Origin of the sequence: Haloarcula halophila, from assembly GCF_029278565.1 — an archaeon.
In the GTDB taxonomy this organism is placed as follows: domain Archaea; phylum Halobacteriota; class Halobacteria; order Halobacteriales; family Haloarculaceae; genus Haloarcula; species Haloarcula halophila.
This window is the reverse complement of the sequence record NZ_CP119559.1, coordinates 1068327-1119924: the sequence shown is the minus strand read 5'-3', so window position 1 is coordinate 1119924 and position 51598 is coordinate 1068327. Positions and strand designations below refer to the sequence as shown.

The 51598-nt window shown below is 65.6% G+C and carries 71 protein-coding genes and 1 tRNA gene (2 of these 72 only partly in view); 46 read left to right on the top strand and 26 right to left on the bottom strand.

Annotation, left to right across the window (positions count from 1 at the left end; all coding sequences use genetic code 11):
- Positions 1-409, top strand: partial view of a chemotaxis protein CheW gene (locus P0204_RS05905; RefSeq protein ID WP_276222523.1) — the 3' end only. 590 nt of this gene lie to the left of the window's left edge; the window shows 409 of its 999 coding nt (coding positions 591-999); its start codon lies beyond the left edge, outside the window; it ends in the stop codon at positions 407-409.
- Positions 410-411: 2 nt separating this feature from the next.
- Here P0204_RS05905 and P0204_RS05900 read toward each other — a convergent pair whose 3' ends face one another.
- The 5 genes from P0204_RS05900 to msrA are packed head-to-tail and all read right to left on the bottom strand — an operon-like array spanning position 412 to position 4069.
- Positions 412-1584, bottom strand: a complete 1173-nt coding sequence (locus tag P0204_RS05900) for an NAD(P)/FAD-dependent oxidoreductase (RefSeq protein ID WP_276222521.1) — start codon at positions 1582-1584, stop codon at positions 412-414.
- 57 nt (positions 1585-1641) lie between these two features.
- Positions 1642-2616, bottom strand: a complete 975-nt coding sequence (gene mvaD / locus P0204_RS05895) for a phosphomevalonate decarboxylase MvaD (protein WP_276222520.1) — start codon at positions 2614-2616, stop codon at positions 1642-1644.
- Between the two features lie 56 nt (positions 2617-2672).
- Positions 2673-2825, bottom strand: coding sequence for a YegP family protein (locus P0204_RS21055; RefSeq protein ID WP_379801718.1), 153 nt, complete (start codon positions 2823-2825; stop codon positions 2673-2675).
- Positions 2818-3354: a cob(I)yrinic acid a,c-diamide adenosyltransferase gene (locus P0204_RS05885; RefSeq protein WP_276222518.1), complete on the bottom strand. Its 537-nt coding sequence runs from the start codon at positions 3352-3354 to the stop codon at positions 2818-2820. The genes P0204_RS21055 and P0204_RS05885 overlap by 8 nt, the downstream gene beginning before the upstream one ends.
- A 58-nt stretch (positions 3355-3412) precedes the next feature.
- Entirely contained in the window at positions 3413-4069 is a 657-nt protein-coding gene (msrA, locus tag P0204_RS05880) for a peptide-methionine (S)-S-oxide reductase MsrA (protein ID WP_276222516.1), read from the bottom strand.
- An 84-nt stretch (positions 4070-4153) separates the two neighbouring features.
- Here msrA and P0204_RS05875 point away from each other — a divergent pair, with 84 nt between their 5' ends.
- The 3 genes from P0204_RS05875 (at position 4154) to P0204_RS05865 (ending at position 5004) form a co-directional block, all read left to right on the top strand.
- Positions 4154-4324 (top strand): DUF7838 family putative zinc beta-ribbon protein, encoded by a 171-nt coding sequence (locus P0204_RS05875; protein ID WP_276222515.1) that lies wholly within the window; start codon positions 4154-4156, stop codon positions 4322-4324.
- A gap of 67 nt (positions 4325-4391) precedes the next feature.
- On the top strand, positions 4392-4598 hold the full coding sequence (locus P0204_RS05870; RefSeq protein ID WP_276222513.1) for a DUF7511 domain-containing protein: 207 nt from the start codon (positions 4392-4394) through the stop codon (positions 4596-4598).
- 37 nt (positions 4599-4635) lie between these two features.
- A complete protein-coding gene (locus tag P0204_RS05865) occupies positions 4636-5004 on the top strand; it encodes a response regulator (protein ID WP_276222511.1) in 369 nt (122 codons plus the stop codon).
- Here P0204_RS05865 and P0204_RS05860 read toward each other — a convergent pair.
- Positions 5001-9194 (bottom strand): PAS domain S-box protein, encoded by a 4194-nt coding sequence (locus tag P0204_RS05860; RefSeq protein WP_276222510.1) that lies wholly within the window; start codon positions 9192-9194, stop codon positions 5001-5003. The two genes, P0204_RS05865 and P0204_RS05860, sit on opposite strands and share 4 nt — an antisense overlap.
- Positions 9195-9401: 207 nt before the next feature.
- Between P0204_RS05860 and P0204_RS05855 the strand changes: the two genes are divergently transcribed.
- From P0204_RS05855 to P0204_RS05845, 3 genes are all read left to right on the top strand, one after another.
- Positions 9402-10466 carry a NosD domain-containing protein gene (locus P0204_RS05855; protein ID WP_276222509.1) on the top strand — a complete coding sequence of 355 codons (1065 nt, stop codon included), beginning with the start codon at positions 9402-9404 and terminating at the stop codon, positions 10464-10466.
- Between the two features lie 143 nt (positions 10467-10609).
- Complete coding sequence (locus P0204_RS05850) at positions 10610-11071, top strand: NYN domain-containing protein (protein ID WP_276222507.1); 462 nt, start codon at positions 10610-10612, stop codon at positions 11069-11071.
- 30 nt (positions 11072-11101) lie between these two features.
- Entirely contained in the window at positions 11102-11947 is an 846-nt protein-coding gene (locus P0204_RS05845) for a TatD family hydrolase (protein ID WP_276222505.1), read from the top strand.
- A 3-nt stretch (positions 11948-11950) separates the two neighbouring features.
- On the opposite strand, the gene pstB is transcribed toward P0204_RS05845, so the two are convergent.
- The 4 genes from pstB to P0204_RS05825 all read right to left on the bottom strand — a co-directional run bounded on the left by pstB (position 11951) and on the right by P0204_RS05825 (position 16608).
- Positions 11951-12820, bottom strand: a complete 870-nt coding sequence (gene pstB / locus P0204_RS05840) for a phosphate ABC transporter ATP-binding protein PstB (protein WP_276222503.1) — start codon at positions 12818-12820, stop codon at positions 11951-11953.
- Positions 12820-14466: a phosphate ABC transporter permease PstA gene (gene pstA / locus P0204_RS05835; protein ID WP_276222501.1), complete on the bottom strand. Its 1647-nt coding sequence runs from the start codon at positions 14464-14466 to the stop codon at positions 12820-12822. Before pstA ends, pstB begins: the two co-directional genes overlap by 1 nt.
- On the bottom strand, positions 14466-15476 hold the full coding sequence (gene pstC, locus P0204_RS05830) for a phosphate ABC transporter permease subunit PstC (RefSeq protein ID WP_276222499.1): 1011 nt from the start codon (positions 15474-15476) through the stop codon (positions 14466-14468). The genes pstA and pstC overlap by 1 nt, the downstream gene beginning before the upstream one ends.
- A 109-nt stretch (positions 15477-15585) precedes the next feature.
- The gene (locus tag P0204_RS05825) at positions 15586-16608 is read right to left on the bottom strand and encodes a PstS family phosphate ABC transporter substrate-binding protein (RefSeq protein ID WP_276222497.1); all 1023 of its coding nucleotides are present in this window, start codon (positions 16606-16608) and stop codon (positions 15586-15588) included.
- Between the two features lie 324 nt (positions 16609-16932).
- Between P0204_RS05825 and P0204_RS05820 the strand changes: the two genes are divergently transcribed.
- Positions 16933-17931: a phosphate uptake regulator PhoU gene (locus P0204_RS05820; protein WP_276222494.1), complete on the top strand. Its 999-nt coding sequence runs from the start codon at positions 16933-16935 to the stop codon at positions 17929-17931.
- On the opposite strand, the gene ppk1 is transcribed toward P0204_RS05820, so the two are convergent.
- The 3 genes from ppk1 to P0204_RS05805 form a co-directional block, all read right to left on the bottom strand.
- The gene (gene ppk1, locus P0204_RS05815; protein ID WP_276222492.1) at positions 17928-20330 is read right to left on the bottom strand and encodes a polyphosphate kinase 1; all 2403 of its coding nucleotides are present in this window, start codon (positions 20328-20330) and stop codon (positions 17928-17930) included. The genes P0204_RS05820 and ppk1 overlap by 4 nt on opposite strands.
- Before the next feature lies 1 nt (position 20331).
- Complete coding sequence (locus P0204_RS05810; protein WP_276222490.1) at positions 20332-21039, bottom strand: metallophosphoesterase family protein; 708 nt, start codon at positions 21037-21039, stop codon at positions 20332-20334.
- Positions 21040-21258: 219 nt separating this feature from the next.
- On the bottom strand, positions 21259-21630 hold the full coding sequence (locus P0204_RS05805; protein ID WP_276222488.1) for a 30S ribosomal protein S8e: 372 nt from the start codon (positions 21628-21630) through the stop codon (positions 21259-21261).
- Positions 21631-21720: 90 nt separating this feature from the next.
- Here P0204_RS05805 and P0204_RS05800 point away from each other — a divergent pair, with 90 nt between their 5' ends.
- Positions 21721-22161 carry a DUF2240 family protein gene (locus tag P0204_RS05800; protein WP_276222487.1) on the top strand — a complete coding sequence of 147 codons (441 nt, stop codon included), beginning with the start codon at positions 21721-21723 and terminating at the stop codon, positions 22159-22161.
- Positions 22161-22526, top strand: a complete 366-nt coding sequence (locus P0204_RS05795; RefSeq protein WP_276222485.1) for a DUF7993 family protein — start codon at positions 22161-22163, stop codon at positions 22524-22526. The genes P0204_RS05800 and P0204_RS05795 overlap by 1 nt, the downstream gene beginning before the upstream one ends.
- Here P0204_RS05795 and P0204_RS05790 read toward each other — a convergent pair.
- On the bottom strand, positions 22523-23002 hold the full coding sequence (locus P0204_RS05790; protein ID WP_276222484.1) for a hypothetical protein: 480 nt from the start codon (positions 23000-23002) through the stop codon (positions 22523-22525). The genes P0204_RS05795 and P0204_RS05790 overlap by 4 nt on opposite strands.
- Positions 23003-23109: 107 nt before the next feature.
- On the opposite strand from P0204_RS05790, the gene pyrF reads away from it, so the two are divergent.
- A complete protein-coding gene (pyrF, locus tag P0204_RS05785) occupies positions 23110-23937 on the top strand; it encodes an orotidine-5'-phosphate decarboxylase (RefSeq protein ID WP_276222483.1) in 828 nt (275 codons plus the stop codon).
- On the opposite strand, the gene P0204_RS05780 is transcribed toward pyrF, so the two are convergent.
- Positions 23934-24134 carry a hypothetical protein gene (locus P0204_RS05780; protein WP_276222482.1) on the bottom strand — a complete coding sequence of 67 codons (201 nt, stop codon included), beginning with the start codon at positions 24132-24134 and terminating at the stop codon, positions 23934-23936. The two genes, pyrF and P0204_RS05780, sit on opposite strands and share 4 nt — an antisense overlap.
- Positions 24135-24221: 87 nt before the next feature.
- Here P0204_RS05780 and P0204_RS05775 point away from each other — a divergent pair, with 87 nt between their 5' ends.
- Both P0204_RS05775 and P0204_RS05770 read left to right on the top strand, forming a co-directional pair.
- Positions 24222-24809: a J domain-containing protein gene (locus P0204_RS05775; protein WP_276222481.1), complete on the top strand. Its 588-nt coding sequence runs from the start codon at positions 24222-24224 to the stop codon at positions 24807-24809.
- 40 nt (positions 24810-24849) lie between these two features.
- Positions 24850-25533 carry a phosphoglycolate phosphatase gene (locus P0204_RS05770; RefSeq protein WP_276222480.1) on the top strand — a complete coding sequence of 228 codons (684 nt, stop codon included), beginning with the start codon at positions 24850-24852 and terminating at the stop codon, positions 25531-25533.
- A 1-nt stretch (position 25534) separates the two neighbouring features.
- On the opposite strand, the gene P0204_RS05765 is transcribed toward P0204_RS05770, so the two are convergent.
- Positions 25535-25711 (bottom strand): DUF7501 family protein, encoded by a 177-nt coding sequence (locus P0204_RS05765; protein WP_276222479.1) that lies wholly within the window; start codon positions 25709-25711, stop codon positions 25535-25537.
- A 244-nt stretch (positions 25712-25955) separates the two neighbouring features.
- On the opposite strand from P0204_RS05765, the gene P0204_RS05760 reads away from it, so the two are divergent.
- From P0204_RS05760 to P0204_RS05750, 3 genes are all read left to right on the top strand, one after another.
- On the top strand, positions 25956-26084 hold the full coding sequence (locus P0204_RS05760; protein WP_276222478.1) for a hypothetical protein: 129 nt from the start codon (positions 25956-25958) through the stop codon (positions 26082-26084).
- A gap of 111 nt (positions 26085-26195) precedes the next feature.
- Positions 26196-27845 (top strand): GTPBP1 family GTP-binding protein, encoded by a 1650-nt coding sequence (locus P0204_RS05755; RefSeq protein ID WP_276222477.1) that lies wholly within the window; start codon positions 26196-26198, stop codon positions 27843-27845.
- Positions 27846-27936: 91 nt separating this feature from the next.
- A complete protein-coding gene (locus P0204_RS05750; RefSeq protein ID WP_276222476.1) occupies positions 27937-28551 on the top strand; it encodes an NAD(P)-dependent oxidoreductase in 615 nt (204 codons plus the stop codon).
- Here the strand turns inward: P0204_RS05750 and mch are convergent.
- From mch to P0204_RS05730, 4 genes are all read right to left on the bottom strand, one after another.
- Complete coding sequence (mch, locus tag P0204_RS05745) at positions 28545-29486, bottom strand: methenyltetrahydromethanopterin cyclohydrolase (protein ID WP_276222475.1); 942 nt, start codon at positions 29484-29486, stop codon at positions 28545-28547. The two genes, P0204_RS05750 and mch, sit on opposite strands and share 7 nt — an antisense overlap.
- A 49-nt stretch (positions 29487-29535) precedes the next feature.
- A complete protein-coding gene (locus P0204_RS05740) occupies positions 29536-29670 on the bottom strand; it encodes a hypothetical protein (RefSeq protein ID WP_276222474.1) in 135 nt (44 codons plus the stop codon).
- Positions 29671-29809: 139 nt separating this feature from the next.
- A complete protein-coding gene (locus P0204_RS05735) occupies positions 29810-30133 on the bottom strand; it encodes an MTH1187 family thiamine-binding protein (protein ID WP_276222473.1) in 324 nt (107 codons plus the stop codon).
- 56 nt (positions 30134-30189) lie between these two features.
- Entirely contained in the window at positions 30190-30459 is a 270-nt protein-coding gene (locus P0204_RS05730; RefSeq protein WP_276222472.1) for a hypothetical protein, read from the bottom strand.
- A gap of 128 nt (positions 30460-30587) precedes the next feature.
- On the opposite strand from P0204_RS05730, the gene P0204_RS05725 reads away from it, so the two are divergent.
- The gene (locus P0204_RS05725) at positions 30588-31028 is read left to right on the top strand and encodes a hypothetical protein (RefSeq protein WP_276222471.1); all 441 of its coding nucleotides are present in this window, start codon (positions 30588-30590) and stop codon (positions 31026-31028) included.
- A 284-nt stretch (positions 31029-31312) separates the two neighbouring features.
- Here P0204_RS05725 and P0204_RS05720 read toward each other — a convergent pair.
- Positions 31313-31383, bottom strand: a tRNA-Gly gene (locus tag P0204_RS05720).
- 353 nt (positions 31384-31736) lie between these two features.
- Here P0204_RS05720 and P0204_RS05715 point away from each other — a divergent pair.
- The 28 genes from P0204_RS05715 to P0204_RS05580 all read left to right on the top strand — a co-directional run bounded on the left by P0204_RS05715 (position 31737) and on the right by P0204_RS05580 (position 49353).
- Positions 31737-32579, top strand: coding sequence for an RNA methyltransferase (locus P0204_RS05715; RefSeq protein ID WP_276222470.1), 843 nt, complete (start codon positions 31737-31739; stop codon positions 32577-32579).
- Between the two features lie 4 nt (positions 32580-32583).
- Positions 32584-33600 (top strand): 50S ribosomal protein L3, encoded by a 1017-nt coding sequence (gene rpl3p, locus P0204_RS05710; RefSeq protein ID WP_276222469.1) that lies wholly within the window; start codon positions 32584-32586, stop codon positions 33598-33600.
- Positions 33601-33603: 3 nt separating this feature from the next.
- A complete protein-coding gene (gene rpl4p, locus P0204_RS05705) occupies positions 33604-34344 on the top strand; it encodes a 50S ribosomal protein L4 (RefSeq protein ID WP_276222467.1) in 741 nt (246 codons plus the stop codon).
- Positions 34341-34598 carry a 50S ribosomal protein L23 gene (locus P0204_RS05700; protein WP_276222466.1) on the top strand — a complete coding sequence of 86 codons (258 nt, stop codon included), beginning with the start codon at positions 34341-34343 and terminating at the stop codon, positions 34596-34598. The genes rpl4p and P0204_RS05700 overlap by 4 nt, the downstream gene beginning before the upstream one ends.
- Before the next feature lie 2 nt (positions 34599-34600).
- Entirely contained in the window at positions 34601-35323 is a 723-nt protein-coding gene (locus P0204_RS05695; protein WP_276222464.1) for a 50S ribosomal protein L2, read from the top strand.
- A 58-nt stretch (positions 35324-35381) separates the two neighbouring features.
- Positions 35382-35804: a 30S ribosomal protein S19 gene (locus P0204_RS05690; protein ID WP_276222462.1), complete on the top strand. Its 423-nt coding sequence runs from the start codon at positions 35382-35384 to the stop codon at positions 35802-35804.
- A 2-nt stretch (positions 35805-35806) separates the two neighbouring features.
- Positions 35807-36268, top strand: coding sequence for a 50S ribosomal protein L22 (locus P0204_RS05685; RefSeq protein WP_276222460.1), 462 nt, complete (start codon positions 35807-35809; stop codon positions 36266-36268).
- Positions 36268-37179 (top strand): 30S ribosomal protein S3, encoded by a 912-nt coding sequence (locus P0204_RS05680; protein WP_276222458.1) that lies wholly within the window; start codon positions 36268-36270, stop codon positions 37177-37179. Before P0204_RS05685 ends, P0204_RS05680 begins: the two co-directional genes overlap by 1 nt.
- A complete protein-coding gene (gene rpmC / locus P0204_RS05675) occupies positions 37176-37391 on the top strand; it encodes a 50S ribosomal protein L29 (protein WP_276222456.1) in 216 nt (71 codons plus the stop codon). Before P0204_RS05680 ends, rpmC begins: the two co-directional genes overlap by 4 nt.
- On the top strand, positions 37391-37684 hold the full coding sequence (locus tag P0204_RS05670; RefSeq protein ID WP_276222454.1) for a ribonuclease P protein component 1: 294 nt from the start codon (positions 37391-37393) through the stop codon (positions 37682-37684). Before rpmC ends, P0204_RS05670 begins: the two co-directional genes overlap by 1 nt.
- Entirely contained in the window at positions 37675-38013 is a 339-nt protein-coding gene (locus P0204_RS05665) for a 30S ribosomal protein S17 (RefSeq protein ID WP_276222452.1), read from the top strand. Before P0204_RS05670 ends, P0204_RS05665 begins: the two co-directional genes overlap by 10 nt.
- Positions 38013-38411: a 50S ribosomal protein L14 gene (locus P0204_RS05660; protein ID WP_276222451.1), complete on the top strand. Its 399-nt coding sequence runs from the start codon at positions 38013-38015 to the stop codon at positions 38409-38411. The genes P0204_RS05665 and P0204_RS05660 overlap by 1 nt, the downstream gene beginning before the upstream one ends.
- 4 nt (positions 38412-38415) lie before the next feature.
- The gene (gene rplX / locus P0204_RS05655; protein ID WP_276222448.1) at positions 38416-38778 is read left to right on the top strand and encodes a 50S ribosomal protein L24; all 363 of its coding nucleotides are present in this window, start codon (positions 38416-38418) and stop codon (positions 38776-38778) included.
- Positions 38775-39512 (top strand): 30S ribosomal protein S4e, encoded by a 738-nt coding sequence (locus tag P0204_RS05650; RefSeq protein WP_276222446.1) that lies wholly within the window; start codon positions 38775-38777, stop codon positions 39510-39512. Before rplX ends, P0204_RS05650 begins: the two co-directional genes overlap by 4 nt.
- The gene (locus P0204_RS05645) at positions 39509-40039 is read left to right on the top strand and encodes a 50S ribosomal protein L5 (RefSeq protein ID WP_276222445.1); all 531 of its coding nucleotides are present in this window, start codon (positions 39509-39511) and stop codon (positions 40037-40039) included. The genes P0204_RS05650 and P0204_RS05645 overlap by 4 nt, the downstream gene beginning before the upstream one ends.
- The gene (locus P0204_RS05640) at positions 40036-40218 is read left to right on the top strand and encodes a 30S ribosomal protein S14 (protein WP_276222444.1); all 183 of its coding nucleotides are present in this window, start codon (positions 40036-40038) and stop codon (positions 40216-40218) included. Before P0204_RS05645 ends, P0204_RS05640 begins: the two co-directional genes overlap by 4 nt.
- Before the next feature lie 2 nt (positions 40219-40220).
- A complete protein-coding gene (locus P0204_RS05635) occupies positions 40221-40613 on the top strand; it encodes a 30S ribosomal protein S8 (RefSeq protein ID WP_276222442.1) in 393 nt (130 codons plus the stop codon).
- Between the two features lie 2 nt (positions 40614-40615).
- Positions 40616-41152, top strand: a complete 537-nt coding sequence (locus P0204_RS05630) for a 50S ribosomal protein L6 (protein WP_276222440.1) — start codon at positions 40616-40618, stop codon at positions 41150-41152.
- Entirely contained in the window at positions 41152-41850 is a 699-nt protein-coding gene (locus P0204_RS05625; RefSeq protein WP_276222438.1) for a 50S ribosomal protein L32e, read from the top strand. The genes P0204_RS05630 and P0204_RS05625 overlap by 1 nt, the downstream gene beginning before the upstream one ends.
- Positions 41847-42296 (top strand): 50S ribosomal protein L19e, encoded by a 450-nt coding sequence (locus tag P0204_RS05620; RefSeq protein WP_276222436.1) that lies wholly within the window; start codon positions 41847-41849, stop codon positions 42294-42296. The genes P0204_RS05625 and P0204_RS05620 overlap by 4 nt, the downstream gene beginning before the upstream one ends.
- Positions 42296-42859: a 50S ribosomal protein L18 gene (locus P0204_RS05615; RefSeq protein ID WP_276222434.1), complete on the top strand. Its 564-nt coding sequence runs from the start codon at positions 42296-42298 to the stop codon at positions 42857-42859. The genes P0204_RS05620 and P0204_RS05615 overlap by 1 nt, the downstream gene beginning before the upstream one ends.
- On the top strand, positions 42856-43494 hold the full coding sequence (locus P0204_RS05610; protein WP_276222432.1) for a 30S ribosomal protein S5: 639 nt from the start codon (positions 42856-42858) through the stop codon (positions 43492-43494). Before P0204_RS05615 ends, P0204_RS05610 begins: the two co-directional genes overlap by 4 nt.
- On the top strand, positions 43494-43958 hold the full coding sequence (rpmD, locus tag P0204_RS05605; protein WP_276222431.1) for a 50S ribosomal protein L30: 465 nt from the start codon (positions 43494-43496) through the stop codon (positions 43956-43958). Before P0204_RS05610 ends, rpmD begins: the two co-directional genes overlap by 1 nt.
- On the top strand, positions 43958-44446 hold the full coding sequence (locus P0204_RS05600; RefSeq protein ID WP_276222429.1) for an uL15m family ribosomal protein: 489 nt from the start codon (positions 43958-43960) through the stop codon (positions 44444-44446). The genes rpmD and P0204_RS05600 overlap by 1 nt, the downstream gene beginning before the upstream one ends.
- 6 nt (positions 44447-44452) lie before the next feature.
- Entirely contained in the window at positions 44453-45934 is a 1482-nt protein-coding gene (gene secY / locus P0204_RS05595; RefSeq protein WP_276222427.1) for a preprotein translocase subunit SecY, read from the top strand.
- Between the two features lie 96 nt (positions 45935-46030).
- Positions 46031-46795, top strand: coding sequence for an ABC transporter ATP-binding protein (locus tag P0204_RS05590; RefSeq protein ID WP_276222425.1), 765 nt, complete (start codon positions 46031-46033; stop codon positions 46793-46795).
- Positions 46792-48372: a hypothetical protein gene (locus P0204_RS05585; protein WP_276222423.1), complete on the top strand. Its 1581-nt coding sequence runs from the start codon at positions 46792-46794 to the stop codon at positions 48370-48372. The genes P0204_RS05590 and P0204_RS05585 overlap by 4 nt, the downstream gene beginning before the upstream one ends.
- Positions 48373-48525: 153 nt before the next feature.
- Positions 48526-49353: a DUF7847 domain-containing protein gene (locus tag P0204_RS05580; protein ID WP_276222421.1), complete on the top strand. Its 828-nt coding sequence runs from the start codon at positions 48526-48528 to the stop codon at positions 49351-49353.
- Between the two features lie 32 nt (positions 49354-49385).
- On the opposite strand, the gene P0204_RS05575 is transcribed toward P0204_RS05580, so the two are convergent.
- The 5 genes from P0204_RS05575 to P0204_RS05555 all read right to left on the bottom strand — a co-directional run bounded on the left by P0204_RS05575 (position 49386) and on the right by P0204_RS05555 (position 51478).
- The gene (locus P0204_RS05575; protein WP_276222420.1) at positions 49386-49739 is read right to left on the bottom strand and encodes an ArsR/SmtB family transcription factor; all 354 of its coding nucleotides are present in this window, start codon (positions 49737-49739) and stop codon (positions 49386-49388) included.
- Positions 49740-49741: 2 nt separating this feature from the next.
- Positions 49742-50410, bottom strand: coding sequence for a sensor domain-containing protein (locus P0204_RS05570; protein ID WP_276222419.1), 669 nt, complete (start codon positions 50408-50410; stop codon positions 49742-49744).
- 80 nt (positions 50411-50490) lie between these two features.
- Positions 50491-50769, bottom strand: a complete 279-nt coding sequence (locus P0204_RS05565; protein ID WP_276222417.1) for a DUF7521 family protein — start codon at positions 50767-50769, stop codon at positions 50491-50493.
- Complete coding sequence (locus tag P0204_RS05560; protein WP_276222415.1) at positions 50766-51119, bottom strand: hypothetical protein; 354 nt, start codon at positions 51117-51119, stop codon at positions 50766-50768. Before P0204_RS05560 ends, P0204_RS05565 begins: the two co-directional genes overlap by 4 nt.
- Complete coding sequence (locus tag P0204_RS05555; RefSeq protein WP_276222414.1) at positions 51116-51478, bottom strand: ArsR family transcriptional regulator; 363 nt, start codon at positions 51476-51478, stop codon at positions 51116-51118. Before P0204_RS05555 ends, P0204_RS05560 begins: the two co-directional genes overlap by 4 nt.
- A 105-nt stretch (positions 51479-51583) precedes the next feature.
- On the opposite strand from P0204_RS05555, the gene P0204_RS05550 reads away from it, so the two are divergent.
- On the top strand, positions 51584-51598 hold the beginning of the coding sequence (locus tag P0204_RS05550; RefSeq protein WP_276222412.1) for a sensor domain-containing protein. 771 nt of this gene lie beyond the right edge of the window; 15 of the gene's 786 nt are visible here — the first part of the coding sequence; its start codon is at positions 51584-51586; its stop codon lies off the right edge, out of view.

The window sequence follows — 51598 nt, the reverse complement described above, 5'->3', positions numbered from 1 at the left end:
TTCGGGGGAACACTACTGTCTGGACATCGAGTACGTCGAGGAGATCGTCAAGCGAGACAGCATCACTCGGGTCCCGAACACGGCCGACTACGTCGAGGGCGTCGTCGACCTTCGCGGACAGATCACGACGATCCTCGACCCGACGGCGATGATGAACGTCGAAGAGACCGGCTCCCAGGATCTCGTCGTCGTCTTCGATCCGGAGATGTCAGAAGACCAGGGTGCGATCGGTTGGGTCGTCGACGAGGTCCGGCAGGTCGCCCCCGTCACCGAGGACCAGGTCAACGATCCGCCGGTCGACGCCGAGTACATCAACGGCGTCGTCGACCGCGAGGACCAGGACCAGTTCGTCATCTGGATCGAGCCCGACGACGCGCTCGAACAGGCGACCCTCGACGACGAGGACTGACCTCACTTCTCGGGCTCTGACAGCGCCTCGTCGATCTCGTCCTCGTCGATCGCGACGTCCAACTCTTCGCGGACCAGATCCACAGCGTTTTCGACGGCACCCACGCTCCCCAGGTAGCCGGCGCCGACGGTGGTTTTCAGTGCCAGGGCCGTTCGCCCGGTCAGCACCGTCGGCCCGACCTTCGCGACGGCGTCGTCGCCGACCGACACCAGCCACCCGGGCACGTCGAAGGAGTAGCGGGTGAGCCGCGGCTCGAACCCGCCCCGGCCGTCCCGGAGGTGATCGACCAGCGCCGCGATGTTGCCGCCGGCGACGCGGGCCTCGCGGATCGCGGCCGACGCGCTCGCGGGGACCGCCTCGCCGTCGCTGTCGACGACCCGGGCGGCGTCGCCGACTGCGAAGGTCCGCTCGCCGAGCCGGAGGTCCGCCCGGACGACCGGGCGCTCCTCGCCCATCGCGTCGGTCCCGGTGATCCCGCCGGTCCAGACGAACTGGTCGCAGGCGAGGTCCTCGCCGTTCTCCAGCGAGATCGTCTCGGCGTCGGCCCGTGCCACGGAATCGCCGGTCCGGACTGTCACGCCGGCATCGACCAGCGCGTCGTGGACGGCGACCTGGAACGACTCGGGGAACGTCGGCGCGACCTCCGACTCCTGTTCCAGCAGTAGTACCTCGGTGTCGGTCCCCTCCTCGTCGCGGAGTGCGGCGAGTTCGCCGGCCACCTGGATTCCCGAGAGGCCCGCGCCGCCGACGACGACTCGGCCCGAGGACAGCCCCAGGAACGCCTCGCGGATCTCGCGGGCGTCGTCGAGCCGTTTCAGCGGTGTCGCGTGGGTACGCACGCCCGGGAGGTCGTAGAAGGCCGTCCGTGCGCCCAGACACACCGCCCCCACGTCGTAGGACAGCGTCTCCTCGCCGTCCAGGGTCGCCGTTCCCGCGTCGGGGTCGATAGCCGTCACCGACGCGGTCCGGAGTTCGCAGTCAAGCACCGCATCGAGGTCGACCGAGATCTCCTCGGCCAGCGACGGCCGCCGGACCACCCGGTGGAGTTCGTGTTGAACCACGTGAGTGGCGCTCTCGTCGACGACTACCAGTTCCACGTCGTCGGGGAGCGTCCGTTCGAGTTTCCGGGCGAGGGTCAGGCCGGCGTAGCCGGCACCGAGTACAGCGACGCGCATGTGTGCCGGTTGGGTCTCGACGCCCATAACCGCTCGCTCAGCGCGCTCCATCCCGCTTCAGAACAGCGCCGCGTCCGAATCGAGGACGCGGGCCGGCCCGCCGACCTCCCAGACGCGGGTGTCGACGCCACAGTCCGCGACCGCGGCCTCGACCTCGTCGACGTGGTCGGCGGTGGTGTTGATGTAGACGCTCGCGCCGGTGTCGACCGAGAAATAGACGGGCAGGTCCCGCTCCGTGCGCAGTTCGCGGACCGTGTTGAAGATCTCGATCGTCCGGGGTTGCCAGTAGACCCAGCCGGCGGGCCCGGTCATCGTCGTCGCCGCCAGCGACAGGGAGTCGTGCTCGGCCAACTCGAACGCCCGGTCGAAGTCGGTGTCGTAGAGCGCGTCGCGCATGTCCGAGATCTGTCCGTGGATGTGGGCCATCCGTGCCTCGAACATGTGGCTGTCGGCGGCCTCCTCGTGTGCGGCCTCCGTTTCCTTGTACGAGGGGACCATCCCGGCGACGATCCGGAGGTCGTCGTCCAGGTCGGTCTCGATGCGCTCGCTCCGGCAGTCCTTGTCGTTCATGCCCGTCCGGAGGTGCGAGAACGCGCCCGTGACTGCCCGGGCGGCCGAGGAGGAGCCACGTCGGGCGACCGTCGAGATCTCCGGGCGAGTCATGTCGAGGCCGGCGGCCTCGACCAGTGCCATCGCCGCCGCGGCGAAGCCCGACGACGAGGAGCCAAAGCCGATGTTGGTCGGGAAGTTGTTCGTCGACTCGAAGCGGACGCCGTGGTCGATGCCCGCCACCTCCCGGACGTGGTCGACGACGGCGTCGATCCGCTCGGCGCCCCGGCCCTCGACCGGTTCGCCGTCGATGACGTAGCTGTCCTCGGTCCGGTCGGGCTCGAACTCGACGGTCGTCTTCGAGTGACTCGGTGCCGTACAGACGGAGATGCTGTCGTGGTACGGGAGGCGAAGCTCCTCGTCGCGCATCCCGTGGTACTTGACCAACCCCTGGATCGGGTGGGCCTTCGCGGTCGCTTTCATACCTCACCCTTCCGGGCCGGTCACTTTGCTATTGCGAACCGCTACCGGCGGCTCGGTCAGTCCTGTCCCTCGATCCCGGCGTCGGGGGCGTTGGTCTTGCCGCTCTCGATGCACTGTTCGGCCTTGCTGGCGTAGCTGTCGGCGATGATGGTACCGGTGTCGTGACGGAGCCGCCACCGCCAGTCGTCGGCCGATCTCTGCTCAGTAATCGGGGTTCTCCTCCCGGACGCCTTCGCGCTTGTTCACCAGGCGCGCGAGGGTAAACAGCGCGTCCGAGAGCCGGTTGAGGTAGACGATCGCCGTCTCGTTGACGACGGCCTCCTCGGCGGCCAGCGAGACCGACCGTCGCTCCGCACGGCGACAGACCGCTCGTGCGTGGTGGAGCTTCGCGCCCGGTACCGATCCCGAAGGGAGGATAAACGACTCCAGGGGGTCCAGTTCCTCGTCGGCCTCGTCGATGATCGCCTCGATCTCCTCGACGTGGGCCTCGGTGAGCCGCGGGTCGCCCTCCTCTGGCTGGGGGTTCGCGAAGTCCGCCTGGATGATGTGGAGGTGGTTCTGGACCGCCCGGAGCTTCTCGTCGATGTCGTCGTGGCCGGTCGGCCGCACGACGCCGACGAGGGCGTTTACCTCGTCGACAGTGCCGTAGGCCTCGATGCGGCGGCTGTCCTTCGAGACGCGCTCCATGTTCCGGAGGTCGGTCTGGCCCTGATCGCCGCGGCCGGTGTAGATCGTCATAGCCGAGACTGGGGCTGCCACGACCTTATAGCCGTGCGTCGACGGGCCAGCCGACGGGTTACAGGCGGCGCTCCAGTTCCGAGAGTGCGGCCGGCGGGAGGTCGACGCTCGCTAGGAACGCGTCGCGCTGTGCCTGTTCGCCGTGGCCGGCGACGAAGCCGTTGAGGCGGGCGGCGACCGTCGAATCGACGAAGCCGTCACCGTACTGTTCGACGAGTTCGTCGCCCAGGATCGGCGTCGATCGGAGTTCGTACTTCTGGTGGGTCTCCTCCGCGAGGAAGAACGCCTCCAGGGGTTCGATCGGCGTCCGAACGGACTTGCCGGTCCGGTCGGCCAGTTCGTCCCGGGACCGTTCGGCGGCCGCCCGCTGGTCGTCGTCGTGGACGAGAATTACCCCGCGGTATTGGCGTTTGCGGGCCGCCGAGAACGGATCGTGACTGCGCCAGCAGACGTCCAGCAGGTCTGGATAGTCGAGTACGTCGGGATCGTACTCCACCTGGACGACTTCGGTGTGGTCGCCCAGCGAGTAGTAACTGGGAGCTGGCTCGGTGCCGCCGGCGTACCCCACGCGAGTCCGGACCACTCCCTCCATCGCGCCGAAGCGGGCGTCGGGACCCCAGAAACAGCCCAGTCCGAACGTCGCTGTTCGCGTCTCGCCGGGCGGCGGCGCTGCCTCGTCCGGGGCGAGCGCAGTCGTCCGGTCGGTCGTTCCCATATCCCTCCGTTGGCACCGGTGTCGGTTCCGTCCTTCGCTCCCGAAACCGGGAGCTTCAATTGTACCGACGTGAAACAGCCTGATATGAGCCTGGAACTCGAACACTACTGTCCGGAGTGTGACCAGTACTGTGACTTCTGGAAAGTCGCCAGCACGCGGATGCATCTCGGCAGGAAAGTCAAGTGGCACTGTCCGGAGTGTGACTACGGGTTCGTCCGCATCGACGGCGAGGTCGACACTGCACAGGTCGCGTAGTTCTATACTGCTATTGAGGGCTCTTAGCAGCGGTTTTGTTTGCCCTGTTCGACGGTCGGGACGAGCCATGTACTCCGATCCCGACTGGGTGACCGACGACCGCCAGCAATCACCCGAGGAGCCGACCGTCGAACTGCGATCGACGGTCGTCCACTACAGCGACGGCCCGGACCGCTGTACGGTGTACCCGCCCGATTGCCCCGAGACCGCCCGCCTCACGACCTGGCTCAGTGCCGACCGGAGCGCGTTCGTCGACCGCGACGTCATGCGGTGACCGGGAATTTATATTCGATGGTGACGACGTACGGGTAATGAGTATCGACGTGCTCCTGGTCGACGAAGACCGTGACGTGCTCGAAATCGTCGAGACGTTCCTGGGGCAGGAAGACGGGTTCGAGGTGACCGGCGAGACCGATCCCGAAGCAGCGCTCGAACGGATCGGTACCGAGGGGTACGACGCGGTCGTCAGCGACTACAAGATGCCGAAACTCGACGGGCTGGAACTCTGTTCGGCGCTCCGTGACCGCGGAAACGACATCCCTTTCCTCCTGTTTACCGCCCGTGAACTCGAAGACTTGGAGGGTGCAGCCGCGAAGGCGGGCGTCACGAACGTCGTGCAGAAGGGGACCGGGACCGAGCAGTACGGCGTGCTGGCCGACCACATCCGCGACGTGGTTTAACTGTCGGTCCGCGGGAGTCGGAGCCGAACGGTAGTCCCGTCGGCGTCGGCCTCGAACTCCACCGAACCGCCGTAGGAGTGTGTCACCCAGATGACGAGCCACAGCCCCAGACCGCTGCCGTGGGTCAACTGGGTGATCGACTCGTCCCCGGTGAGGACGTCCAGTTCGTGGTCGGGAATTCCCGGACCGTCGTCGACGACGGTCACCGTCACGGTTTCCGGGGCGACCGCGACGTCTAGCCGGACCGTCGAAGCGGGGCCGGTGTGCTCGATCGCGTTTTCGAGTAGCTCTTCGAGGACCCGATTGAAGCGCCCGTCGGCGGCGGTTACCGGCTGATCGGGGAGCGACGTATCGATGTCGACGCCGTACTGGTCGGCGACAGCGTCCGTGACCGACGCCGCGACCGACGGGACGTCGACCGGCTTGCTGCCGGCGTCCTCGCGGCGGACCGACTGCTCGATCTGGCGAGCCCGGTCGCTGAGCGAGGCGACTGCTTCGGCTTTCCGCTGGAGGCGATCCAGCAACGACGTCAGTTGCTCGTCGTCGACCCGGTCGCTTATCTCCTCTGCCAGCCCCAACACGACCGTCAGGTCGTTCCGGAGGTTGTGCCGCAACACTCTGTTGAGGACTTCGAGGCGACGTTCGCGCTCGCGTTGTTCCGTGATATCGGTGTAGATTCCGAACCCAGCGACGGTGTCGTCGTCCGACTGGGTGTAGGGGACACCCCGGAACAGGAAGTCGCGAGCGCCGTTTGCGGTCTGCCGGCGGACCTCCGCCTGGACTGTCTCGCCGTTCTCGGCCAGCTCATCGAGGTGAATGGCCTCCTCGCGGGCCTCCTCGCCCGGCGGGAGGATGAACTCGTTGATGTTCGACCCGATCACCTCGGTCCGGCTGAAGCCGAACACGTCGGAGAACGCGGCGTTGAGCGACTTCACGATCGGCTCACCGTCGACGAACTCGCTCTCGGTGACGGCGTCCGGGAGATTGTCGAAGAGATAGGTAAAGCGGTCCTGCTCCTCCTGGAGCTGTTCGCGGGCCTGCTTGAGATCGGTGAGGTCCCGCACGACGCCGACGGTCCCCCGGAAGCTCTCGCCGTCGACGAGAGAGACTTCGACCTCGGCCGGACGGCGGTCCCCCTGTGCCGTCGTCAGTTCCGTCTCCAGTTTGCTCCCGTCGGCCTCGCCCGCTCGCAGGTCACGGATCTCCCGTTCGAAGGCCGCAACCGCTCGATCGTCGAGGATCTGGTCGGGATGTGTGCCCAGCATCGTCTCGGGATCGAACCCCAGCCACTCGGCCAGCGGGTCCGTCACGAGTTGGAACCGGCCATCAGTGTCGAGGACGTACACCATGTCCCGGACGTTCTCGACGACCGTCTGGTAGCGCAACAGGTCCTGTTCGCGGGCGACACGGTCCAGTGCCGCGGCGGCGTTCGAGGCGAGGATCTCCGCGACCGATTCGTCGGTGTCGTCGAAGCCCTCGGCATCGTCGGTCCCGATGCTCATGACCCCGTGATCACCCAGCGGAACGTACATCGCGCCGGTGACGGGGATCGGCCCGTCGACGAGGTGGCTGTCGGTGAACTCGTCGAAGTCGTCGACCCTGACTGTCTCGCCCCGCTGGAACGCCCGGCCGGGAAGCCCCTCGTCGGCGTCGTACAGTGGCCGACCCGGTGCCTTCTCCGTCGCCGCGACGACTTCGAGTGTCCCCTCGTCCTCGTCGTACAGCCGGACCAGATTCATCTCGAAGCCGAGATCACGGTTGGCCGCATCGATGACTGTCTCCGCGACTTCTTCGGGGGTATGTGCCTGCATGAGCGCGCGGGTCGTCTCTAACAGCCCCGACAGCGCCTCGTCGCGACGGCGCTGTTCCGTGATGTCGTGGAAGTACACCGACAGACCGTTGTCCGAGGGGTAGACGGTGACCTGGAACCACTTGTCGATCGGCGGATAGTACGCCTCGAAGGTGGTCCGGCGCTGTGTCTCCATGGCGTTGTGGTAATGGCGGTAGAACTTCGAGTCGACGGCGTCCGGGAACATCTCCCAGAGGTTCTCGCCAAGCACTGTCTCCGCGTCCTTTCCGAGCACCTCCTCGGCACGGCTGTTGAAGAAGGTCAGCTCCCAACTGTCGTCGACGGCGAAGAACGCGTCCCCGACCCGTCGGAGGATCTGCTCGGTCCGTTCCTGGGCCAGTTCGAGTTCCTTCTCGCGCTCCTTTCGCTCGCTGATGTCGCGGATGACGCCGGCCGTCCCGACGAACTCGCCGTCGTCGTCCCGCAGGAGAGTCATGTGGTCTTCGGCCGGGAAACTGTCGCCGTCGGCCCGCTGGAGTTCGAGGTCGAAGGTGGCCTCGTCGTCGAGCGTGCCAAACAGCATCTCCCTGACGACAGTCACGGCCCGCTCGACCACCTCGTCGGTCTTGACGACGCTCGTGTGTGACCCCAGGAGTGCTTCTTCGGAGTAGCCTGTCAGATCGAGCATCGCCTCGTTGACGAACTCGAAGTTGCCCTCGTCGTCGAGGGCGTAGACGCCGTCGTCGACCGCCTCGATGATGTTCTCGTACCGTTCGAGTTCCGTCTCGTGCTCTCGGCGCTCGACTTCGCGGCTCACCCACTGGATGAGGACTTCGATGAAGGTCTGCTCGGCGTCGGAAAACGGTTCGGCGCGTGGTTCGTCGTCGGCGAAACACAGTGTCCCGTACAGTTCGCCGTCGACGTGGATCGCCCCGCCCATGTAACAGGCGATACCGCCCGTCCGGTACGGGATACTGTCTTCCCACCCTTCCTCGGCAGCGTCACGGATGCCGAGGGTCCCGCCGTCTTCGACGATGCGCCGACAGTACGTATGATCGAGGTCGACCGTGACCCCTTCCCGGACGATGTCGTGGTCCCCGACGAGGGTCTGGATCTCGTAGTCGTTCCCGTCGATCCGGCTCAGGTAGCCAAGCGACAGGCCGAGCCGGTCGGCACCCAGTCGGAGGACACGCTCGATCGTCTCCTGCTGAGTGAGCGTGTCGTTTGCGGCCAGTCGCGCGAGCTTCTGGAGGAACTCGTTGTTCGTTCTGAGCGCGGCCTCGCGCTCCCGCTGTTCCGTGATGTCGGTCGCGATGGTGACCAGCCGGGGCGCTTTGGCGTCCCGTTCCTCGATGACGCCGTTCGTGTAGAGCCACCGACTTTCGCCGTCGAGGTGGACCCGGAACTCCGATTCGAACTGATCGCCCCCCTCGCGTGCCTTCTGGAACTCCTCGCGGAGTCCCGGGCGGTCGTCGGGATGGACGCGTTCGAGGAACTCGGCCAGTGACCCGCCCGCTGTCTCAGACGGTGTATCGAACAGCGCAGCGGTCGCATCGTCCCACAGTAGCTCGTCGGTTCCGAGGTTCCACTCGTAGACGCCGGTATCGGTCCCGTCGAGCGCGAGATCGAGGCGTCTGTTGGTCTCTTCGAGGATCTCTTCACGCTCTTTCCGGTCCGAGATATCCCGGAGAACGCCGGTACAGAACCAGTCGTCGCTGTGTTCGAAGTCGCCGAAGGAGACGGCGACGGTCAACTCCTCGCCTGACGCGGTGACCAGGGGGAGTTCCAGGTAGTCCCAGTCGATCGTTCGCTCCCCGGTCCGGACGTACCTGTCGAGGCCGTCTTCGTGGGCCTGCTGTAGATGACCGGGGATGAGCTTCACGAACGGTTCGCCGATCAGTTCGTCCCGGTCGTAGCCGGTCAACTCGATCAGCGAGTCGTTCGCGTAGGTGATCCGGCTGTCGGCGTCGATCGTGACGACTGCGTCGTTGATGCTCCCGGCGATCGCCTCGAACGAGTCGTCGAACGTCGCAGGCAGGGGTTGGCTCTCGTCGTCGCCGATGCGGTGCGCATCGATGCGTTCGGCGAGGTCAGTCTCGTTTCGCGGCACGTACTCGGTTGCGCCGGCGCGGGTCGCCTCGGCTGCGACACGACCGTCCGGGCGGTCCGTACAGTAGAGGATAGGGACGGACGCGTCCGTCTGCCGGAGGGAAGCCACGACGTCGAGGCCGGTTTCGGCTCCGTCGAGTTCGTGTTCACAGACGATTACCTCCGGAGAGTCCTCGGACAGACGTTCTACCGCCGCTGCCGACGACGAAACCACTACCAACCCGTCTACCGACAGTGTGGGTGCCCCCCAGTCCGACGGCCGGACGTACAGGACATCGACTTCCTCCGACATACTGCGAATACACGTAGGAGCAGCGCGAGATACATATACTCCTCGGCGTCGTTATCAGCGCCGAAAGTTGGCCCGCAGTATTGCGGTTCGCTGTCCGGCGGACAGTCGAACCCGATGGTCGTCAAGGATAAACCGCTCTTCGCGATAGAAAACCGGTGACGGTGAGCCGACACACGGTTTAGGGCTGTCGAGCCCGAACAGTCGGCTATGTCACTGCGACAATTCGCCCTCTGTCTGGTCGTCGTCCTCTCGGTCGTCGTCGCTGCCGGCCCCGCGACAGCACAGACGAGCGAAACCGACACACACGTCGTCGCGGCCGACGGGGGCGGCGAGTTCCGGACGATCAGTGGTGCTCTCGCGGTCGCCGACGACGGTGACACCGTCGAGGTCCGTCCCGGTGTCTACCGCGAGCGCGTGACCGTCAGCGATACCGTCACGCTCGTCGCACCCGACGGTGCAGTCCTCGACGGCGGACAGTTCACCAACAGCACGGCTGTCAACCTCGGGAACTCGACCGACGCGACGATCCGTGGGTTCACGATCCGGCACTACACGGTCGGTATCTGGGCCAACGGGACCGCCGGCGATTGGACCGTCACGAACGTCAGCGTGATCGGCGGGACGGTCGGGATCGAGGCCAGCAACGCCACCGGCGACTGGACGGTCGCGAACACGACTGTCGCCGCCACGACTAACGACGCGCTGTATGCCGCCCGGTCGAGCGGCGAGTGGACGATCACTGACAGCCGGTTCGACGCGCCCGGCGGTGACGGGATCGACGCGACCCGGACAACTGGGGACTGGCGGGTCGGCGACGCTGTCGTCACGCAGGCGGAGACCGACGGAATCGATGCCACCGGCGCGACGGGCGACTGGGCAGTGACCGATAGCAGGATCAGCGACGCCGAACGCGGGCTGAAAGCCATCCGATCGGACGGCGATTGGCGAGCGACGACGGTAACCGTCCGGGACAGCCCCGTCGGGATCACGGCCCCGCAGGCGACGGGTGCGTGGACGATCACCGACGCCGACGTCCAGGGAAGCGGTGTCGCTGTCTTCGTCGGCCGGACCACCGGTTCCTGGACGATCGAAGGGAGTCGTCTCGGCGGTGGTATCCGCGGCGTCTACGCGTTCGGGACCCGGGGTCCCTGGACGATCCGGGACACCGCAGTCACGACGAACGATTCGCCCGAGGCTGTCGGTGTCGACACCCGCGAGGCGACGGGTGACTGGCGGACACAGAACGTCTCTGTTCGGGTTGCTGGGTCGTAGTCTCTATGCCGTCCTGCGTTCCTGCTCGAACCAACTGTCGTCGCGGTCTTCCGGTGGTAACTGCGTTTGCTATCGCGAATACCGATTTATCGACGGCAGGGCGAAACAGCACATTGAAATCAGCCCACGCGGGAGAGAGCCGTATGAGACTGTTGCGACGACTGCGTGGCACCGCCGAAGAGCGCACACGGGTCGGGCTGTTCGTCGACGGCCCCAACGTCCTCCGGAGCGAATTCGACGTGGACTTAGACGACGTGCGACTCCTCGCGGAGTCGTACGGGCCGTTGGTGACGACGCAACTCTATCTCGACGAGAACGCCTCACCGGGGCTCATCCAGGCCGGGGAGGCCCGGGGGTTCGCGGTCGTCACGACGAGCGGCGACGTCGACGTGCGACTCGCGGTCGACGCCACGGCGGCGGCGGTCGACGATCGCATCGACGTGTTGGTGATCGCCTCCCGGGATACGGATTTCAAGCCCGTCATGGAAGCCGCCGCGCGAGAGGGCGTTCGGACTGTGGCTGTCGCACCGGGCGAACACGGGCGCTCCGATGCCCTCCGGAACGCCGCACAGGACGCCCTCTCGCTGGACGGGGACGTCGAATAGGTTTTACCTGGGGCCGTCCGACCCCCGAACATGGAGATCGAGGAGACGCCGGTTCTGGACAACCACTTGCATCTCGATCCAGTCCAGGGGCGCAACACCGAGGCTGCCGAGGAGTTCGCCGACCACGGCGGGACTCACCTGCTCGTGTTGAACAAACCCTCCTGGCATCTGGTCGAGGCCGCGACCGACGAGGGGACGTTCCGCGAGGCGTTCGACCTGACCGTCGAGGCGGTCGCGGACGCGACGGACGTCCTCCCGGGGCGGGCCTGGCCGGTCCTGGGCGTCCACCCGGCGCTGATCTCGCGGCTCGTCGACGAGGGATACACGCCCGAGGAGGCACGGGACATCATGCAGGCCGGACTCGACGTGGCCGCCGAGTACGTCACCGACGGCCCGGCCCTGGCGATCAAGTCCGGCCGACCGCACTACGACGTCGACGACGACGTCTGGGCGGCCTCGAACGAGGTGATGCGCCACGGGTTCGCGCTCGCGGCCGACGGGGAGTTCGCCATCCAGCTCCACACCGAGGGCGGCGAGGACTTCGAGGCTGTCGCACAGTGGGCGGAGGCAGAAGGACTCGACCGCCGCCAGGTCGTCAAACACTACTCCGGTGGGCGGTTGCGCGGGCCGACCAAGTCGGTGCTCGCGGACAAAGACGAGATCGAGACGGCCATCGAGGAGGACGATCCGTTCTTCTTAGAGACCGACTACATCGACGATCCGGAACGGCCGGGTGCGGTACTGGGGCCGAAGACGGTCCCTCGACGAGTGCGGTGGCTCTTGGAGAACGGACAGGACGACGCGGTCAGAACTGCCTGCGTGGAGACGCCGAAAGCGGTCTACGGCATCGACACGGAGGCGACGCTCGCGGACTGACGATCAGCCGAACTTGCCGGTGATGTAGTCCTCAACGCGCTGGCTCTCGGGGTTCTCGAAGATCTTGTCGGTGTCGTCGAACTCGACGAGTTCGCCGCCGGTGAGGAAGACGGCCGTTTTATCCGAGATCCGGGCGGCCTGCTGCATGTTGTGGGTGACGATGACGACGGTGTACTCCGTCGCGAGTTCCTCGATGAGGTCCTCGATCTGTGAGGTGGCGATGGGATCGAGCGCGGAGGCGGGTTCGTCCATCAGGACGACCTCCGGGTCGACGGCGATCGCGCGGGCGATACAGAGCCGCTGTTGTTGCCCCCCGGAGAGATCCAGCGCGGAGTCGTCGAGGCGGTCCTTGACCTCGTCCCACAGCGCGGCCTTCTTCAGGGACTCCTCGACGACCGCGTCGATATCGTCGGTCTTGTCCTGGATGCGCAGCCCGTAGGCGACGTTGTCGTAGATGCTCTTGGGGAAGGGGTTGGGGTGTTGGAAGACCATCCCGATCCGGCGGCGCAGGGCCACCGGATCGACGTCGCTGTCGTAGACGTTTTTCCCCTTGAAGGTGAGTTCGCCTTCGACGCGCGCGATGTCGATGAGGTCGTTCATGCGGTTGATACACCGCAGGAACGTCGACTTCCCACAACCCGAGGGACCGATCATCGCGGTGACCCGGTTCTCGGGGATCGCGAGATCGACCGCCTGGAGCGCCTGGGTCTCACCGTAGAAGACGTCCAGATCCCGAGATTCGATGACCGTCGCGGTCGACGGCGGTCGCTCGCGGGTCGTCTCGTCGAGACCGCCGGTTCCGGGCTCGGTTTCGACGAACCCGCTCTCGTCTGTCTCCCCGTCCGTGTCGCTTGCCATGTCTTGTTGTGTCATTAGTTGGCCTCCTGTTGGTATTTGTTGCGTACGAGGATCGCGACGGAGTTCATCGTCAGCAGGACGATCAACAGCGTCACGACCCCAGCGGCGACGACCCCGTATCGGAAGTCAGCAGAGGGCTGGAACGCCCAGGCGTAGATCTGCATCGGCATCGCGGTGAGTTTCCCGAACAGGCCCGAGGGCGGAGTGAATTTCGTCGTCGCCACCCCGATCATGATCAGCGGGGCTGTCTCTCCGATGGCCCGACCCAACGCGAGGATCGTTCCGGTCAGAATGCCCGGCAGTGACCGTGGGAGGACGACGTTCCGGATCGTCTGCCACCGGGTCGCCCCCATCCCGTAGGAGGCCTGTCGGAGCGAGTCCGGCACCGACCGGATCGCCTCCTGGGCGGAGATGACGACGATCGGGAGGATCAACAGCGAAATCGTCATCGAGGCCGTCAGCACCGTTCCGACGCCGAACCCGCCGTAGGACACCGGACCGAACTGGGCGTTGATGTTGACGAACACGCCCAGTCCGAGCAGTCCGTAGACGACCGAGGGGACGCCGGCCAGGTTCGAGATGTTCACGTTGACGATCCGGGTGAGGGTCCCGAGGAGCCCGTTCGCGGGCGCGTACTCTTCGAGGTAGATTGCCGTCCCGACTCCGAAGACGAACGTGAACACGCTGACGAGCGCGATCAGGAACACCGAGCCGATGATCGCCGGGTAGAGACCGGCTTCGGCGGCGTTCGTGATCGCCGGCGGACTGGTGACGAACTGCCAGTCGAACCAGGGTGACGGCTCGGTCGCGCCGATGGTATCCACGACAGTCTCACCCAGCAGGAAGCCGACGACGGCGATGACGGGCAGTGCGAAGGCCCCCCACCGTTCGCGCTGACGGACCGTGTTGGCAATCGCGAAGCCGACCGGGAGCCCGAACATCACGAGGGCGATGAGCCAGACGGAGCGAGAGACGACCGGAACCATATCGACGATCGGGACGGCGCCGATCGCGAGCACGGGCAGTGTGGCCCCGGCCAGGAGACTCCGACGGCGACCGAGGCCGAGTCGGTCCTCAGCCAGGAACGCGACGACCCCCGATGCGGGGAGGACGAGCGAGAGGAAGTAGACGCCGGGGCCACCGAGCATCGCCCCCAGGCCCGACAGCGGACCGAGCGCGAGCGTCCCGACGATCGGGCCGAGGACGACCGTTCCGAGCATCCCCAGGCCGACCCAGGTCGCGCCCCGGTCGTACTGGCCGTAGACGAACAGTCCGAGGGTCGGGCCGAGGACGGTCAGGAAGTACGCGAACCAGACCGCCGGCGAGGTGATGATATCGAGGACGATGACGGCCGCGACGGTCAGCATGAGTCCCCCCAGTGCGAGGCTGACCAGTTCGAAGGCACCGACCGCGACCGCCGGCCGTGCTCTCGCGTACAGCCCGAAGCCCACCAGCGGCACCAGCAGTGTCGCGGTGTAGGCGAGATACCAGCCGACACCGGCGCTATCTAGCCCCATCGCGTCCCAGAAAACGTACGCCAGTAACGCGCCCAGCGCGAGGATTCCGACGATCGACGCGACGAACGCGACGGTCTTGAAGACGATATCCTTGACGCGACTGACCTCCCCGAACTCTGTCTCTGTCTGTGTCTGTGTAGCCATTACTCGTAGACCTCCCGGTACCGACTGGCGACGAGGTTACTGACGACGTTCATCGACAGCGTGATCACGAAGAGGGTGATCCCGATGGCGAACAGCGACTGGTAGGCCGTCGACCCGCCGCCGATGTCGCCACCGGCGATCTGGACCATCGAGGCGGTCATCGTCGCCGAACTCTCGGCGTACAACCCGAGGATGTCCGCCGGCGCGACGTAGGGGACGCCGAACGCGGACTTGACCGGCGGGATATCCGGCGGCTGTGAGCCCGCAGCGACGACGACGGCCATCGTCTCGCCGATGGCCCGCGAGACCGCGAGGATGAACGAGGAGGCGATGCCAGAGACGGCCGCCGGGACCACGATGGTCAGCGAGACGTTGAACTTCGTCGCGCCGAGCCCGTAACCGGCCTCCCGCAGCGAGTCGGGGACGGAGCTCATCGCGTCCTCGCTGATCGAGGAGACCATCGGGATGATCATGATACCGACGACGATCGAGGCCGACAGCGCGTTGAACAGGCCAAGCGTCGGCAGCCCGAGCCCGAGGAACCCGTTCAGAGCGTTGATGAGAACGTTCAGTGCAGGGGTGATGTAGACCAGCGCGAAGTAGCCGTAGACGACCGTCGGGACGCCGGCAAGCACCTCCAGCATCGGTTTGAGGATCGACCGGGTTCGATCGCTGGCGTACTCGCTGATGTAGATCGCCGTCAACAGCCCGATCGGGAGCGCGAGCACTGCCGCCCCGACTGTGATGAGTAACGTCCCGAGAACGAGCGGGAGGACACCGAACGCGATCGGTTCGAGATTGGGCTGGAAGGTCGTTCCCGTCAGGAAATCCACGATCGGATAGGCCGCGAAAAACTCCGTCGCATCGAGCAACAGGACAGCGATGATACTCACCGTCGTCAGAATAGATAACACAGCACAGCCCGCCAGAGCGTATTTGTAGGCCGACTCCCGGACCGTCCTGAATCCCCGGTCGCCCGACAGGTCCGGGGTCTGTCCCTCGTTGCTCATCGTACTCGTTGGTCCCTATATCTGGTCGTGGCAAAAAGGGCTCGAAGTGTGTCCATAGTTCTATTGTGGCTGTATAGCTGGCTATGATACGGTTGGCCGAAGGGCGGGTCTACTGGACTTCGTCGATGACGCTGTTGAGCGCGTCGAGTTCGGACTGCATCGTCTCCTGGGTCTTGGGGACGTAGCCGATCTCGTCGGCGATGAGCGAGGAGTTGGCGCTCTGTTCGACGTAGTAACGGGCGAACTCGGCGACGTGTTCCTCGGCCAGAGCGCTCTTTCGCGGGTAGGTGAACAACGGCCGCGAGAGGGGCTGGTAGGACCCTTCCTTGGCGGTCTGGAGCGATGGTTTCACACAGCCGCTGCCGTCGTCGATGCCCAGGGCCTTGACCGAGTCGGTGTTGCCCTGGTAGTAGGCGAACCCGAAGTAGCCGATCCCGTACTGGTCCTGCTGGACGCCCTGGAGGATGATGTTGTCCTGCTCGGTGGCCTCGTAGTCGCTGGTGTGGTTGGCTTCCTCGCCCAGGATCGCCTCGTTGAAATAGTCGAAGGTTCCCGAGGTGTCGGCCGCGCCGAACCGGTTGATCGGCTGGTCGGGCCAGCTACTGTCGACATCCGACCACTGGGAGGCGCCGTCGGCCCGCCAGATCTGTCTGAGCTGGTCCGGGGTCATGCAGTCGACCCAGTCGTTCTCGTTGTTGACGATGACCGTCAGCGCATCTGTTGCGACGTTGATCTCGTGGTATTCGATTCCGTTCTCCGAACAGAGTTCTTCCTCTTCGCTCTTGATCGGCCGCGAGGCGTTGTTGAACTCCGCGTTACCGACACAGAAGTGGTTGCTGAAGCCGCCGCCGGACCCAGTGGGGGAGACGCTGATGTCGACACCGTCGTGTTCCTGCTGGAACCGGTTGGCCACGGCGACTGCGACCGGGTACACCGTGCTGCTTCCGGTGATCGTAATTTCGCCCGAGAGTCCGCTCGATCCCGATCCGGAGCTTCCACCGTTACCGCTGCCGCCACCGTCTCCGCTACCCGAGGGGCCTTCCGTACAGCCGGCCAGTGCGATGGCGCCGGCGGCGCCAGTACCTGTCAGGAAGCGACGACGCGAGATACCGCGGGTCGGTTTGTCCGTCATCATCAGTATGGAGACTATGGGTGAGTAAGTACGCTACTATGATTTCTATAGTTGGGTACCAAGACTATATAGAACTATATTAAGATATTCTCCCTATTTATCACTAATTCTCCCTCTCATACTCGGATACGCCGACAAAGCGGTGCTAACTCGAACTACAGTCGGTTTCTGCTCACGGTCTGTCTGCGGCGTGTCGACCGTGTTTCTGCGGCGAAATACCGAAACATCTGGATATAGCGGTATCAACGACGGATATCTGGGTTAGCGAGGATAGTATATAGATTGGGGTAGATTTATGGTTTCCGGGTGCCGATACCGAGGTACATGGAGACACGCAAGGTGCAGGTGACCGGCGGTTCGACGTACACCGTCTCGCTTCCCAAAGACTGGGCGACCGACAACGGCGTCAGCGCGGGCAGCGTCGTCGAGTTCCACGCCGAAGACGACCTGCTGTTGCTGGCACCACAGCGTGACGACGACCGGGTCGAGGGGACACTCGACGTCGACGGACTGGACAACCGCCACGAACTCACGCGTGCGGTGATGACGATGTACGTCAGCGGGTTCGACGTCATCCGGCTCGAGGCGACCCGGATCACTGCCGAGCAGCGACGGATCGTCCGGGACGCGACACAGGGACTCGTCGGACTGGAAGTGATCGAGGAGACGTCCGACCGCGTCGTCCTCCAGGATCTGTTGGACTCCTCGGAGCTGTCGGTCCACAACGCCATCACCCGGATGCGGCTGGTCTCGTTGACGATGCTCTCGGACGCCGTCGAGGCCCTCATCGAGGACGACGACGACCTCGCACAGGACATCATCCAGCGCGACGACGACGTCGACCGGCTCTGGTACATGGTCTCGCGGGTGTTCCGGACCGTCCTGCGGAACCCGACGGCGGCAAACGAGATCGGCTTCCCCCGGGAGACGGTCTTCGATTACCAGTCCAGTGCCCGCCAACTGGAACGGATCGCCGACCACGCGACGAAGATCGCCGGACTCTCCCAGGAGGTCGGTGAGATCACGGGCGAGACGGCCGACCTGCTCCGACAACTCGAATCGGAGGCGACGACGGTCTCCGAGACGGCGATGGACGCACTCCTGACCGACGACGGCGACGAGGCCGTCGAACTGGCGAACGACGCCCGCGCTCGCATCCCCGGCGTCGACGAGACCGCTCGGGAGGTCGACAGCGAGGTCAGAGAACTGGACCCACAGAGCGCACAGATCCTCGGTCGGGTCGTGGACTCGCTGTCACGGACCGCCGACTACGGCGGCAACATCGCCGAGAGCGCCCTCCAGAAGGCCGCACCGCGACCCTAACCGTAGAACCGTTCGAGCGCGTCCACCGCACCCGCTCGGCTCTCGTAGTACCGCCGATCGCCTGCCGGAGTTCTGACTGCGTACGCGTACGTCTCACTGTCCGGACGGTACCAGTGGTCAGCGTACCGTTCCAAGGTGTCTCGACCGCCGTCTGCGGTCGAAGACGAGACGGAGGCAGCCGTCTCCCCGCCGACGAGTAGCTCACCGTCGACCGGGTAGTCGCTCGGGATCCCGTCGGTGACGTTGTCGTTGCGGCTGGCTTTCAGCGCTTCGCGCATCAGGATCGCCTGGACGTTGACGACGGGTTCGCCGTCGTCGGGGTACTGCTGGTCGTAGCTCCCGTCCTCGTTCATCGTCCAGCGTTTGCGGTTGTCCGACAGCAGCAGTTCGAGGACGAACTTCAGTTGGCGACGGATCTCGGGGTTCTCGACCGGCGTGACCGCTTCGACCCGGCTGTCGAGGTTGCGGGTCATCCAGTCGGCACTGCCGATGTAGTACTCCGGCTCGCCACCACCGGTGACTGTCTCACCGGGCGCGGGAGCACCGTTGCGGAAGTAGAAGATCCGGGAGTGTTCGAGGAAGCGACCGACGATCGAGTGGACGGTGACGTTTTGACTGACCGCTAGTCCCGGCCGGAGCCGACAGATGTCCCGGACGATCAGGTCGATCTCGACGCCAGCCATCGACGCGCGGTACAGCTCTTCGACAATCTTCGGGTCTTCGAGGCCGTTGACCTTCACGACGATACGTGCGGGGCGCCCGGCCTGTGCGTGGCGGGCCTCCCGACGGATGTAGCGGGTAAACTCCCGTCGCATCGTGACAGGCGCGACGAGCAGCTTCCGGAACTCCTCGTCGAGGCCGGGGCCGGTAAAGGAGTTGAACAGCGTCACGAGGTCCTGGCCGATGTCCCGGTCGGCGGTCAAAAGCCCCAGATCGACGTAGCCCTTGGCCGTCTCCGAGTGGTAGTTCCCGGTCCCGACGTGAGAGTACAACTCGACGCTGTCGTCCTCTTCACGGACGACGAGTGCCGTCTTGGTGTGGGTCTTGAGCCCGATCGTCCCGTAGGCGACGTGGATGCCGTTTTCCTCCAGTCGGCGAATCCATTCGAGGTTGTTCTGCTCGTCGAAACGGGCCTTCAGTTCGACCATCACCGCGACCTGTTTACCGTTCTCGGCGGCGTCGATCAGCGACTGGATCACCTGGGAATCGCTGGCTGTCCGGTAGATCGCCGCCTTCACCGCGAGCACGTCCGGATCGCTCGCGGCCTCCGAGAGGAACCGCTGGACGGTGGTCCCGAAATCGTGGTACGGGTGGTGCAACAGGATGTCACGCTCGTCGATCTGTTCGAAGATGTCGTCGCTGCTGTCGTCCTGCTCGAAGGCCGACCAGGCGGTGTCTTCCAGCCGGGGATGTGGCTGGGGGGTCCAGGGTTCGAGTTTCAGTTCCGGTCGATCCAACTCGGTCAGGGACATGAACTCCCGGTAGTCGAGCGGCCCGGGAAGGTCGTAGATCTCCCGCTCGTCGAGTTCGAGTTGTCGTTTGAGCGTCTGGCGTATCCGCGGGTGGGCGTCCCGTTCGATCTCCATCCGGACGACCGTCGCGAACCGCCGCTGTTCGAGGACCTCCTCGATCATCTCGATGAGGTCTTCGGCGATCTCCTCGTCGCGCCGGACCTCCGCGTTCCGGGTCAGTCGGAACAGGGCCGTGTCGACGATCTCGACGTTCGACAGCAGGAGATCGAGGTTCCGTTCGATGACCTCCTCGACGAGGACGTACCGGCTGTCCTCGCCGACCTGGACCAGCCGCGGACGGTTGGGTGGGATCTTCACCCGGGTGAACGTCGGCTCCTCGGTGTCGGGCGAGCGGGTCAACACCGCGAGCGACAGCGACCGGTTGGAGATAAACGGGAACGGGTGGGCGGGGTCGAACGATAGCGGGGTCAGGGTCGGCAGTACCGACTCCTCGAAGTACTCCCGCATCCGGGTCTGTTCGGCGGCGGTCAGGTCCTCGTACGCGAGGATGTCGATCCCAGCGTCGGCAAGCGCCGGGCGGAGCATCGACCGGTAACAGTCGGCCTGCTTCTCTAGCATCGGTCCCAGAACGTCGTGGACTTCCGTCCACTGTTCCTGTGGCGTCCGCCCGTCGGCGGCCGCCTCGGTGATGCCGGCCTCGATCTGTTGTTTCAGTCCGCCGATACGTTTCATCACGAACTCGTCGAGGTTCCGCGTCACGATCGAGAGGAACCTGACACGCTCCAACAGCGGATTGCGGTCGTCTAACGCCTCGTGCATGACCCGGCGCTGGAAGGAGAGTTCGCTCAGTTCCCGGTTCAGATACAGTTCGGGGTCCTGCAGGTCGACGTCCCGATCGGGCTCGTAGGGTGGCGGTAACTCGTCCATCTCACTGCGGAACGGACTGGAGTTGCGGATCGACGATGCTGTCGGCCGACCGGGACTGGTACGTCTCCGGCGGGTCGACGGTGACGAGTTCGTCCGCCGCGGTGTCGTAGGCGGTCAGCTGGCCGCCGTAGACACAGCCCGTATCGAGACCGACGGCCCAGTCGGTGACCAGTGGCTCCGAGAGGACGGTGTGGCCGAAGAACACACGGGGGCCTTCCCGGCGTGTCTCGAACCAGTAGGGTCGGTCGTAGCTCCCGTCGGGGACCAGCGACCGGTTGTTCAGCAGTTCCGTGAGACTGTGTTCGACGACGGGTTTGCGGTGGTCGATACCGCCGTGGACGACGACGGCGCCGTCCCAGGAGAGCAGTACGGGTAGGGACTCGATATACGCCAGGTCCCCGTCCGTGAGCGCGTCGATGGACTTGCGGCCGTCGATCAGTTTCTGTTCGTTGTTCCCACGGACGCTCAGGAGGTTCTCGCGCTCGCGGACGATATCGAGGACGCCCTTGCTGTCGGGGCCTTTCCTGACCAGATCGCCGACGAAGACGACGAGTTCGTCGGTCGCCGGGTCGAGTTCGTCGAGGAGCCGTTCCAACGTCCTCCGACAGCCGTGGACGTCGCCGACGACGTAGATGTTCGCCCACTGATCGCTGTCGATATGTCTGTGCTCCGCGTCGATAGCCGGATCGAGTGTCGGTGTCGATACCATCTGGAGTTCCGCCCGAGGGGGCGCTTGTCCGTAGTGGGCCGTACTCGGCTTAACGGGTTTATAATAGCCGTCTATACGGATATATACTGCTATAGTAACGATCGGCCCTTTGACACACCGATCGAACTGCTGTCGTGCGATCGGGTCTGTACGGGTTTTCGATGGCTCCGACACGTTGCAGTCGCTGGGGACGCTGCGTCTCGAAAAGCGCCTGCGGCGTTACTCGACGGCGACGGCGTTGACCTGCCCGTCCTGTCCGGGGCGGGAGGTGACGCGCGCTCGGCCTTGGGAGGTGTCGATGATCGCGCCCTTGGTGATGATGTTCCGGCGGGCGTAGTTGGGGTTCGAGGGGTTCTCGACGACGTTCTCGATGGTCGCCTCGTGGGTCGTCGCGCCGTCGGCGACGCTCGCGATGTCGGTGGTGACCGCACGGACTTTCTGGGTGTTGCCGCGGGAGTCGACGACCTTCAGTTTCGGCTCGCCGACCTGGGTCTCGGTGGACTCGGTGCCCAGTTCGTGTTTCTTCTTCTTGTGGTTGGGCCGCCGTCGGCCGCCTGTCCGCTTGCGTGGGGAGCGTCCCTGGTCTTTCATACCTCAGAGATGACCCAGGGTACACTTGAACCGTTCGATGCCGACTCGGGACCGTAACGGTTAGGCCCGGGCCGGCCCCCGGAGGGAACGATGAGTCTGAAGACGGCCGTCGCCGCCCCGTTCCGACAGCGCGGGACCGACAGAATGGGCGAGAGCGAGTTCGTCGTCGCGCTCTCGCTGGACCGGGACTGGTTCTCGCCGGACCAGGCGAAGACGCTGGTCGATGTCGCCGAGGGAGAGGGGTTCGTCACCCGGGACGGCGACGACCTCGTCGTCGGGTTCGACCCGGGGACGGTCGACATCCCCGACGGGTTCGTCCCTTCGGAGGACGTGCTCCAGTCCCGGTCGACGTTCGAACGGCTCCTCGAAGCCGTCGTCTCGACAGGCATCGAGAAGCGAACCGCCGTCGGCGAGATCAACGCACTCCAGTCCGAGATCGGCGTCACCGTCGAGACCGCGGCAGTCCTGTACGCACGCCGGGAGGGGATCGAGGTGGCGGACCTGGCGGCCGACGTTCGGGAGGAACTCTGATGGTCGAGGATCGGATCACCGACGGGAAACGGATCGGACAGCTCCTGGCGTCGGAACTTACTGGACTCGACCGGGGACCGCTCAGCACCGTCTCGGTCGTCGACGCCGATCCCGATGTCGAACCGGTGCTCGAAGGCGGACTCGCCTACCGGATCACTGCCGGCGAAACGTCGGTCGGCGAAGTCCACGTGACTCCCGAGACTGCCCGGCTGGCGCTGTCGACGACAGTTCGTCCGGACCTTCCGGAGCACGCTGCTGTCACGGTCGAACAGACCGAGTCGGGGACGGTCCTGGTCGCTCACAGCGGTGCCGCGGTCAAGCAACTGGTCGGCGTCGTCGAACAGCTGCTGGAGCGGGCCGATTAGGCGTGGCCCGGTTCCGCCAGAACCTGTGACGTCCAGGCGATAAAGCCCGTCAGGACGAGCGCCGAGCCGACGAACGCGAGGCCGGCCGCCGCGAGCAAGACGGGGAGCGTGAAGCCGATCGGCTGGCCGAGTGCCATCACGATCGGGGCGACGACGATACAGAGCGCGCCGGCCGCGACCGCCTGTCGCTGTCTGTGTGTGAGATCGATCCCGAGTTGGAACCGGCTCTCGGCCGGCTCCGGTGCGGCCAGTCCGAGACAGAACAGCGGGACGGCGACGAAGACCAGCGTAGCGGCGACGGCGTTCGTCCACAGCGCCCAGCCGCCGGTCGTCGGTGCGACCGACAGCCCCGCGCCGACGACCAGCAAGACGAGTCCGCCGACGACTCCGACCGGCCGGAGCCGCGGGTTCTCGATCGCCTCCCCGAGGTCCGGTAACGTGTCGGCGACGTGGCCGACATCTAGGGGACGGTCCATAGCTGTGAGGTTTTGACAAACTCACATATATTCGCCCCTCTGATTATTATATATGATAACTGGTGGAGAGGGAAACGTTTGTACCCCCACCTCGCGGGAGCGTAGGTATGCAGTTCTTCGATCGCCTCGCCGACCGTATCGACGCCGTCGACAGTGTCCTCTCGGTGGGACTGGACCCCGACCCCGACCGGCTCCCCGACGCCGTCGCTGACGCCGACCTCCCGCGGTTCCAGTTCAACCGCCGGATCATCGACGCGACCCACGACCACACGGCCTGTTACAAACCCAACGCCGCCTTCTACGAGGACCCCGACGGCTGGCGTGCGCTCCGTGAGACCATCGCCTACGCCCACGGCAAGGACGTCCCGGTCCTGCTTGACGCCAAGCGGGCCGACATCGGTAACACCGCCCGCCAGTACGCTCGCATCCTGGACGACGATCACGGGCCGGCGGCCGACGCCATCACGGTCAACCCCTTCCTGGGACGGGACTCGCTCGAACCGTTCCTCCAGCGTGAGGACAAGGGCGTGTTCGTCCTCGGACGGACGTCGAACCCCGGCGGTGCCGACCTCCAGAACCTCGAACTGGCCTCCGGGGAACCGCTCTACGAACGGGTCGTCCACCTGGCGGACCTGTGGAACGACAACGGCAACGTCGGCCTCGTCGTGGGTGCGACTGCGCCCGAGGAACTGGAGTCGATCCGCGAACTCGTCCCGGAGATCCCGTTTCTCGTCCCCGGTGTCGGTGCCCAGGGGGGTGACGCCGAGGCTGCCGTCGAACACGGGCTGGCCGACGGCGTCGGCCTCGTCAACTCCTCGCGCGGGATTATCTTCGCCGGCGAGGGAGCCGCCGACCGCGGTGACGAAACGGCCTTCTTCGACGCGGCCGGCCAGGCGGCCAAGCAGCTCAGCGCCCGGCTGAACCAGTACCGCTAGAACCGATACGTGTCGACACCGTCGGGCAGGTTCTCGGGGTCGACGCGGTCACCGGGACCGCCGACCTCGCTCGCACACTCGACACAGAGGCCCCGCTCACGGTCCCAGTGGCGGTCACAGACGAGTCGGCCACAGCGGTCGCAGGTGTGGTCGACGTCCGGGCGTTCACAGATCTCACAGAGACCGGCGACGCTCATACCAGAGCGTACTACGCCGAGCCGTTTGAACCCTCTGGCGGTCGGGCAGGCGAGACGCTTACGGTGCTCTGGACCGAACGATCCGGCGTGCAGTACGACCGGCTCATCACGGGTGTCGCTGCGGTGTTTGCCGTCCTGACTGGCATGCTCACGGTGGTTGGGCTCCTCGTGAACCCGGCGGTGCTCTTCCTGGCGCTGATGTTCGGTGCGTCGACGTATTTCATGTACTACCACGCGAGCGGGAAGCTGGCAGCCGGCGTCTACGAGCGCGTGGAACGGCGGGCCGCTCGTGGCGGTGCCGACCGCCGCAGCAGTGCTCGCCGCGGTGGGTTCGGTGCCGGCCCGCGCGAGGAGTGGACGGGACCACGGGACGGCCGGAACGTCCGTGACGTGGCCCGTGAGGCACGCCGGCGGGCCAGCAACGGGGGTCGGCGTCAGCGACAGCAGCGTCAGGCCGGCCGACAGCGCCAGCGTACCCGGCGCGCCCGGCGGGACGACGGCCCCAGTGTCGCGGAGGCGTACCAACGACTCGATCTGGAACAGGGTGCCGACGAGAGCGCCGTCAAAACGGCCTACCGCGAGAAGGTCAAGGAGGTCCACCCGGACACCGACTCCGGCACCGAGCGGGAGTTCAAGCAGGTCAAGGCGGCCTACGAACGGCTGACCGACGACTGACACCGCAACGGCAAAACCCGTCCGCCCGCGAGAGTGAGCTATGTCTCCCGAGACGCCGCCGCTGGCGGTCGATATCGACGGAACGCTGACCGACGACAGGCGGGCGCTCAACCCGCGGGTGATCCCGGTGATCCGGAACTGGCCCGAGCGGGTCGTCGTCGCCACCGGGAAGGCGATGCCGTTCCCGATCGCGCTGTGTGAGTTCCTGGGGATCGAGCGGACGGTGATCGCCGAGAACGGCGGCGTCGTCTTCGTCGAGTCGACCGACCGGCTGGAGTTGGTCGGCGACAAGGCGGCCGCGGACGCGGTGGCGGCCGCCTACCGCGACCAGGGGTACGACCTGGGCTTCGGGACTGTGGACCTCGCCAACCGCTGGCGCGAGACCGAGATCGTCGTCCAGATCGACCAGCCAGTCGCGCCCCTGGAGGTACTGGCCGAGGACCACGGTCTGGTCGTCCTCGATACGGGCTATGCCTACCACGTCACCGACCCCAGCGTCGACAAGGGGACCGGACTCGAAACGGTCTGTGCGGAACTGGACCACGAACCGGGCGACTTCTTGGCCGTCGGGGACTCCGAGAACGACGCCCAACTGTTCGATGTCGCCGGTGAGTCCGTCGCGGTCGCGAACGCCGATCCCACCGCCCGTGAGCGTGCCGATCGGGTCACCGAGGCGAGCTACGCCGACGGCTTCCTCGAAGCGGTAGCGCCGTATCGTGAGTGAGTCACCCGGTCCAGCCCCGCACGAGATCGTCGTCGACGCGGTCCCGCCAGGTACCGAACGCGTCTTCGCACTCCGGAGTCGTCTGGACGTGGTCGACGAAGCCGGCGCCGGGCGAGGAGAGTCTCGCGCCACAGAACGGACAGCGGTCCGGGTCAGTCCACGTTTCGGTCGTTGCCATACGTCGCCGTGAGCCGAACTGACACTTCAATCTGATCGCTAGAGTACATAGTTCGGTGGTTGTGGTTTGATGTCCCTTATACAATATTTCGGCGTTCGATACCGTGTCTCCCACGCGAGGCCGTCGATCGTACGCGAGACGAACGCTCGCGAAACAGCCGGTCGTGTGGGCGCTTCAATTACCTAGTATTCTCATGTCGGTATTATAACAACCTTCTTGATCGCTGACCGACTCTGCTCCGGTAATGGCTATCAACCAGTCCACGACCGTCGACGCGTACCGCTGTCCCGACTGTCACGGCGAGATCACCTTCGCCGACGGCAGCTGGGAGTGTACCGACTGCACCTACGTCCCGCGACACAGCGCCGACTGATCGGAACCGCCCAGTTATTGTGCGTGATAGACTCATCCGAACCGCTCAATAGCCGGTAGCGGCTCCCAAACCCGGAGAAGGCTTATATTTCACCCCCCGTTACGGACGCGCATGAGCCCCGACCAGGCCGTCCTCAGACGCGCGCTTGACCGCGGCGAGGAAGAGGGCGGCAGCGTCGAGTTCAAGGAGCGGCTCACGGAGAACCTTCACCTCTCGGAGGGCCGCCTGGAGTCGCTTACAGCCCAGTTGCGACATCGCGTCCTCTCGGGGGACGGCGAGGCGACCTACGTCGTCGGCGTCACTGACGACGGCGGCATCGCCGGCATCTCGCCGGGGGAGTTCTCCGAATCGATGGACGTGTTGAGCCTGCTGGCCGAGGAGGCCGGCGCACACATCGAGGCGGTCCAGACGTGGGGCGTCGACGGCGTCACCGACGACGGGGCGCCATCGGCCGACGACAGCGAGGAAGCCCCGGAGGGCATCGTCGGTGTCGCGACCGTCCGAGAAGGTGCGGTCCTCCAGGACGACGACCACATCGTCGTCGGCACCGCCGGTCACGTCGACCACGGCAAGTCCACGCTCGTGGGCTCGCTGGTCACCGGCGAGGCCGACGACGGCGAGGGGTCGACCCGCGGGTTCCTCGACGTTCAGCCCCACGAGGTCGAGCGGGGCCTTTCGGCGGACCTGTCCTACGGCGTTTACGGCTTCGACGACGACGGGCCGATCCGGATGGACAACCCGCACCGCAAGACCGACCGGGCGCGCGTCGTCGAGGAGGCCGACCGCCTGGTCAGCTTCGTCGACACCGTCGGCCACGAGCCCTGGCTCCGGACGACGATCCGTGGCCTGGTCGGGCAGAAACTCGACTACGGCTTGCTGACGGTCGCGGCCGACGACGGCGTGACCGAGACCACCCGCGAGCATCTCGGTATCCTGCTGGCGACGGATCTACCGACTATCGTCACGATCACGAAGGCCGATATCGTCTCCGAGGAGCGTGTCGCCGAGGTCGAACGCGAGGTCGAGCGAGCGCTGCGGGAGGTCGACAAGACCCCGCTACGTGTCGAGCGCCACGGCGTCCGGACGGCGATCGAGGAGATCTCCGAGACGGTCGTCCCGGTGCTGACGACCAGTGCGGTCACCCAGGAAGGGCTGGACGATCTGGACGCGATGTTCGAGGCCCTGCCGAAGACGACCGGCGAAGTCGGCGAGTTCCGGATGTACATCGACCGGACCTACAACGTCCAGGGTGTCGGCGCGGTCGCCTCGGGAACCATCAAGGCCGGCGAGGTCGAGGCCGGTGACGAACTCCTGCTCGGACCGATGCAGGACGGGGCTTTCCGTGAGGTCGAGGTCCGCTCGATCGAGATGCACTACCATCGGGTCGACGAGGCCAAGGCGGGCCGGATCGTCGGGATCGCACTGAAAGGCGTCCGCGAGGCCGACATCCAGCGCGGGATGGTCCTGCTGCCACGGGACGCCGATCCGACCCCGGTCCGGGAGTTCGAGGCCGAAGTGATGGTGTTGAACCACCCGACCCGGATCGGCGACGGCTACGAACCCGTGATCCATCTCGAGACGATCAGCGAAGCCGGCGTCTTCCACCCCGAGGGTGGGCAGTTGCTCCCGGGCGATGCCGGCCAGACGCGTGTCCGGTTCAAGTTCCGGTCGTACCTCGTCGAGGAAGGCCAGAAGTTCGTCTTCCGGGAGGGCCGCTCGAAGGGCGTCGGGACCGTCACCGACGTGACGCCGGCGGAGTAGCCGTCGCCCGGGAAGCCACGACAGCACCCCGCGGACCCACTGTTAGGTATCGGCTATTTTACCGTCGCTACCGAAGGTCCTCCCAACTAGCATGGACATTCTCCTCTTCGGGGCCACGGGTCGGTCCGGGAGCCGCTTTCTCGAACTCGCTCTAGCCGACGGCCATCCCGTGACCGCCTTCGTCCGTGATCCGTCCGACCTCCCGTCGGACGTCTCCGTCGTCGAGGGCGACGTCACCGACTCCGACGCGGTCGCCGCTGCGGTCCCAGACCACGACGCCGTCGTCAGTGCGCTCGGGCCGACCGACGGCGACGACTGCGCTGTCCTGACCGATGGGGTCAGGAACGTGGTCGACGCCATGGAAGCGACCGGCGTCGCGAGGCTCGTCGCCGTCGGTGCGGCCGGCGTCCTCCAGGCGACACCCCGGCACCTCCGGTTGGACACGCCGGAGTTCCCGGCCCGACTCCGGGATATCGCCGCCGCCCATCGGGCCGCCTACGAGGCGATCCGAGCCTCGAATCTCGACTGGACGCTGGTCTGTCCACCGTTCATGCCCGACGGGGAGCCGACCAACCACTACCGGACGACCGCGGAGTACCTCCCGGACGGCGGCCAATCGGTATCCTCGGGTGACGTGGCCGCCTGCGTCTATGAGGTGCTGATCGAGGATCGCTACCACCGCGAACGGGTCGGCATCGCCTACTGACCGTCGAGGCCGAAACTCTCGGCGAGAACGTCTTCGCTCGTCGACCCGACCACGTGTGTATCCCCGCCGACCACGTCGATTGTCACCTGTGCGGGGGCGAACAGTTCGACCGGTAGCTCCGTGAACTCCCAGTCGGCGTCCTCGAAGACGCCGGCCAGCGGCCGGTCGTACTCCGTGGCGGCGACGGAGGCCACCTCGTCGAAGCGGTCGAACGACTCGTCGACGGTCAGGTGGACTTCCCCGCCGTACGCCAGGGCGTCGGTCGTCCGGGCCATCGCTGTCTCCTCGTCGCCGGCCACCGGTGCGACCGGAGCGCTCGCGTTCGCCGACAGCACCGAAACGGGATCGAATCCGAGTTCCGTGAGCCGGAACACCGCGAGTTCGGCCGCCCGAGCGGCAGCGACGACGCTCCCGGTGAGACTCGCCGTCGCGAACGTCGGGAGGAACACGCCGGTCTCGGGGACGCCGGTCCGCTCGGCGACGGCCTCCGCGACACGCTCGTCGGGTAGTCGATCGGACTCGACCGCCAGGACGGCGAAATCGTCGGACTCGCGGTAGCCGACCCGTTCGAAGATCTCCTCCTCGGCGACCAACGCGCGTGCGGGACCGCTCCCCAGCCCCTCGAAGTCCTCGGTCGAGAGTTCCCAGCCACCTTTTTGCGAGCACAGCAGGGCCAGCGCCGGGTGATCGGTCGACAGTTCGACGTGGGTCAGGGGTGCGCCGGCGACGGTCCCCATCGTCGACTGGACCGTCGCCAGCCCGGCGGTCTGGATCTCCGCCAGCAAGAGCCCGGCTTCGACGGCACCGGGGACCTCGACCCCGAAGTCCAGGACTGCGGCGTCACCCTCTAAGGCGTGGACGTCGATCGTCAGCTCCTCGGCGAAGTCGATGGCCTCGTCGATAAGTTCCGTGGCCATTCGGTTGAGACTCTCCATGTCGCCAGCCTGGTGGGGGACGGGTAAACACGTTCCCCTCTCGGCCCCGTCAGTCGGTGACGACCAGCGTTGCGGGCCGCTCCTCGACGGGGACGATCGCCCCGCCGCTCTCGGTGACGGCCACGATCTCGCTGGCCGTCTCGATGCTCGCGTCGGCGGGCGTCGCGGGTAGTCCCCGCGTCACGATCGCGCCCGTCCGGTCCGGTACGGGTCGGCACGGCGGAGTTAGATCTGTGTCGGCCATCTTTCCCTCCGACTCGGAGTAACGGTCTGTCACATGATAAACCCTGTCAACTGTTCCCACGCCTCGGGAACGGCGGCCGTCACTCCCTGCCGTCGCTCCGGGCTTCACGACCCAGTTGCTCCTCGACGGCGTCGACCTTCTCGCTGGCCCGTTGTTCGACGGCTCGTTTGTCGTCGATCTTCAGGAACGTCTCGACGCGGTCGGACTGTGCTCCGACGGCTTCGTGGGCGGCGTGTGCGGCCGCGAACAGTTCCTCGCTGTCGTCGGCTTCGATGATCGTCCCCATCGGTGTGGTCTCGTACTCCACGTCGAAGTCGTCCAACGCCGCGACGGCGTCGGCGACGTAGGGCGCCATGCTCTCCTCGACGACCGGTGCGACCGAGAGGAACCCGATACAGGTCATATCAGGGTCGTCGAACAGGGCGGCCCTAATCCTGTTGCTCCAGGCCCGCGATCACTTCACGTCAACGTCGAGGTAGGTCTCGTAGGCGTCCCGCACCGTTTCGGTGTCCGGTGGAACCAGAACAGGTCGCCCCACGATGACGCACCGTGGGACGCTTTCAACTGCTCGGTCGCCACGGGACTGACCTGGTGGACGTCGGGCACCATCGCCCACCCGCCGCCGATCAGTGTCAGCGTTCGTCGGTACCACGACGACGGGACGAACAGGGTCACGAGAACTGTAGTTTTCGCTGCACCGAACGCAAAGTGAGCGATGGCCATGGACATGCGATTCGGCACACCCTGGACCTGAATAAGCCTTCGTCGGCCGTTTTCCTGGTATCGATAGATAGACCGAAGTATCAACTCCTACAGCTATGAACAAAACTTATGCTGGCCTGTCGATCAGCCATCATATGGGCTCCGATTCACTTTCCGATTTCTTTCGTCCGGCCCTCGTGATTACAGGGCTGTTTACGATTATTGGCGCTGCACTGTTGCTTCGACCATTCGGTGACGGACCCAGTGGGCACGGTGCAGGATTTGCGATCATCATCCTCTACCTGGCGCTGTGGGGCGGGTTCGTTCTCTCTGCGACGGGACTGGCGATGCCCCCAGGTAACGGGTACAGTGCTGGATTCACGGGAACCCAACGCCGACTGTTCGCGCTCGCGGCGGTTGCTGGAGCTCTCGGTGCCGTCGTACCGGTGGTCGGATTCCCGGTCCTCTTCTCTCACCCGCAGCTGTACGTGTACGGATTCTACGTCGCCGTCGGCATCGGTCCAGTCCTGTTGGTGGTTGGCCTCGGCTGGCGTGGCATCCAGGTTCTGCGCTCTCACACTGCTGAGGGGCTGTGAGACGCCGTTTGTCGGTGTTTAAAGCCGATGCAAACGCTCGCTTCGCTCGCGTTTCCGTGGTTCAAATCCAGGAACTTTTCGTCTCGCAACGCAACTCGCTCCGCTCGTCGGTTGGTGTCGACAGAAATGCGCTGGAAGGGGTTTGAACCGGAGGAAGACGGTCCTGCTCGTCTCACTTCGTTCGACTGCGCGGGCTGCGACTTCCAGGGCTCAAATCCCAGTACCGCATTCGCTGCATACAGGACGCGACGAGACGCGCCGCTTGCAGTTTGAATTCGGAGAAGTGCGCTGGAGGGGATTTGAACCCCTGTTGTGACCATGGCAAGGTCACGTGATACCACTACACTACCAGCGCTCACTTCGTTCGCCCTGACCCTCGCGGCCGTTTCACGCCCGCTCGGTACCAGCGCGCACCGCGCTTCTCTGCATCCCAATCTGGTGAGGGTGACAGTAAAAAGCCTTCCGTTTCATGGGGAAAACCGTGTGCTGTGGGGGCATCCGACGGCCCGCCGTCGGGGAGGTTCGTGGGTCTCGCTCACGTGGGCCGTCCTTTCGGAAGCGGCAAACGACTGGTGGCCGAATCTTCTGCAAACAGCAGTGATGGACCATGTGAACGCGTCTCAACGCGCGCGTGAAGCGGGGTCTTTTTAAGCCCGGGAAGGGGACATATCGGCACAGTCTAGTGGCGCGACGTGGAAGCGTCACGGCATGACGACCAGCGTACTCGTGCCGTCTTCGCTCACACGCGAAGCCGAGGACAAACGCGAGGCGACTCGCAAGCTCGGATACGTGGCCCGCGCGGCCACGGTCTTCCGGGTCGATCGGCTGACCGTCTTTCCCGACCCCGACGGGGCGGGAAAGTTCGAAGACGGGTTCGTCGAAACCGTGTTACGGTACGCCGCGACGCCGCCACACCTCCGAAAGGAGATGTGGGGCAAGCGGGGCGAACTGGAGTACGTCGGCGTCCTGCCGCCGCTCCGCGTGCGTTCACAGACCGGCTCCGGATCCGAGGGTTCGGGGTCGTTAAGACAGGGAATCGTGACCGAGGTCGGAGCTGATGGGCGCGTACGGGTCAATTGCGGACTGCAACACCCGATCTCCCTTCCCGTTCCAGACGGTCTGGACGTGGAAGCAGGGGAGCGCGTGACCGTCAGGGTCTCTTCGCGACGGCCGGTCCGGGCGAAACTCGTCGACGCCCCCACCACGGGGTTCGACGTCGTTTCCGCGGACCTCGATATGGCACTCTCGCGTGACGACGCCGGGCTCACTATCGCGTCATCGCGATACGGTGAGCCGGTTTCGACGGCGCGGCTCGGCCGGATAGCCGAGCGCCGCGACGCCGCGGGCGACATGACAGTCGCCTTTGGCGCACCCGAGCGCGGGTTACCGTCGATACTCGACGTGGACCCGGACGCCGCCGGGGGAGACCACACCGACGATCCAGCAGGGTTCGACCTCTGGCTGAATACGGTTCCGAACCAGGGCAGCGAGGTCGTGCGAACGGAAGAAGCACTGTTCGCCTCTCTCGCCTGTCTAACCCTCACGGAGTAAACGAATGCCACAACCAAGCAGACCACGCAAAGGCTCGCTGGGCTTCGGCCCGCGCAAGCGCTCGACGAGCGAGACGCCTCGCTTCAACAGCTGGCCCGACGACGACGGCCAGCCGGGCGTCCAGGGGTTCGCCGGCTACAAGGCGGGCATGACACACGTCGTGCTCGTCAACGACGAACCCAACTCCCCCCGCGAAGGGATGGAGGAGACCGTCCCCGTGACGGTCGTCGAGACGCCGCCGATGCGCGCCGTCGCGCTGCGAGCCTACGAAGACACGCCGTACGGGAAGCGTCCGCTGACGGAGGTCTGGACCGACGAGTTCCACGGGGAACTTGATCGCACACTGGACCTGCCGGAGGACCACGACCCGGACGCTGCAGAGGAACAGGTACGCGACGCACTCGAGGCCGGTGACCTGGGCGACATCCGACTGATCACCCACACCGTCCCCGACGACGTCCCGAACGTCCCGAAGAAAAAGCCCGACGTGATGGAGACTCGCGTCGGCGGCGGCACGCTGTCGGACCGCTTCGATCACGCGCTCGACCTCGTCGGAGACGGCGGCGAGCACTCGATGAACGACGTCTTCCGCGCCGGCGAGTACGCCGACGTGGGTGCCGTCACTACCGGGAAGGGGACCCAGGGTCCCGTCAAGCGCTGGGGCGTCCAGAAACGGAAGGGCAAACACGCTCGGCAGGGATGGCGCCGACGGATCGGCAACCTCGGTCCGTGGAACCCGTCCCGCGTGCGCTCGACGGTCCCCCAGCAGGGTCAGACCGGCTACCACCAGCGCACCGAACTCAACAAGCGTGTCATCGACATCGGCGAGGGCGACGACCCCAGCGTCGACGGCGGGTTCGTCAACTACGGCGAGGTCGACGGCCACTACACGCTCGTGAAGGGCTCGGTGCCCGGTCCGGACCAGCGACTGGTTCGCTTCCGGCCCGCAGTGCGCCCGAACGACCAACCGCGCCTCGACCCCGAGGTGCGCTACGTCTCCACGGAATCGAACCAGGGATAATCTATGCAGGTAACACGCTACGACCTGGACGGCGACGCCGACGGTGAGGTCGATCTGCCGGACGTCTTCGAGACGCCGGTCCGGAGCGACCTCATCCAGAAGGCTGTCCACGCCGCACAGGCAAACCGGAAACAGGACTACGGCTCCGACGAGTACGCCGGCCTCCGCACGCCGGCCGAGTCGTTCGGAAGCGGTCGCGGCCAGGCACACGTCCCCAAACAGGACGGTCGTGCCCGCCGCGTCCCGCAGGCGGTGAAAGGGCGTCCGGCCCACCCGCCCAAAGCCGAGAAGGACCGTTCGATCGACATCAACGACAAGGAACGCCAGCTCGCCGTCCGTTCGGCGCTGGCGGCGACCACCGACGCCGAACTCGTCGCCGAGCGCGGCCACGAGTTCGACCGCGATGAGGTGCCCGTCGTCGTCTCCGACGACTTCGAGGACCTCGTCAAGACCCAGGAGGTCGTCTCCTTGCTGGAAGCGCTCGACGTCCACGCGGACATCGAGCGCGCAGACGAGACAAAGATCAAGGCCGGACAGGGGAAGGCCCGCGGGCGCAAGTACCGCCGGCCGTCCTCGATCCTGTTCGTGACGAGCGGGGAGCCGTCGACGGCCGCCCGCAACCTCGCGGGCGCCGACGTGGCGACGGCCAGCGAGGTCAACACCGAAGACCTCGCACCCGGTGCACAGCCGGGTCGACTCACGGTCTTTACCGAATCCGCACTCGCGGAGGTGGCCGACAGATGAGCTGGGACGTCATCAAGTTCCCCCACGTCACCGAGAAGGCCATGAACGACATGGACTTCCAGAACAAGCTCCAGTTCGTCGTCGACGACGCGGCGACGAAGAACGATGTCGTCGACGCCGTCGAGGACCAGTACGAGGTCGAGGTCGTCGACGTGAACACACAGAACACGATGGACGGCGAGAAGAAGGCGGTCGTTCGCCTCTCCGAGGACGACGACGCCCAGGAAGTCGCCTCCAGGATCGGGGTGTTCTAACGATGGGACGACGAATTCAGGGACAACGACGCGGTCGCGGGACGTCCACGTTCCGGGCGCCCTCGCACCGCTACAAGGCAGACCTTCAGCACCGTAAGGTCGAAGACGGCGACGTCGTCGCCGGAACGGTCGTGGACATCGAACACGACCCCGCCCGCTCGGCGCCGCTCGCGGCAGTCGAGTTCGAGGACGGCGACCACCGGCTCGTGCTGGCGCCCGAAGGCGTCGGCGTGGGCGACGAACTGCAGGTCGGCGTCAGCGCCGAGATCGCTCCCGGGAACACGCTCCCGCTCGCGGAGATCCCCGAGGGCGTTCCGGTCTGTAACGTCGAGTCCAGCCCCGGCGACGGTGGGCGCTTCGCCCGCGCGTCCGGAGTCAACGCGACGCTGCTGACCCACGACCGCAACGTCGCGGTCGTCAAGCTCCCCTCCGGGGAGATGAAGCGGCTCGACCCGCAGTGCCGCGCCACCATCGGCGTCGTCGCCGGTGGCGGTCGGACCGACAAGCCGTTCGTGAAGGCAGGTAACAAGCACCACAAGATGAAAGCGCGAGGGACGAAGTACCCGCGCGTCCGCGGTGTTGCGATGAACGCCGTCGACCACCCATTCGGTGGCGGTGGCCGTCAACACCCCGGCAAACCCAAGTCGATCTCGCGCAACGCCCCGCCGGGCCGGAAGGTCGGGGACATCGCCTCGAAGCGAACCGGTCGAGGTGGCAAGGAATGAGTTCTGTTGCACGCTTCGCGCGCAACAACCTCGTTGGTGTCACCCGAGGTGACGACAAATGAGTTCTGAATATCAAATCGGCCACGAAGGAGACTTCTCCTTCCGCGGCCACACGCTCGACGAGCTGCAGGAGATGGAGCTCGACGAAGTCGCGGAACTGCTTCCCGCACGCCAGCGGCGAACTATCACACGCGGTCTGACCGAGGAAAAGCAGAAACTCCTTGAGAAGGCGCGCGAGGCCGAAGAAGAGGAGACGGCGAACAACCCGATCCGGACACATCTGCGGGACATGCCGATCGTCCCCGCGATGGTCGGGCTGACCTTCGCCGTCCATAACGGCCAGAGCTTCGAGCGAGTCAACGTCGAGCCGGAGATGCTCGGCCACTACCTCGGTGAGTTCCAGCTTACCCGCACCGACGTCGAACACGGTCAGGCCGGCATCGGCGCGACACGCTCCTCGAAGTTCGTACCGCTCAAGTAATCATGGGAATCAGCTACTCAGTCGACGCCGACCCGGACACGACGGCCAAAGCCATGCTCCGGGAGCGGCAGATGAGCCACAAGCACAGCAAGGCCATCGCCCGGGAGATCAAGGGCAAGACGGCCGGCGAGGCTGTCGCGTACCTCGAAGCGGTTATCGAGGGCGACCAGCCCGTTCCGTTCAAACAACACAACTCGGGCGTCGGTCACAAGAGCAAGGTCGACGGTTGGGACGCCGGTCGCTACCCGCAGAAGGCAAGCGAGGCGTTCCTCGACCTGCTCGAGAACGCCGTCGGCAACGCCGACCATCAGGGCTTCGACGGCGAGTCGATGCGGATCATGCACGTCGCCGCCCACAAGGTCGGCGAACAACAGGGCCGCAAACCCCGAGCGATGGGGCGAGCGAGCGCCTGGAACACGCCACAGGTCGACGTCGAACTCATCCTCGAGGAGGTCGAGGAATAATGGCGGACGAACAGCAGTTCATCGAAGACGGCCTCCAGCGGACCCAGATCGACGAGTTCTTCTCGGAAGAGCTCGGCCGAGCGGGCTACGGTGGCATGGACGTCGCCAAGACCCCGATGGGGACCCAGATCGTCCTCAAAGCCGAGAAACCAGGGATGGTCATCGGCAAGGGCGGGAAGAACATCCGGAAGATCACGACCCAGCTCGAAGAGCGGTTCAATCTCGACGACCCGCAGATCGACGTTCAAGAGGTCGAGGAACCGGACCTGAACGCCCGCATCGTCGCGGACCGACTGGCCAACGCGCTCGAACGTGGCTGGTACTTCCGGAAGGCCGGTCACACCACGATCGACCGGATCATGGAAGCCGGCGCGCTGGGTGCCGAGATCGTCCTTTCGGGGAAGGTCACGGGCGCCCGCTCGCGCGTCGAGAAGTTCAACCGCGGCTACGTCAAGCACAACGGCGAACCCGCCGAGGAGATCGTCGACTCCGGTGTCGGCGTCGCGGTGATGAAGCTGGGCACCATCGGTGTCCGGGTCAAGATCATCCCGCCGAACGCCCAACTCCCCGACGACTTCGAGATCTACGAGGACGTCGAGATCGAGGACTACGTCCCGGACACCGAGGGCGACTCCGTCGAGGAACTCCTCGAAGGCGAACCCGACGACGCCGACGCGGCGCCCGTCGAGGCCGACGCCGACGAGGCCGACGACGACACTGAAACCGATGTCGACGAGGAAGTCGTCGACGAGGAGGTCGTCGAGGAAGAGGTCGACGTCCCGACCGACGACGACGTCGAGGAAGTCGACGTCGACGACATCGAGGCGGCCGTCGACGAGGAACTCGACGAGGAGACCGAGGCGGAAGCCGAGGAACTGATGGACGAGATGGACGAGGAGGATGACGAATGACCGTCCTGCACGTCACCGAGATCCGCGACATGACGCCCGCCGAGCGGGAGGCAGAGCTCGATGACCTCAAGACGGAACTGCTGAACACCCGAGCCGTCAAGGCCGCGGGTGGCGCGCCGGACAATCCGGGGCGTATCAAGGAACTGAAGAAGGCCATCGCGCGCATCAAGACGATACAACGCGAAGAAGGCGACCTTCAGGAGAGCGAATAATGCCACTGACCCCCGAGACGCTCCCACGACACGAACTCGTCGGCCTCGACGTCGAGGTCGTCGCGGCGTCCAACCCGGACGCCGTCGGTATCAGCGGCAGCGTCGTCATGGAGACGACGAAGCTGCTCTCTGTCGAGGGAGCCGACCGGGTGTGGCACGTGCCGAAGGACGCGGCGACGTTCCTGTTCACGCTCGATGACGAGTCCCGAACGCGGGTCCGAATCGACGGCGAACGACTCGTTGCCCGTCCCGCTCGACGCACAGAAACTACAGGAGATTCACAATGGCGCTAGGACTGAACGTACAGGAGCCGGAGGAGACCTGTACCGACCAGAACTGTCCGTTCCACGGAGAGCTCTCCGTTCGCGGACAGACACTGGACGGTGCAGTCGCCTCCACTGACATGGAGAAGACCGTCGTCGTCGAGCGCGAGTACGACGTGAAGGTGCCCAAATACGACCGCTTCATGAAGCGGCGTAGCCGGATTCCGGCACACGCACCCGACTGTCTCGACCTCGCGGAGGGCGACACGGTCACGATCGCAGAGTGTCGACCACTCTCGAAGACAAAGAGCCACGTCGTCGTTGGCGTGGTCGCAGACGAACAGGGCGGTGACAACTGATGGAAGCGCTCAACGCTGACGTCACGCAGGGTCTCGAAAAGGGGTCGCTCATCACGTGTGCCGACAACACGGGCGCACGCGAGCTCAAGGTAATCTCGGTCCACGGCTACTCCGGGACCAAGAACCGCCACCCCAAGGCGGGCCTGGGCGACAAGATCACGGTCTCGGTCACCAAGGGGACGCCGGAGATGCGTCGCCAGGTGCTCGAAGCCGTGGTCATCCGCCAGCGAAAGCCGATCCGTCGACCCGACGGCACGCGCGTGAAGTTCCAGGACAACGCGGCCGTCATCGTCGACGAGAACGAGGACCCCCGCGGGACCGAGCTCAAGGGCCCGATCGCGCGTGAGGTCGCCGAACGATTCGGCAGTGTCGCTTCCGCAGCGACGATGATAGTATAGAACCATGAGCGAGAAACCAGACAAACAGCGAACGAGTCAACGACGCGCGCCGCTGCACGAGCGGCACAAACAGGTGCGGGCCACGCTCTCGGCCGACCTCCGCGAGGAGTACGGTCAGCGCAACGTCCGCGTCAACGCCGGTGACACGGTGGAAGTGCTGCGCGGCGACGACGCCGGCGAGGAGGGCGAAGTGCTGGACGTGGATCTGGCCGACGCGGCCATCCACGTCGAGGACGTCACCCTCGAGAAAGTCGACGGCGAAGAAGTGCCGCGCCCGCTCGACACTTCGAACGTCCGGGTCACCGACCTGGACCTCGAAGACGACAGGCGGCAGGCGCGTCTCGAATCGGAGGACGATACAGCATGAGCAACCACCAGAAGCGCCTCTCGGTGCCGAACAGTTGGCCCGTAGAGCGCAAGACAGCGACGTTCACGGTCAAGGCCGGTGCCGGCCCGCACGGTGAGTCGGGGGTTCCCCTGCTCATCGTCCTGCGGGACGTGCTGGGCTACGCCGACAACCGAAAGGAAGCGCGGTACGCCCTCAACGAGGACAACGTCCTCATCAACGGGACGCCCGTCTCCGACGAGGAACGCCCCGTCGGGATGTTCGACATCATGGCCTTCACCGAGCGAGACGAATACTACCGCGTGTTCCCCGGCGAGGGCGGTCGGCTGGCGCTGACCGCGATCGACGGCGACGCGGCCGACTCCAAACTGGGCAAGATCGTCACCAAGACAAACGTCTCCGGTGGCGACGTTCAGCTGGGGCTCCACGACGGGCAGACGCTGCTCGTCGAGGACGGTGACGCCTACAACGGCGGCGACTCGATCGTCGTCGACAACGAGAGCAACGAGGTCGTCGCCCACTTCGAGTACGAGGAGGGCGCGCTCGTCACCGCCGTCGACGGCGCCCACGCGGGCGAGATCGGGACGATCGAGGAGATCCAGGTCACCCCTGGGTCATCCCAGAACAACGTCCTCGTCTCCCAGGACGACGGCGGCTTCGAGACCGTCGAGGAGTACATCGTCGTGATCGACGAGAACTTCACCGGCGACGACTCCTCTGACGAACCCGAGAGCGACGGAGGTGACGACGAATGAGTTCCGAGAGCGAGTCGGCCGACTTCCACGAGATGCGCGAACCGCGCGTCGAGAAGGTCGTCGTCCACATGGGGATCGGCCACGGTGGCCAGGACCTGGCAAACGCCGAGGACATCATCACCGAGATCACCGGTCAGAGCCCGGTCCGAACGCGGGCCAAGAAGACCGTCGGCGAGTTCGACATCCGCGAGGGTGACCCCATCGGTGCGAAGGTCACGCTTCGGGCCGACGAGGCCCACGAGTTCCTGGAGACGGCGCTGCCGCTCGCGGAACTCTCGGAGACGCAGTTCGACGACACCGGCAACTTCAGCTTCGGCGTCGAGGAACACACGGAGTTCCCGAGCCAGGAGTACGACCCGAGCATCGGGATCTACGGACTGGACGTGACGGTCAACCTCGTCCGGCCCGGCTACCGCGTCGCCAAGCGCGACAAGGCGTCCCGATCGATCCCCTCGAACCATCGACTCGACCCCGCGGACGCGACCGCGTTCATCGAGTCGACCTTCGACGTTGAGGTGAGCGAATGAGCGAAAGTGAAACCACGGACGAGCCCGACGCCGAGGCCGACACGGAACGGACCGGCCAGCTCGAATCCTGCCAGCGCTGCGGGCGCGAGCAGGGGCTGGTCGGCAAGTACGATATCTGGCTGTGTCGCCAGTGCTTCCGCGAGATCTCGCGGGGAATGGGCTTCAAGAAATTCAACTAACCATGACAGGTAACGACCCATTCGCCAGTGCGCTGTCGGCCATCAACAACGCCGAGAGCGTCGGCCATCTGGAACAGACAGTATCGCCCGCCTCGAACGAAATCGGCTCTGTCCTCGAGGTCTTCTACGACCGCGGGTACATCGACGGGTTCAGCTTCGTCGACGACGGCAAGTCCGGTGAGTTCGAGGTCGAACTGAAAGGCGCCATCAACGAATGTGGCCCGGTCAAGCCCCGCTACTCCGCTGGGGCCGACGAGTTCGAGAAGTGGGAGAAGCGGTTCCTCCCCGCCCGTGACTACGGGACACTCGTCGTCACGACCAGCCACGGCGTCATGAGCCACTACGAGGCCCGAGAGGAGGGCGTCGGTGGCCAAGTAATCGCGTACGTCTACTAACAATGACACGAGTAGCACTGGAGATTCCGGCAGACGTGACCGCCGAGATGGACCATCTCGACCTCACGGTCGAGGGTCCGAACGGCAGCGTCACGCGACGGCTCTGGTACCCCGACATCGACGTCTCGGTCGACGGTGACGAGGTCGTCATCGCGTCCGAGGCGGAAGACGCGAAGACGAACTCGACGGTCGGGACCTTCGAGAGCCACGTAGAGAACATGTTCCACGGCGTGACCGAGGGCTGGGAGTACGAGATGGAAGTCTTCTACTCTCACTTCCCGATGCAGGTCGACGTCGAGGGTGACGAGGTCGTCATCGAGAACTTCCTCGGCGAGAAGGCCGCCCGTCGCACGACGGTCCACGGCGACACCGAGGTCCAGATCGACGGCGAGGAACTCACGCTCACTGGTCCCGACATCGAATCTGTCGGCCAGACCGCAGCGGACATCGAACAGCTCACCCGCGTCAACGACAAGGACGTCCGGGTGTTCCAGGACGGGGTGTACATCACCCAGAAACCGAACCGAGGTGACGCCTGATGGCGGACGACGAATTCACCGAGCTGACGGACATCAGCGGCGTCGGCGATGCCAAAGCGGACTCGCTCCGTGAGGCCGGCTTCGAGACGGTCGACGACATCCGCGGTGCCGATCAGTCGGCACTCGCAGAGGTCAGTGGCATCGGAAACGCGCTCGCAGCGCGAATCAAGGCCGATGTCGGTGGCCTCGAAGTCGAAGAGGAGACCGAGGCCGAAGTCGAAGAGGAAGGCGACGAGGACGAATCCGCGGACGTGGAGACGGAACTCCAGGCTCGTGGACTCGCCGACAAGACGCCCGACCTCGACGACGAGAAGGCTCGCCTGCTGACCCAGCGACACCGGGTCGGCAAGCCACAGTTCAACCGTCAGGACCACCACAAGAAGAACCGCGTCTCGACTTCGTGGCGCCGCCCCCGTGGCCAGCTTTCGAAACAGCGCCGCGGCATCAAGGGGAAAGGCGACACGGTCGAGGCCGGCTTCCGGTCCCCGACCGCGGTCCGTGGCAAGCACCCCTCGGGCTTCGAGGAAGTGCGTGTCCACAACGTCGACGACCTCGACGGCGTCGACGGCGACGTCGAGGCGGTCCGTATCGCCTCGAAGGTCGGCGCTCGCAAGCGCGAGCTAATCGAAGAAGCAGCAGAGGACGCGGGCATCCGCGTGCTCAACCCTACCTACGTCGAAGTGGAGGTTTCGGAATGACTGATCTCTCCGCACAGAAGCGACTCGCGGCAGACGTCCTCGACGTCGGGAAGAACCGCGTCTGGTTCAACCCCGACCGGCAGGGCGACATCGCGGACGCGATCACCCGCGATGACGTTCGCGAACTGGTCGACGAGGGCGCCATTCAGGCGAAAGACGAGAAGGGCAACTCCCGTGGCCGCGCCCGGGAGCGCCAGGAGAAACGCGCCTACGGCCACCAGAAGGGAGCCGGTTCCCGGAAGGGCAAGGCCGGCGCACGACAGAACGAGAAGGAAGCATGGGAGTCGCGCATCCGCGCACAGCGCGAGAAGCTGCGCGAACTCCGCGACGACGGCACGCTTTCGAGCTCGCAGTACCGCGACCTTTACGACAAGGCCGGCGGTGGCGAGTTCGACAGTGTCGCCGATCTCGAACGATATATCGACGCAAACCACGGTGACGAATAATGGCGACAGGACCACGATACAAGGTGCCGATGCGGCGACGCCGCGAGGCCCGTACCGATTACCATCAGCGGTTGCGCCTGCTGAAATCCGGTAAGCCCCGCCTCGTTGCTCGAAAGAGCAACAAGCACGTCAGGGCGCAGCTGGTGACGGTCGGCCCCGACGGTGACCGCACGCTCGCGTCCGCTCACTCAAGCGACCTGGCCGAGTACGGCTGGGAGGCCCCGACGGGCAACATGCCCTCGGCGTACCTCACCGGTCTGCTGGCCGGGCTTCGCGCACAGGAAGCGGGCGTCGAGGAAGCGGTCCTCGACATCGGCCTCAACACCCCGACCCCCGGATGTAAAGTATTCGCAATACAGGAAGGCGCAATCGACGCCGGCCTCGAAGTCCCGCACAACGACGACGTGCTCGCGGACTGGCAGCGCACGCGCGGTGCCCACATCGCCGAGTACGCCGAGCAGCTGGACGATCCGCTGTACAGCGGCGACTTCGACGCTGCAGACCTCCCGGAACACTTCGACGAGACCCGGGAGACACTACTGGAAGGTGACATCGAACTATGAGTGCTGACAACGGCTGGGAACCCAAGACACGCCTGGGCAAGAAGGTTGCCGAGGGCGAGATCGACTCCATGGAGGAGGCGCTGAACTCTGGGCTTCCCCTGAAAGAATCGGAAGTCGTCGACCAGCTCGTTCCCGATCTGGAAGACGAAGTGCTGGACATCAACATGGTCCAGCGGATGACTGACTCCGGCCGGCGTGTGAAGTTCCGCTGTGTCGTCGCCGTGGGCAACCGCGACGGCCTGATCGGCTACGCAGAAGGGCGTGACGATCAGGTCGGCGGGGCGATCCAGAAGGCGATCGACATCGGCAAGCTGAACCTCATCAACGTCTCGCGAGGCTGTGGGTCCTGGGAGTGTGGCTGTGGCCGTCCCCACACGGTCGCGCTGCGCACCAAGGGCAAGGCCGGCAGCGTCGAAGTCGAGCTTCAGCCCGCCCCGCGCGGGCTGGGCCTGGCGGGCGGAGAGACCGTCCGAAAGGTGCTCGAACTCGCCGGGATCGAGGACATCTGGACCCGTTCGTCGGGCAACACTCGTACCACGGTCAACTTCGCGAAGGCGACGTTCAACGCGCTCCAGAACACGGCCGAAGCCCGTGTCCCCCAGCGCACCTTCGAGAAGCGTGAGGTGATCGAGTGATGCACGCGCTCGTCCAGATCCGTGGCGACGTCAACATGCACACGGACATCCACGACACGCTGAAGATGCTGAACATCCACCACGTCAACCACTGTACGCTCGTCCCCGAGACGGACACGTACAACGGCATGGTGACGAAGGTCAACGACTACGTCGCCTACGGCGAACCCAGCCAGGAGACGCTCGAACTGCTCCTGGAGACCCGTGCGGAACCCGAGGAGGGTGACGCCGATGTCGACGACGAGTGGGTCGCCGAGAACACCGACTACGACGACATCGCTGGGCTCGCGTGGGCGCTCATGTCCGAGGAGACGACGCTGCAAGAGCAGGGACTCTCCCCGACGCTCCGTCTGCACCCGCCACGTGGCGGCCACGACGGCGTCAAACATCCCGTCAAGGAGGGCGGCGAACTCGGGAAACACGACACCGAGGGAATCGACGAACTCCTGGAGGCGATGCGATAATGACGAGCAAGAAACGACGACAGCGCGGTTCGCGCACGCACGGCGGCGGCTCACACAAGAACAACCGCGGGGCCGGTCACCGCGGTGGTCGCGGTGCGGCCGGTCGCGACAAGCACGAGATGCACAACCACCCGCCGCTGGGCAAGAGCGGGTTCAAGCGTCCCCAGAAGGTTCAGGAGGAGGTCGAGACGGTCGACGTCCGCGAACTCGACGAGGACGCCGCGTTGCTGGCCGCCGACGGCGTCGCCGAGCAAGACGGCGACACCTACCACATCGACGTCCGCGAGGTCGTCGAGGACGGTCACGACGTTGACGCCGTGAAAGTGCTGGGCGCCGGTCAGGTCCGCAACGAACTCAGCCTCGTGGCCGACGACTTCTCCGAGGGCGCTCGCGAGAAGATCGAGGCCGCAGGCGGCGAGACCGAACTGACCGAGCGCGGGCAGGAACGCCAGGCCCAGAAGACTGACAACGAGAGCACCGAGGAGTAACAGATCATGAGTTGGAAGGATACCGCCGAACCACTGCTCGTCCGGATGCCGGCAGTCCGCCGGCCGGAGGGGCACGTCCCGTTCAAACGGAAGCTGCTGTGGACAGCCGGCGTGCTGGTCCTCTACTTCTTCCTGACGAACGTGAAGCTGTTCGGGCTGGACATCGACGCTAGCCAGAACATCTTCGGTCGTTTCGGATCCATCCTTGCCTCCGGGCAAGGGAGCATCATGCAACTGGGCATCGGGCCCATCGTCACGGCGTCGATCGTCCTGCAGTTGCTCGGCGGGGCCGACCTGCTCGGGCTCGACACCCAGAACGACCCCCGTGATCAGATCCTCTATCAGGGCCTCCAGAAGCTGTTGGTGCTGGTGATGATCTGTCTGACCGGGCTGCCGATGGTCTTCGCCGGGAACTTCCTCCCGCCGGACCAGGCGGTCGCGAGCACGCTCGGTGTCGGTACGACGGCCGTGCAGGGGCTGATCTTCGCGCAGATCTTCGTCGGCGGTGTCCTCATCCTGTTCATGGACGAGGTCATCTCCAAGTGGGGCGTCGGCTCCGGTATCGGGCTGTTCATCGTCGCCGGCGTGAGTCAGCGACTGCTCGGTGGAGTGCTCTCGACGCCGTTTATCGGCAACCAGAGCGGCATCCTCCACACCTGGTTCCTGTTCGCGACGGGCGAGCGGGCGATCGGCCCGGTCCTGGCACCACAGGGACTCCAGACGCTGTTTGTCACGCCGGGTGGCGGGCGGCTGCTGGCGCTGATCACGACCATCCTCATCTTCGCGGTGGTCGTCTACGCCGAGTCGGTCCGGGTCGAGATTCCACTCTCGAACGCCCGGGTGAAGGGCGCGCGTGGTCGCTTCCCCGTGAAGCTCATCTACGCCAGCGTCCTGCCGATGATCCTCGTGCGTGCGCTGCAGGCCAACATCCAGTTCCTCGGACGGATCCTCTGTTCCCAGGTCGGGAACACGCTCCCCTTCGGCCTGGGGACCTACGGCGGCCAGTGTAGCCAGCCCACCGGTGGGCTGTTCTACTTCCTGGCACCGATCCAGGCCCCAGGAGACTGGATGTGGTGGCTCCAGGGCGCGACCCAGCCGATCTGGCAGATCCTGATCCGTATCGGGATCGACCTGACGTTCATGCTCGTCGGCGGTGCTGTCTTCGCCATCTTCTGGGTGGAGACCACGGACATGGGGCCGGAAGCGACGGCCCAGCAGATCCACAACTCCGGGATGCAGATCCCCGGGTTCCGACAGAACGTCGGTGTCATCGAGAAAGTGCTGGAACGCTACATCCCCCAGGTCACCGTCATCGGCGGTGCCCTGGTCGGGCTGCTGGCGGTCCTGGCGAACATGATGGGCACCATCGGCGGTGTCTCCGGAACCGGGCTGCTGCTGACGGTCTCGATCACGTACAAACTGTACGAGGAGATCGCCGAGGAGCAGCTCATGGAGATGCACCCGATGATGCGCCAGATGTTCGGGTAACGCCGAACGCTCTTTCTTCGCGGTTCGCCGTTCTTTCGGAAGCGGCTCGATATCGCACCGCCACACATTCCTGGCAGCCCGTCGAACGGACTGTCGATGAGTGGTCCTCCAGCGATCGAGACGGAGTCCCTCCAGAAGACGTATGGCTCGACGACGGCCGTCGACGGGCTCGATCTCACTGTCGGTTCGGCGACGGTATACGGTTTCCTGGGTCCCAACGGGGCCGGGAAGACGACGACGATGGAGATGCTCACCGGCCTCGTCGAACCGACCGGCGGACAGGCACGCGTCGCCGGGGTCGACAGCCGGAACCGACCGGAACTGGTCGGTGAGATCGGGTTGTTGCCGGAGGAGCCACCGCTGTACGACGACCTTTCGGGACGCGAACAGCTCCAGTTTGCGGCCGACGTACGCTCGCTCGACTGGGACGCCGTCGCGGACCGGGCACTGGAACTCGTCGAGCGGCTCGGACTCGCACCCGATCTGGACCAGCGTATCGAGGGCTATTCGAAGGGGATGTCCCAGAAGCTCGCGTTCGTCCAGGCGGTCCAGCACGACCCGACGGTCGTCTTTCTGGACGAGCCGACGAGCGGATTGGACCCGCGGGCGGCGAAGACGCTGCGGGTTCTAGTCACGGAACTGGCCGACAGCGGGACGACGGTGTTCCTCTCGACGCACATCCTCCCGGTCGTCGAAGCCATCGCCGACACCGTCGGCGTCCTCCACGAGGGACGCCTCGTCGCCGAGGGGCCACCGGACGAACTGGCCGACAGCGCCGCGGGAACGGACGTGCCGACCGGCGCGGGCCTCGAAGACGTCTTCCTCGAACTGACGAGCGAGCAGCCGGCACCGGATCGATGAGACGCCACGAACTGCACGCAGCGCGCGCACTCGCGACGACCGAACTCCGGTGTCGGGTGCGCGGGATACGGAAACAGCCGCGAAAACTCCTGTCGACGGTCCTGTTGGTGGTGCTGTTCGGGGTCCTCGCGCCGCTGGGACTGATCGGTCCGGCGATGGCTGTCGGGCAGGAACTGGGGGCGGGGGACCCCCCGATCGGCCGCCTGGGGGTAGCCGTCGCCGGCGTCGCAGGTGGCGGACTCTACCTCGGCGGTGCGACAGCGATGAGCCAGAGCGAGCTCGGCCGCGTCGGACCGCTCGTCCGGACTGCGACGGCCCCGCGGGCGGTCGTCGTCGGACGTGCGGGGAGTGAACTCCTCCAGGTCGGCGTCTTCGTCGTCCCGTTCTGTGGCGTCGGCTTGGCTGCGATCTCGGTCGGTGCTCGGGGGTTGCTGGCACCGATACTCGTCGGCGTCGGACTGCTCCCGGTCTTATTCGCGTCCCTGGTTGGGGGCCGTGCGCTCGGGTCGACGGGGCGTCTCGTCGGCCACCGACTCGGCGTCGGCGGGTGGACACGAGTCACGCTAGGCCTCGTCGCTGTGGCGGCGCTGTACGTCGGGTCACAGGTCGCCGTCAGGGGAGCTGTCGAGGGGTCCGGGAGCGGGTATCCGGAGACAGCCGTCGTACCCGGGGCACCGCTGCAGGCGTACGCCCGACTCGTCGTCGCCCCGTTGGGGGGGTCGGTCACCGTCACTGGCACCGCAGTAGCGGTCGGGATCGCCGCTATCGCGGTCCTCAGTGTAGCAGTCGCGACCAGTGCCGAGCACGCACTGCTCGTCGTTGAGGAAGACGGGACCGCCGCCGGAAGCGGGACGGTCCCGTGGCCGTTCGATCGGACGCCGGCGGCGCGGATCGGCTGGCGGTATCTGCTGCGAGCGCGGCGGAACCCGGCGATCCTGAGCCACCTGTTCCCCGTGGCGTTCGGGCTGTTTAGCCTCCTTGCCAGTTTCGCGACCGACCCGGGACTGTTGGTGTCGCTCGGGCCAGGAACCGTCTACGTCGTGGCCGTCCTGCTCGCGGGGGCGACGTTCGGGCTGAACCCGCTTGGTGACGAACGGGAGCAACTGCCCGTCCTGTTGACGAGTGCGCGATCGACGGCGGTGCTCCTCCGTGGCCGAATCGTCGCCGGGACGACAGTCGGTGCCGGTCTCGTCTTGGCTGTCGGGTTCCCGCTCGACGTCTACGCCGTCGGGGGAGAACTGGCGATCGCACACGCTGCACACGCGCTGGTGTTGGCCGGCTGCGGGGCGGGGACGGCGCTGTGGTTCGGTGCAGCGGTACCGGCCTTCGAGCGCCGCGAATACATGAACGTCGAGCGGGCACACCCCTCGATGTTCGTGTTGTTCGGCTACTCGCTTGGCGGGTTGGTCCCGGCGATCGGCGGGCACTTCCTGGTCGATCTGACGGTCAACAGTGACGAGACTACCCTGCTCGCGGGCGTCTGGGCCGTCTATCTTCTCGTCATCGTCGGCATCGGGGTGGGCGGCTACAGCTACGCGGTCCGACGCTTCGACGGGTTCTCCCTCGACGAGGTGTGAACTCGCCGGTCGTCGCCGACGGGAGCCGGTGATTTATTACGACGAGGGGAGACGATCCCCCTGTATGGTCCCCCCCAGCGGCTCGATCCAATTCGTATCGGACGACGATCGTACGGCGTCGGTACAGGCCGACGCTGCGGGAGGTGTCCACCGGTGAGTCTCGACATCGGTGACGCCATCTCGAACGGAGTCGAACGGCTCACCGACCGGAACGGGTTGCTCCTGCTCGGGGTGTTCGTCGCCTTCGGCTTGGTCAACACCGTCGTCGGGCAATCGCTTTTCACGTCGTATCTGGAGTTCGTCCGATCGTCCTTCGAGACGATGCCCGGCGGCCCGGGGATGGGAGAGCAGCCGTTCCCGTTCGCACCCGGAGGCCAGTCGATGCCCCTCGCGCTGCCGTTGTCGCTCCCGGTGGTTGCGGCACTGTCGCTCGGACTCGCCGTCCTCTCGGAGGCGCTTCGCATCGTCACCATCCGGGTGGTCGCCAGCGACGAGCGAGCGACGATCCCCGACACCGCGACGCGGAACATCGGGATGGCGACGGTGACCGCGTTCCTGCTGGGGCTGGTCGTCAACCTCGCTGTCGGGATCGGACTCGTGTTCCTGCTCCTCCCGGGTGTCTTCCTGGCCGTGTCGTTTTATTTCGTCCGCCCGGCGATCGCGCTGGAGGACAAGGGGCTCGACGCGCTCTCAAGGTCCTGGGAACTCGCGACCGGCAACCGTATCGACCTGTTCCTGTTGCTGGTCCTCGTGTGGTTCATCTCGCTGCTCGCGTCGATCCCGGCGACGATACTCAACTTCGTGAGCCCGATCGCCGGGGCACTGGTCGGTGTCGTCGTCAACGCGGTCGTTCTGGTCTTCGGGATCGCGGTTGCGACGGACGCGTTCCTCCAGCTTCGGACGGACGAGGACGAGGACGACGACATCGGCGCTGTCGATGCCGATTCGGAGTTCTTCGATGCGGAGCGTGAGGAGCTGTAAGACGAACGGAGACGGCGGTACAGGGAGACCGATCAGGCGTCACTGGCTTCGACAGTACAACACAGTCCGTCGGTACCGAGGCGGATCGACGCGGAGTCGTACCGGAGTCTGAACGTCTTGCAGTGGTGGCCGTCGCTGTCGTAGCGCATCTCCGTGGTGACCAGCCCAGCCTCTTGAAGACGGTTGAGCCGCCGGTAGACCGTCGGCCGGGAGCTGTTGCACTCCCTGACGATCTCGCGGGCGGACTTCGCCTCGTCGGTGATCGCAGTGATGATCTCGCGGGCGTGGTCGTCGTCGAGCAGCGCGACGAGTTCGGTCGCCTTGATCGTCTCCTCGGGTGCCTCTGTGGCTCTGTCGGCGGTCTGTGGGTGGTGTGTCTGTGCCATGGTTACTCCGTGGGGTCGGTCTGTTCGACCGAGAGCAGCGCGTCGGTCAGATACCCGCCCAGATCGGCCAGCGCGGTCAGGACGTGCAACGCCACCAGTCCGAGGAGCACGCCGAGTCCAGCCAGGCCGAGCGCTGCGGGCAGGGTGGTGACGGTGAGACTCCCGGCCTGATAGGTGACCGTCGGATCGTCGTACAGCAGTGGGGCGGCAAGCAGTGCGGGGACGACCGAACCGGCTATCACGAGTGCGACGAAGGCAACCAGGCCGAACACCGACTTCAACAGCACGACGACGAGGCTCGTCCAGGTCGTCGGGTCGACGAGAAACGCCTTGCAGGCTGCTAGTACGTCCGTCTCGGGATCGTCCAGCCCCCGCTGGAACGTCGACAGTGCGGTCGGGACTGGCGTCTCCTGGTCCAACAGCGCCCGGGAGAGGTGTGCCTCCAGCCAGGCCGCACCCGTCACGGCCAGCAGCGTCAGGCCGAGGATCGGGAGGCCGATCAGTATCGTCGAGAGGCTCAGGCCCGTCGAGATGCCGGTGGTCGCACCGACGAAGTACACGAAACCGAGCGGACCGGCCAGTAGGAGATAGGCGAGGCGTCTGTAGGTCGTCTCCTCGAAGGGGATACGGACAAACTGTGCGAACGTGTCTGAGGTCGATCGGGTCGTCATCGTCACAGTTCCACGGACGAGGCCTGGGACGGTATAAGGGGTCAACCGGCTGGTGAGCCGACAGATGGCCGGTAGTTTTATTACCCAGAATCGAACGTCCGGTAGATCGCGAGCAGCCCGATAGTGTGTGAGAGCGTGGCGGCGAGCAACGCCTGTGCGTCGCTGAGGGCCACGAACGGAGCGATTACCGACGCGAGGAGGTACGGGACGACCGCGATCGCGATGATGCCGACCGCGAGCGCTCGCATCGTGGGGCTGTCGTTGCGCCGGTAGCCCTGGAACGCCAGGATAGCGACGACGGTTCCCAGTGTTGCGGTCACGAGCGAGCTCCCCGTCGCGAGCAGATCGAGCCAGCTCATCGGCTCCCTCCGTAGACGACGACGAGGATGGTCAGCAGACCGGCCGATTCGAGCAGGGAGGTGGTCAGGACTCTGACCGCCGAGGGGACGACGACGAGGTTCCCGGCGACGAACCGGACGAACATCGGTGCGGGCGCGAGCAGGAACATCCCGACCGCGAGCAACAGGATCGGCGTGGCTCTGGACCGGCGATACCCCTGGACGAACCGATAGGTCACGAGTACTGACAGCACCGTCGCGACGAGGAACGTCGCGATCGCGAGCAGACCGACGACGGTCCCGCCACCTTCGACCGTGACCTGTGTGTAGGGGTCGGCCCCGACACGGAGTGTAGGTGGGTGTGCGGTCATCCTGTGAACTCCTCGTACAGTCTGGTGAACCGGTCGGCCGCCGGTTCGCGTCTGTCGACGTCGATGGTGACGCCGTCGTCGTGGAACTCGATCTCGACCCGTTCGAGTCGGGCCGAATAGGTCTTGTAGTGGTTCCCGTTCGGATCGAGCTGCTGGTGTGCGTCCAGCAGGTCCCGGTCCTGTAACCGCTCGATCCGGCGATAGATCGTCGAGTCGTCGGCGTCACAGAGTTCGCTCAGGGCCTGGGCGGACCTGCTCTCCTCGCGTGTCGCGACGAGTATCGTCCGGGCGTACTCGTCGTCGAGCAAAGCGAGGAGCTCTTCGTCGACATCGCGGACCTCGCCGACGACCGAGGGCATCGTCCGTGTTTGCGGGGTAGGCCATATTAACCCCCCGCCAGTGTCTCAGAACCGTCGTCCTCGGCATGTTTTTTGTCGGTGCCCGACCGACGGTCAACGCACGGTATGTCCGCCGGTCGT

What these genes read in the sequence shown, in the direction of transcription:
- P0204_RS05750 (WP_276222476.1), top strand. Translation starts at nt 27,937, where the DNA reads ATGGACATTCTCCTCTTCGGGGCCACGGGTCGGTCCGGGAGCCGCTTT.
- P0204_RS05690 (WP_276222462.1), top strand. Translation starts at nt 35,382, where the DNA reads ATGAGTTCTGAATATCAAATCGGCCACGAAGGAGACTTCTCCTTCCGC.
- P0204_RS05865 (WP_276222511.1), top strand. Translation starts at nt 4,636, where the DNA reads ATGAGTATCGACGTGCTCCTGGTCGACGAAGACCGTGACGTGCTCGAA.
- P0204_RS05620 (WP_276222436.1), top strand. Translation starts at nt 41,847, where the DNA reads ATGACTGATCTCTCCGCACAGAAGCGACTCGCGGCAGACGTCCTCGAC.
- P0204_RS05610 (WP_276222432.1), top strand. Translation starts at nt 42,856, where the DNA reads ATGAGTGCTGACAACGGCTGGGAACCCAAGACACGCCTGGGCAAGAAG.
- P0204_RS05615 (WP_276222434.1), top strand. Translation starts at nt 42,296, where the DNA reads ATGGCGACAGGACCACGATACAAGGTGCCGATGCGGCGACGCCGCGAG.
- P0204_RS05850 (WP_276222507.1), top strand. Translation starts at nt 10,610, where the DNA reads ATGAGACTGTTGCGACGACTGCGTGGCACCGCCGAAGAGCGCACACGG.
- P0204_RS05845 (WP_276222505.1), top strand. Translation starts at nt 11,102, where the DNA reads ATGGAGATCGAGGAGACGCCGGTTCTGGACAACCACTTGCATCTCGAT.
- P0204_RS05875 (WP_276222515.1), top strand. Translation starts at nt 4,154, where the DNA reads ATGAGCCTGGAACTCGAACACTACTGTCCGGAGTGTGACCAGTACTGT.
- P0204_RS05885 (WP_276222518.1), bottom strand. Translation starts at nt 3,354, where the DNA reads ATGACGATCTACACCGGCCGCGGCGATCAGGGCCAGACCGACCTCCGG.
- P0204_RS05805 (WP_276222488.1), bottom strand. Translation starts at nt 21,630, where the DNA reads ATGAAAGACCAGGGACGCTCCCCACGCAAGCGGACAGGCGGCCGACGG.
- P0204_RS05640 (WP_276222444.1), top strand. Translation starts at nt 40,036, where the DNA reads ATGAGCGAAAGTGAAACCACGGACGAGCCCGACGCCGAGGCCGACACG.
- P0204_RS05900 (WP_276222521.1), bottom strand. Translation starts at nt 1,584, where the DNA reads ATGCGCGTCGCTGTACTCGGTGCCGGCTACGCCGGCCTGACCCTCGCC.
- rpl3p (WP_276222469.1), top strand. Translation starts at nt 32,584, where the DNA reads ATGCCACAACCAAGCAGACCACGCAAAGGCTCGCTGGGCTTCGGCCCG.
- P0204_RS05565 (WP_276222417.1), bottom strand. Translation starts at nt 50,769, where the DNA reads ATGAGCTGGCTCGATCTGCTCGCGACGGGGAGCTCGCTCGTGACCGCA.
- P0204_RS05860 (WP_276222510.1), bottom strand. Translation starts at nt 9,194, where the DNA reads ATGTCGGAGGAAGTCGATGTCCTGTACGTCCGGCCGTCGGACTGGGGG.
- P0204_RS05855 (WP_276222509.1), top strand. Translation starts at nt 9,402, where the DNA reads ATGTCACTGCGACAATTCGCCCTCTGTCTGGTCGTCGTCCTCTCGGTC.
- P0204_RS05600 (WP_276222429.1), top strand. Translation starts at nt 43,958, where the DNA reads ATGACGAGCAAGAAACGACGACAGCGCGGTTCGCGCACGCACGGCGGC.
- P0204_RS05810 (WP_276222490.1), bottom strand. Translation starts at nt 21,039, where the DNA reads ATGGTATCGACACCGACACTCGATCCGGCTATCGACGCGGAGCACAGA.
- P0204_RS05625 (WP_276222438.1), top strand. Translation starts at nt 41,152, where the DNA reads ATGGCGGACGACGAATTCACCGAGCTGACGGACATCAGCGGCGTCGGC.
- P0204_RS05820 (WP_276222494.1), top strand. Translation starts at nt 16,933, where the DNA reads ATGGAGACACGCAAGGTGCAGGTGACCGGCGGTTCGACGTACACCGTC.
- P0204_RS05765 (WP_276222479.1), bottom strand. Translation starts at nt 25,711, where the DNA reads ATGGCAACGACCGAAACGTGGACTGACCCGGACCGCTGTCCGTTCTGT.
- P0204_RS05715 (WP_276222470.1), top strand. Translation starts at nt 31,737, where the DNA reads ATGACGACCAGCGTACTCGTGCCGTCTTCGCTCACACGCGAAGCCGAG.
- P0204_RS05560 (WP_276222415.1), bottom strand. Translation starts at nt 51,119, where the DNA reads ATGACCGCACACCCACCTACACTCCGTGTCGGGGCCGACCCCTACACA.
- rplX (WP_276222448.1), top strand. Translation starts at nt 38,416, where the DNA reads ATGAGCGAGAAACCAGACAAACAGCGAACGAGTCAACGACGCGCGCCG.
- pstC (WP_276222499.1), bottom strand. Translation starts at nt 15,476, where the DNA reads ATGAGCAACGAGGGACAGACCCCGGACCTGTCGGGCGACCGGGGATTC.
- P0204_RS05735 (WP_276222473.1), bottom strand. Translation starts at nt 30,133, where the DNA reads ATGACCTGTATCGGGTTCCTCTCGGTCGCACCGGTCGTCGAGGAGAGC.
- P0204_RS05700 (WP_276222466.1), top strand. Translation starts at nt 34,341, where the DNA reads ATGAGCTGGGACGTCATCAAGTTCCCCCACGTCACCGAGAAGGCCATG.
- P0204_RS05695 (WP_276222464.1), top strand. Translation starts at nt 34,601, where the DNA reads ATGGGACGACGAATTCAGGGACAACGACGCGGTCGCGGGACGTCCACG.
- P0204_RS05760 (WP_276222478.1), top strand. Translation starts at nt 25,956, where the DNA reads ATGGCTATCAACCAGTCCACGACCGTCGACGCGTACCGCTGTCCCGAC.
- rpmC (WP_276222456.1), top strand. Translation starts at nt 37,176, where the DNA reads ATGACCGTCCTGCACGTCACCGAGATCCGCGACATGACGCCCGCCGAG.
- P0204_RS05570 (WP_276222419.1), bottom strand. Translation starts at nt 50,410, where the DNA reads ATGACGACCCGATCGACCTCAGACACGTTCGCACAGTTTGTCCGTATC.
- P0204_RS05790 (WP_276222484.1), bottom strand. Translation starts at nt 23,002, where the DNA reads ATGGACCGTCCCCTAGATGTCGGCCACGTCGCCGACACGTTACCGGAC.
- P0204_RS05685 (WP_276222460.1), top strand. Translation starts at nt 35,807, where the DNA reads ATGGGAATCAGCTACTCAGTCGACGCCGACCCGGACACGACGGCCAAA.
- secY (WP_276222427.1), top strand. Translation starts at nt 44,453, where the DNA reads ATGAGTTGGAAGGATACCGCCGAACCACTGCTCGTCCGGATGCCGGCA.
- P0204_RS05665 (WP_276222452.1), top strand. Translation starts at nt 37,675, where the DNA reads ATGGCGCTAGGACTGAACGTACAGGAGCCGGAGGAGACCTGTACCGAC.
- pstB (WP_276222503.1), bottom strand. Translation starts at nt 12,820, where the DNA reads ATGACACAACAAGACATGGCAAGCGACACGGACGGGGAGACAGACGAG.
- P0204_RS05635 (WP_276222442.1), top strand. Translation starts at nt 40,221, where the DNA reads ATGACAGGTAACGACCCATTCGCCAGTGCGCTGTCGGCCATCAACAAC.
- mch (WP_276222475.1), bottom strand. Translation starts at nt 29,486, where the DNA reads ATGGAGAGTCTCAACCGAATGGCCACGGAACTTATCGACGAGGCCATC.
- P0204_RS05660 (WP_276222451.1), top strand. Translation starts at nt 38,013, where the DNA reads ATGGAAGCGCTCAACGCTGACGTCACGCAGGGTCTCGAAAAGGGGTCG.
- P0204_RS05800 (WP_276222487.1), top strand. Translation starts at nt 21,721, where the DNA reads ATGAGTCTGAAGACGGCCGTCGCCGCCCCGTTCCGACAGCGCGGGACC.
- P0204_RS05780 (WP_276222482.1), bottom strand. Translation starts at nt 24,134, where the DNA reads ATGAGCGTCGCCGGTCTCTGTGAGATCTGTGAACGCCCGGACGTCGAC.
- rpmD (WP_276222431.1), top strand. Translation starts at nt 43,494, where the DNA reads ATGCACGCGCTCGTCCAGATCCGTGGCGACGTCAACATGCACACGGAC.
- mvaD (WP_276222520.1), bottom strand. Translation starts at nt 2,616, where the DNA reads ATGAAAGCGACCGCGAAGGCCCACCCGATCCAGGGGTTGGTCAAGTAC.
- rpl4p (WP_276222467.1), top strand. Translation starts at nt 33,604, where the DNA reads ATGCAGGTAACACGCTACGACCTGGACGGCGACGCCGACGGTGAGGTC.
- P0204_RS05645 (WP_276222445.1), top strand. Translation starts at nt 39,509, where the DNA reads ATGAGTTCCGAGAGCGAGTCGGCCGACTTCCACGAGATGCGCGAACCG.
- P0204_RS05770 (WP_276222480.1), top strand. Translation starts at nt 24,850, where the DNA reads ATGTCTCCCGAGACGCCGCCGCTGGCGGTCGATATCGACGGAACGCTG.
- pyrF (WP_276222483.1), top strand. Translation starts at nt 23,110, where the DNA reads ATGCAGTTCTTCGATCGCCTCGCCGACCGTATCGACGCCGTCGACAGT.
- P0204_RS05585 (WP_276222423.1), top strand. Translation starts at nt 46,792, where the DNA reads ATGAGACGCCACGAACTGCACGCAGCGCGCGCACTCGCGACGACCGAA.
- P0204_RS05730 (WP_276222472.1), bottom strand. Translation starts at nt 30,459, where the DNA reads ATGTCCATGGCCATCGCTCACTTTGCGTTCGGTGCAGCGAAAACTACA.
- P0204_RS05755 (WP_276222477.1), top strand. Translation starts at nt 26,196, where the DNA reads ATGAGCCCCGACCAGGCCGTCCTCAGACGCGCGCTTGACCGCGGCGAG.
- P0204_RS05650 (WP_276222446.1), top strand. Translation starts at nt 38,775, where the DNA reads ATGAGCAACCACCAGAAGCGCCTCTCGGTGCCGAACAGTTGGCCCGTA.
- P0204_RS05575 (WP_276222420.1), bottom strand. Translation starts at nt 49,739, where the DNA reads ATGGCACAGACACACCACCCACAGACCGCCGACAGAGCCACAGAGGCA.
- P0204_RS05670 (WP_276222454.1), top strand. Translation starts at nt 37,391, where the DNA reads ATGCCACTGACCCCCGAGACGCTCCCACGACACGAACTCGTCGGCCTC.
- P0204_RS05870 (WP_276222513.1), top strand. Translation starts at nt 4,392, where the DNA reads ATGTACTCCGATCCCGACTGGGTGACCGACGACCGCCAGCAATCACCC.
- P0204_RS05630 (WP_276222440.1), top strand. Translation starts at nt 40,616, where the DNA reads ATGACACGAGTAGCACTGGAGATTCCGGCAGACGTGACCGCCGAGATG.
- P0204_RS05725 (WP_276222471.1), top strand. Translation starts at nt 30,588, where the DNA reads ATGGGCTCCGATTCACTTTCCGATTTCTTTCGTCCGGCCCTCGTGATT.
- P0204_RS05555 (WP_276222414.1), bottom strand. Translation starts at nt 51,478, where the DNA reads ATGCCCTCGGTCGTCGGCGAGGTCCGCGATGTCGACGAAGAGCTCCTC.
- P0204_RS05795 (WP_276222485.1), top strand. Translation starts at nt 22,161, where the DNA reads ATGGTCGAGGATCGGATCACCGACGGGAAACGGATCGGACAGCTCCTG.
- pstA (WP_276222501.1), bottom strand. Translation starts at nt 14,466, where the DNA reads ATGGCTACACAGACACAGACAGAGACAGAGTTCGGGGAGGTCAGTCGC.
- P0204_RS05680 (WP_276222458.1), top strand. Translation starts at nt 36,268, where the DNA reads ATGGCGGACGAACAGCAGTTCATCGAAGACGGCCTCCAGCGGACCCAG.
- ppk1 (WP_276222492.1), bottom strand. Translation starts at nt 20,330, where the DNA reads ATGGACGAGTTACCGCCACCCTACGAGCCCGATCGGGACGTCGACCTG.
- msrA (WP_276222516.1), bottom strand. Translation starts at nt 4,069, where the DNA reads ATGGGAACGACCGACCGGACGACTGCGCTCGCCCCGGACGAGGCAGCG.
- P0204_RS05590 (WP_276222425.1), top strand. Translation starts at nt 46,031, where the DNA reads ATGAGTGGTCCTCCAGCGATCGAGACGGAGTCCCTCCAGAAGACGTAT.
- P0204_RS05825 (WP_276222497.1), bottom strand. Translation starts at nt 16,608, where the DNA reads ATGACGGACAAACCGACCCGCGGTATCTCGCGTCGTCGCTTCCTGACA.